Origin of the sequence: Halobaculum sp. D14 (assembly GCF_051195135.1) — an archaeon.
GTDB lineage: Archaea > Halobacteriota > Halobacteria > Halobacteriales > Haloferacaceae > JBNTKA01.
In genome coordinates this window covers 57,672-113,698 of the sequence record NZ_JBNTKA010000001.1, presented here as the reverse complement: position 1 = coordinate 113,698, position 56,027 = coordinate 57,672, and the positions used below count along the sequence as shown (strand labels likewise).

General features: G+C 60.6%; 54 protein-coding genes (1 of these 54 only partly in view). 23 read left to right on the top strand and 31 right to left on the bottom strand.

Going from position 1 to position 56,027, the window contains the following annotated elements:
- Both ACQUST_RS00500 and ACQUST_RS00495 read right to left on the bottom strand, forming a co-directional pair.
- On the bottom strand, positions 1-145 hold the 5' portion of the coding sequence (locus ACQUST_RS00500; RefSeq protein WP_435123823.1) for a DUF7535 family protein. The gene continues 29 nt to the left of window position 1, outside the view; 145 of the gene's 174 nt are visible here — the first part of the coding sequence; its start codon is at positions 143-145; its stop codon lies beyond the left edge, outside the window.
- A gap of 193 nt (positions 146-338) precedes the next feature.
- Complete coding sequence (locus ACQUST_RS00495) at positions 339-1,121, bottom strand: hypothetical protein (protein WP_435123822.1); 783 nt, start codon at positions 1,119-1,121, stop codon at positions 339-341.
- Positions 1,122-1,427: 306 nt separating this feature from the next.
- Between ACQUST_RS00495 and ACQUST_RS00490 the strand changes: the two genes are divergently transcribed.
- Both ACQUST_RS00490 and ACQUST_RS00485 read left to right on the top strand, forming a co-directional pair.
- Positions 1,428-2,321 carry a hypothetical protein gene (locus tag ACQUST_RS00490; protein WP_435123821.1) on the top strand — a complete coding sequence of 298 codons (894 nt, stop codon included), beginning with the start codon at positions 1,428-1,430 and terminating at the stop codon, positions 2,319-2,321.
- Positions 2,321-3,025 (top strand): hypothetical protein, encoded by a 705-nt coding sequence (locus tag ACQUST_RS00485; protein ID WP_435123819.1) that lies wholly within the window; start codon positions 2,321-2,323, stop codon positions 3,023-3,025. The genes ACQUST_RS00490 and ACQUST_RS00485 overlap by 1 nt, the downstream gene beginning before the upstream one ends.
- A gap of 325 nt (positions 3,026-3,350) precedes the next feature.
- Here the strand turns inward: ACQUST_RS00485 and ACQUST_RS00480 are convergent, their stop codons facing one another.
- On the bottom strand, positions 3,351-3,629 hold the full coding sequence (locus ACQUST_RS00480) for a hypothetical protein (RefSeq protein WP_435123817.1): 279 nt from the start codon (positions 3,627-3,629) through the stop codon (positions 3,351-3,353).
- Between the two features lie 407 nt (positions 3,630-4,036).
- Between ACQUST_RS00480 and ACQUST_RS00475 the strand changes: the two genes are divergently transcribed.
- Complete coding sequence (locus tag ACQUST_RS00475) at positions 4,037-4,312, top strand: hypothetical protein (protein ID WP_435123815.1); 276 nt, start codon at positions 4,037-4,039, stop codon at positions 4,310-4,312.
- A gap of 97 nt (positions 4,313-4,409) precedes the next feature.
- Complete coding sequence (locus tag ACQUST_RS00470) at positions 4,410-5,276, top strand: HNH endonuclease (RefSeq protein WP_435123813.1); 867 nt, start codon at positions 4,410-4,412, stop codon at positions 5,274-5,276.
- A 388-nt stretch (positions 5,277-5,664) separates the two neighbouring features.
- Here the strand turns inward: ACQUST_RS00470 and ACQUST_RS00465 are convergent, their stop codons facing one another.
- The 3 genes from ACQUST_RS00465 to ACQUST_RS00455 are packed head-to-tail and all read right to left on the bottom strand — an operon-like array spanning position 5,665 to position 12,538.
- Positions 5,665-8,409 carry a Piwi domain-containing protein gene (locus ACQUST_RS00465; protein ID WP_435123812.1) on the bottom strand — a complete coding sequence of 915 codons (2,745 nt, stop codon included), beginning with the start codon at positions 8,407-8,409 and terminating at the stop codon, positions 5,665-5,667.
- A complete protein-coding gene (locus ACQUST_RS00460) occupies positions 8,406-9,308 on the bottom strand; it encodes a DUF2797 domain-containing protein (RefSeq protein ID WP_435123810.1) in 903 nt (300 codons plus the stop codon). Before ACQUST_RS00460 ends, ACQUST_RS00465 begins: the two co-directional genes overlap by 4 nt.
- An 11-nt stretch (positions 9,309-9,319) precedes the next feature.
- Positions 9,320-12,538: an ATP-dependent DNA helicase gene (locus ACQUST_RS00455; protein ID WP_435123808.1), complete on the bottom strand. Its 3,219-nt coding sequence runs from the start codon at positions 12,536-12,538 to the stop codon at positions 9,320-9,322.
- Between the two features lie 226 nt (positions 12,539-12,764).
- Between ACQUST_RS00455 and ACQUST_RS00450 the strand changes: the two genes are divergently transcribed.
- The 4 genes from ACQUST_RS00450 to ACQUST_RS00435 all read left to right on the top strand — a co-directional run bounded on the left by ACQUST_RS00450 (position 12,765) and on the right by ACQUST_RS00435 (position 18,977).
- Positions 12,765-15,224, top strand: coding sequence for an ATP-binding protein (locus ACQUST_RS00450; protein WP_435123807.1), 2,460 nt, complete (start codon positions 12,765-12,767; stop codon positions 15,222-15,224).
- Between the two features lie 59 nt (positions 15,225-15,283).
- Positions 15,284-17,428 (top strand): queuine tRNA-ribosyltransferase tRNA-guanine transglycosylase, encoded by a 2,145-nt coding sequence (locus ACQUST_RS00445; protein WP_435123805.1) that lies wholly within the window; start codon positions 15,284-15,286, stop codon positions 17,426-17,428.
- 1 nt (position 17,429) lies between these two features.
- Complete coding sequence (locus tag ACQUST_RS00440) at positions 17,430-18,137, top strand: hypothetical protein (RefSeq protein ID WP_435123804.1); 708 nt, start codon at positions 17,430-17,432, stop codon at positions 18,135-18,137.
- 72 nt (positions 18,138-18,209) lie between these two features.
- Positions 18,210-18,977 carry a hypothetical protein gene (locus tag ACQUST_RS00435; protein WP_435123803.1) on the top strand — a complete coding sequence of 256 codons (768 nt, stop codon included), beginning with the start codon at positions 18,210-18,212 and terminating at the stop codon, positions 18,975-18,977.
- A gap of 3 nt (positions 18,978-18,980) precedes the next feature.
- Here the strand turns inward: ACQUST_RS00435 and ACQUST_RS00430 are convergent, their stop codons facing one another.
- The gene (locus ACQUST_RS00430) at positions 18,981-19,646 is read right to left on the bottom strand and encodes a hypothetical protein (RefSeq protein ID WP_435123801.1); all 666 of its coding nucleotides are present in this window, start codon (positions 19,644-19,646) and stop codon (positions 18,981-18,983) included.
- Between the two features lie 88 nt (positions 19,647-19,734).
- On the opposite strand from ACQUST_RS00430, the gene ACQUST_RS00425 reads away from it, so the two are divergent.
- A complete protein-coding gene (locus tag ACQUST_RS00425; protein ID WP_435123799.1) occupies positions 19,735-20,721 on the top strand; it encodes a hypothetical protein in 987 nt (328 codons plus the stop codon).
- A gap of 18 nt (positions 20,722-20,739) precedes the next feature.
- Here ACQUST_RS00425 and queC read toward each other — a convergent pair whose 3' ends face one another.
- From queC to ACQUST_RS00385, 8 genes are all read right to left on the bottom strand, one after another.
- Positions 20,740-21,489, bottom strand: coding sequence for a 7-cyano-7-deazaguanine synthase QueC (gene queC, locus ACQUST_RS00420; protein ID WP_435123798.1), 750 nt, complete (start codon positions 21,487-21,489; stop codon positions 20,740-20,742).
- A gap of 2 nt (positions 21,490-21,491) precedes the next feature.
- Complete coding sequence (locus ACQUST_RS00415; RefSeq protein ID WP_435123796.1) at positions 21,492-22,268, bottom strand: 7-carboxy-7-deazaguanine synthase QueE; 777 nt, start codon at positions 22,266-22,268, stop codon at positions 21,492-21,494.
- A 3-nt stretch (positions 22,269-22,271) separates the two neighbouring features.
- Positions 22,272-22,733 carry a 6-pyruvoyl trahydropterin synthase family protein gene (locus tag ACQUST_RS00410; RefSeq protein WP_435123794.1) on the bottom strand — a complete coding sequence of 154 codons (462 nt, stop codon included), beginning with the start codon at positions 22,731-22,733 and terminating at the stop codon, positions 22,272-22,274.
- A 225-nt stretch (positions 22,734-22,958) separates the two neighbouring features.
- Positions 22,959-24,104 carry a BREX system ATP-binding domain-containing protein gene (locus tag ACQUST_RS00405; protein ID WP_435123792.1) on the bottom strand — a complete coding sequence of 382 codons (1,146 nt, stop codon included), beginning with the start codon at positions 24,102-24,104 and terminating at the stop codon, positions 22,959-22,961.
- Complete coding sequence (locus tag ACQUST_RS00400; RefSeq protein ID WP_435123791.1) at positions 24,101-25,003, bottom strand: hypothetical protein; 903 nt, start codon at positions 25,001-25,003, stop codon at positions 24,101-24,103. The genes ACQUST_RS00405 and ACQUST_RS00400 overlap by 4 nt, the downstream gene beginning before the upstream one ends.
- Positions 25,000-26,034 (bottom strand): tRNA-guanine transglycosylase, encoded by a 1,035-nt coding sequence (locus tag ACQUST_RS00395; RefSeq protein ID WP_435123789.1) that lies wholly within the window; start codon positions 26,032-26,034, stop codon positions 25,000-25,002. Before ACQUST_RS00395 ends, ACQUST_RS00400 begins: the two co-directional genes overlap by 4 nt.
- 105 nt (positions 26,035-26,139) lie before the next feature.
- A complete protein-coding gene (locus tag ACQUST_RS00390) occupies positions 26,140-26,643 on the bottom strand; it encodes an IS630 family transposase (RefSeq protein WP_435126052.1) in 504 nt (167 codons plus the stop codon).
- A complete protein-coding gene (locus ACQUST_RS00385) occupies positions 26,640-27,158 on the bottom strand; it encodes a winged helix-turn-helix domain-containing protein (RefSeq protein ID WP_435123788.1) in 519 nt (172 codons plus the stop codon). Before ACQUST_RS00385 ends, ACQUST_RS00390 begins: the two co-directional genes overlap by 4 nt.
- 233 nt (positions 27,159-27,391) lie before the next feature.
- Between ACQUST_RS00385 and ACQUST_RS00380 the strand changes: the two genes are divergently transcribed.
- Positions 27,392-28,111: a hypothetical protein gene (locus ACQUST_RS00380; protein WP_435123786.1), complete on the top strand. Its 720-nt coding sequence runs from the start codon at positions 27,392-27,394 to the stop codon at positions 28,109-28,111.
- Between the two features lie 219 nt (positions 28,112-28,330).
- Here ACQUST_RS00380 and ACQUST_RS00375 read toward each other — a convergent pair whose 3' ends face one another.
- Positions 28,331-28,687 carry a hypothetical protein gene (locus ACQUST_RS00375; protein WP_435123784.1) on the bottom strand — a complete coding sequence of 119 codons (357 nt, stop codon included), beginning with the start codon at positions 28,685-28,687 and terminating at the stop codon, positions 28,331-28,333.
- A 348-nt stretch (positions 28,688-29,035) separates the two neighbouring features.
- Here ACQUST_RS00375 and ACQUST_RS00370 point away from each other — a divergent pair, with 348 nt between their 5' ends.
- On the top strand, positions 29,036-29,263 hold the full coding sequence (locus tag ACQUST_RS00370; protein ID WP_435123782.1) for a hypothetical protein: 228 nt from the start codon (positions 29,036-29,038) through the stop codon (positions 29,261-29,263).
- Here the strand turns inward: ACQUST_RS00370 and ACQUST_RS00365 are convergent.
- Complete coding sequence (locus ACQUST_RS00365; protein WP_435123780.1) at positions 29,246-29,644, bottom strand: hypothetical protein; 399 nt, start codon at positions 29,642-29,644, stop codon at positions 29,246-29,248. The genes ACQUST_RS00370 and ACQUST_RS00365 overlap by 18 nt on opposite strands.
- Entirely contained in the window at positions 29,637-29,942 is a 306-nt protein-coding gene (locus tag ACQUST_RS00360) for a hypothetical protein (protein ID WP_435123778.1), read from the bottom strand. The genes ACQUST_RS00365 and ACQUST_RS00360 overlap by 8 nt, the downstream gene beginning before the upstream one ends.
- A gap of 530 nt (positions 29,943-30,472) precedes the next feature.
- Here ACQUST_RS00360 and ACQUST_RS00355 point away from each other — a divergent pair.
- The gene (locus ACQUST_RS00355; RefSeq protein ID WP_435123776.1) at positions 30,473-31,012 is read left to right on the top strand and encodes a hypothetical protein; all 540 of its coding nucleotides are present in this window, start codon (positions 30,473-30,475) and stop codon (positions 31,010-31,012) included.
- A gap of 361 nt (positions 31,013-31,373) precedes the next feature.
- Here the strand turns inward: ACQUST_RS00355 and ACQUST_RS00350 are convergent, their stop codons facing one another.
- The 4 genes from ACQUST_RS00350 to ACQUST_RS00335 all read right to left on the bottom strand — a co-directional run bounded on the left by ACQUST_RS00350 (position 31,374) and on the right by ACQUST_RS00335 (position 35,174).
- Complete coding sequence (locus tag ACQUST_RS00350) at positions 31,374-32,420, bottom strand: tyrosine-type recombinase/integrase (RefSeq protein WP_435123774.1); 1,047 nt, start codon at positions 32,418-32,420, stop codon at positions 31,374-31,376.
- Positions 32,413-32,859 carry a hypothetical protein gene (locus ACQUST_RS00345; RefSeq protein WP_435123772.1) on the bottom strand — a complete coding sequence of 149 codons (447 nt, stop codon included), beginning with the start codon at positions 32,857-32,859 and terminating at the stop codon, positions 32,413-32,415. Before ACQUST_RS00345 ends, ACQUST_RS00350 begins: the two co-directional genes overlap by 8 nt.
- A 188-nt stretch (positions 32,860-33,047) precedes the next feature.
- On the bottom strand, positions 33,048-34,565 hold the full coding sequence (locus tag ACQUST_RS00340) for a tyrosine-type recombinase/integrase (protein WP_435123770.1): 1,518 nt from the start codon (positions 34,563-34,565) through the stop codon (positions 33,048-33,050).
- A 186-nt stretch (positions 34,566-34,751) separates the two neighbouring features.
- A complete protein-coding gene (locus tag ACQUST_RS00335) occupies positions 34,752-35,174 on the bottom strand; it encodes a hypothetical protein (RefSeq protein WP_435123769.1) in 423 nt (140 codons plus the stop codon).
- Between the two features lie 120 nt (positions 35,175-35,294).
- Between ACQUST_RS00335 and ACQUST_RS00330 the strand changes: the two genes are divergently transcribed.
- Positions 35,295-35,900, top strand: coding sequence for a hypothetical protein (locus tag ACQUST_RS00330; RefSeq protein ID WP_435123767.1), 606 nt, complete (start codon positions 35,295-35,297; stop codon positions 35,898-35,900).
- 74 nt (positions 35,901-35,974) lie between these two features.
- Here the strand turns inward: ACQUST_RS00330 and ACQUST_RS00325 are convergent, their stop codons facing one another.
- The gene (locus tag ACQUST_RS00325; RefSeq protein WP_435123765.1) at positions 35,975-36,892 is read right to left on the bottom strand and encodes a serine/threonine protein kinase; all 918 of its coding nucleotides are present in this window, start codon (positions 36,890-36,892) and stop codon (positions 35,975-35,977) included.
- A 258-nt stretch (positions 36,893-37,150) separates the two neighbouring features.
- Between ACQUST_RS00325 and ACQUST_RS00320 the strand changes: the two genes are divergently transcribed.
- On the top strand, positions 37,151-37,963 hold the full coding sequence (locus tag ACQUST_RS00320) for an SAM-dependent methyltransferase (RefSeq protein ID WP_435123763.1): 813 nt from the start codon (positions 37,151-37,153) through the stop codon (positions 37,961-37,963).
- A gap of 272 nt (positions 37,964-38,235) precedes the next feature.
- On the opposite strand, the gene ACQUST_RS00315 is transcribed toward ACQUST_RS00320, so the two are convergent.
- The 3 genes from ACQUST_RS00315 to ACQUST_RS00305 all read right to left on the bottom strand — a co-directional run bounded on the left by ACQUST_RS00315 (position 38,236) and on the right by ACQUST_RS00305 (position 42,261).
- On the bottom strand, positions 38,236-38,946 hold the full coding sequence (locus ACQUST_RS00315) for a queuosine precursor transporter (RefSeq protein ID WP_435123762.1): 711 nt from the start codon (positions 38,944-38,946) through the stop codon (positions 38,236-38,238).
- The gene (locus ACQUST_RS00310; protein ID WP_435123760.1) at positions 38,939-39,121 is read right to left on the bottom strand and encodes a ribbon-helix-helix domain-containing protein; all 183 of its coding nucleotides are present in this window, start codon (positions 39,119-39,121) and stop codon (positions 38,939-38,941) included. The genes ACQUST_RS00315 and ACQUST_RS00310 overlap by 8 nt, the downstream gene beginning before the upstream one ends.
- A gap of 323 nt (positions 39,122-39,444) precedes the next feature.
- Positions 39,445-42,261 carry a twin-arginine translocase subunit TatC gene (locus tag ACQUST_RS00305; RefSeq protein ID WP_435123758.1) on the bottom strand — a complete coding sequence of 939 codons (2,817 nt, stop codon included), beginning with the start codon at positions 42,259-42,261 and terminating at the stop codon, positions 39,445-39,447.
- A 100-nt stretch (positions 42,262-42,361) separates the two neighbouring features.
- Here ACQUST_RS00305 and ACQUST_RS00300 point away from each other — a divergent pair, with 100 nt between their 5' ends.
- The gene (locus ACQUST_RS00300; protein WP_435123756.1) at positions 42,362-43,741 is read left to right on the top strand and encodes a twin-arginine translocase subunit TatC; all 1,380 of its coding nucleotides are present in this window, start codon (positions 42,362-42,364) and stop codon (positions 43,739-43,741) included.
- A 50-nt stretch (positions 43,742-43,791) separates the two neighbouring features.
- Here the strand turns inward: ACQUST_RS00300 and larE are convergent, their stop codons facing one another.
- Positions 43,792-44,748 (bottom strand): ATP-dependent sacrificial sulfur transferase LarE, encoded by a 957-nt coding sequence (gene larE, locus ACQUST_RS00295; protein ID WP_435123754.1) that lies wholly within the window; start codon positions 44,746-44,748, stop codon positions 43,792-43,794.
- 100 nt (positions 44,749-44,848) lie between these two features.
- Between larE and ACQUST_RS00290 the strand changes: the two genes are divergently transcribed.
- Positions 44,849-45,145 carry a hypothetical protein gene (locus ACQUST_RS00290; RefSeq protein WP_435123752.1) on the top strand — a complete coding sequence of 99 codons (297 nt, stop codon included), beginning with the start codon at positions 44,849-44,851 and terminating at the stop codon, positions 45,143-45,145.
- Between the two features lie 186 nt (positions 45,146-45,331).
- Positions 45,332-47,374, top strand: a complete 2,043-nt coding sequence (locus ACQUST_RS00285) for a helix-hairpin-helix domain-containing protein (RefSeq protein ID WP_435123751.1) — start codon at positions 45,332-45,334, stop codon at positions 47,372-47,374.
- Here ACQUST_RS00285 and ACQUST_RS00280 read toward each other — a convergent pair.
- Positions 47,347-48,003, bottom strand: a complete 657-nt coding sequence (locus tag ACQUST_RS00280; protein WP_435123749.1) for a hypothetical protein — start codon at positions 48,001-48,003, stop codon at positions 47,347-47,349. The genes ACQUST_RS00285 and ACQUST_RS00280 overlap by 28 nt on opposite strands.
- 196 nt (positions 48,004-48,199) lie before the next feature.
- On the opposite strand from ACQUST_RS00280, the gene ACQUST_RS00275 reads away from it, so the two are divergent.
- Positions 48,200-49,240 carry an AAA family ATPase gene (locus ACQUST_RS00275; protein ID WP_435123747.1) on the top strand — a complete coding sequence of 347 codons (1,041 nt, stop codon included), beginning with the start codon at positions 48,200-48,202 and terminating at the stop codon, positions 49,238-49,240.
- The gene (locus tag ACQUST_RS00270) at positions 49,237-49,857 is read left to right on the top strand and encodes a protein sorting system archaetidylserine decarboxylase (RefSeq protein WP_435123746.1); all 621 of its coding nucleotides are present in this window, start codon (positions 49,237-49,239) and stop codon (positions 49,855-49,857) included. The genes ACQUST_RS00275 and ACQUST_RS00270 overlap by 4 nt, the downstream gene beginning before the upstream one ends.
- Positions 49,858-49,908: 51 nt before the next feature.
- Here ACQUST_RS00270 and ACQUST_RS00265 read toward each other — a convergent pair whose 3' ends face one another.
- Positions 49,909-50,904: a THUMP domain-containing protein gene (locus ACQUST_RS00265; RefSeq protein ID WP_435126051.1), complete on the bottom strand. Its 996-nt coding sequence runs from the start codon at positions 50,902-50,904 to the stop codon at positions 49,909-49,911.
- Between the two features lie 123 nt (positions 50,905-51,027).
- Between ACQUST_RS00265 and ACQUST_RS00260 the strand changes: the two genes are divergently transcribed.
- Both ACQUST_RS00260 and ACQUST_RS00255 read left to right on the top strand, forming a co-directional pair.
- Positions 51,028-51,588, top strand: coding sequence for a TATA-box-binding protein (locus ACQUST_RS00260; RefSeq protein WP_435123745.1), 561 nt, complete (start codon positions 51,028-51,030; stop codon positions 51,586-51,588).
- Positions 51,588-51,944 carry a DUF7473 family protein gene (locus ACQUST_RS00255; protein WP_435123744.1) on the top strand — a complete coding sequence of 119 codons (357 nt, stop codon included), beginning with the start codon at positions 51,588-51,590 and terminating at the stop codon, positions 51,942-51,944. Before ACQUST_RS00260 ends, ACQUST_RS00255 begins: the two co-directional genes overlap by 1 nt.
- 67 nt (positions 51,945-52,011) lie before the next feature.
- On the opposite strand, the gene hisG is transcribed toward ACQUST_RS00255, so the two are convergent.
- On the bottom strand, positions 52,012-52,920 hold the full coding sequence (gene hisG, locus ACQUST_RS00250) for an ATP phosphoribosyltransferase (protein WP_435123742.1): 909 nt from the start codon (positions 52,918-52,920) through the stop codon (positions 52,012-52,014).
- A gap of 143 nt (positions 52,921-53,063) precedes the next feature.
- Between hisG and ACQUST_RS00245 the strand changes: the two genes are divergently transcribed.
- Positions 53,064-53,597, top strand: coding sequence for a hypothetical protein (locus ACQUST_RS00245; RefSeq protein WP_435123740.1), 534 nt, complete (start codon positions 53,064-53,066; stop codon positions 53,595-53,597).
- A gap of 40 nt (positions 53,598-53,637) precedes the next feature.
- Here the strand turns inward: ACQUST_RS00245 and ACQUST_RS00240 are convergent, their stop codons facing one another.
- Complete coding sequence (locus ACQUST_RS00240) at positions 53,638-54,720, bottom strand: DUF4382 domain-containing protein (protein ID WP_435123738.1); 1,083 nt, start codon at positions 54,718-54,720, stop codon at positions 53,638-53,640.
- 213 nt (positions 54,721-54,933) lie between these two features.
- Between ACQUST_RS00240 and rnz the strand changes: the two genes are divergently transcribed.
- Positions 54,934-55,866 carry a ribonuclease Z gene (gene rnz / locus ACQUST_RS00235; RefSeq protein ID WP_435123736.1) on the top strand — a complete coding sequence of 311 codons (933 nt, stop codon included), beginning with the start codon at positions 54,934-54,936 and terminating at the stop codon, positions 55,864-55,866.
- Positions 55,867-56,027: the final 161 nt, after the last annotated feature.

Here is a 56,027-nt window from a genome sequence, read left to right as displayed (position 1 = left end):
GCAGGTAGTAGACGACGATGAACGGGAGCAGCGGCAGCAGCAGCAGCGCGCACGCGGCTGCGACGATGAGCCCCGCCGCGTTCATGTGCACGACGCGCGCCTTCGCCGCGGGAATCCCGAGTGAGTACTGCGTTTCGTCGGCCATGCCTGGTCGTTCCGCACGGACCGGCTTCAACCCCCCGGAAACGGCGCGTCCGGCCGCCGGAGCGAACGGCATAACCGCTTCGGGCCGCTACTGGAGGGAAATGGGACGAAAGGACGACTACTACAACTACTCGGCCCGATCTGTTGTGACTACTAACTGACCCACTCGACAACACCAATGTAACACCGGTCTATCAACCCGTTTCGAAAAAATGCGCGGATATTCCCAGAACCTCCTCGAAAAACCGCTGTTGCTCACGGATCCAAATTGATTGATCATCAGCAGTGTAGTCGCTTGGATTAATCTGTTCACGCATCCTCATCTCCTCCGTGATGTTTTCCCGTATTTCCCTAAATTCGGACGTAGCCTCTTCGAAGGAATTGAACTGTGGTGGAGATCCCATCAACACTTGCGTTAATCTACTACTCGTCTCCTTAGCGTCCAACCGGTTCATCGTTCTGGGCTCCTCAGAAAAGAACCTCGCTACTGTATCCTCTGGTCTATGGCACACATAATGTTGGTCGCCGTCAAAGGGTGTCGGGGCATTTTCGCAGTCGATGAACGCAGAATGTTGTAGAATCGTCGAATTGCGGGCAAACTGCTGATAATCCATCCATTTAACAAATTCTGGAGCAACGTAGTACACTGGTAAATCTCTTTGAGCCAATCGTGTCAGGATCTCATGTTGCTCGGGTTCCGCTCTATCGTCCGATGTTCTTAGTTTAAAACGGTAGAACCGATCTCCGTATGTGTTCCACTGTTCATCCTTCGCCCGGCCATCGTCAAGTCGCTTCGATCTTTTATATTGGATGAACAGACTTGACACTCCATTACTGAAGTTCAAGTCATACCCTCGATCAGCTTCCTGATTCTGGGTTGGAAAGTGCGGGATTGAACCTGATGGAAATACTTTGGATTCGAGTTCACGAGTGACGCTGTAAGCGAATTGGAATTCGCTAAATTCTGGATCTGGCATATTCCCACAATATATGATATAGTTGATATATTTCACTATTCTCGACTACCGAACGTCTTATCCACCGGCTATTCGATGGGGTTTGGAAAAGTGCTAAATCTAACCGTGACAGCCTTGCTTGGTCTACTAGTTCACTCATAGCTATGCCAGTCAAAACAGAATGGTTTGCTCGTTACCTACCGTTGCTCTGAGGGTTAAGTCTACGAGGGACTGCCGATTTCGGCGGGTGACGAATCTCGATGCAGCACCCCAATTATGTCGTGCGGGAAACCCATTAAGTAACCTCGCTACCGGGACTAAGCATATATGTCGTCTGACCTTGATTACGCGGTTGGGACGTCACCAACCGAACCGGTGGCTGCCAATAGAGTGCGGCAGTTGAGCGGCCTCCGAGAGTGGATGCAGAATTGTATCGACAGGTACGAGAGTGAGGTGGCCGGCTTCGAGTCGAATAAGCCTCGAGGCCGCACCTATGTGGCCGAATCAGTCCGGTACCAGTCCGGGACGGGATTAGCTCAGACGGGGAGTGCTCCCAATTTCTTCGGGGGAGTCTGGAGTCTCGCGACGTGCAAGAAGGGAATGCGAGGGGAACCCACGAAGAGCGATGCCGCCAACCCGAATCATCCGTTCCAGAGATTGTTCAGAGAGCCTGACGAGAAGGGAGTCCGGCGTCCGAAATACCCAGTGTTCATTCTCACCTGTGCGTCCAGAAATTCGAGCTACGACAAGCCGGAGTGGGCAGACTCTCATCGAAACTGGCTGGCCAGCGCCGCGATGATCACTCACGGGTTCGACGAGATGGAGGACTACGGGCAGTACCTCCGCCGAACCTTTGAGGGAGAGGCCGTAAGGCACAGGTTCACCCACGCCTCTCACCGCACGCCTCTCGCGGAGAACCGTGGCGACTGCCACGTTGACGATATGGGAAGCGTCCGGTACCCGCCAGCGGGCCACCAGCACGGCGACGGTGATATGGACGCCGAATGTGGCTGTTCTACAGAGGCAGGGCCACAACCGGAAGATCATATCGACAACAGTCCGCATCACGTCAAGTGCGTCTCAGAACCGGAATACTGGCTCGGGTGGACAAATCCCCGATTTGCCCTGAGACCAGATGAGGAGTTCAATCAAGGCCACCCGAAATCGAAGGGGTTCGCTAAGCTTCTGGAACGATTCGAGCCGGTCGGGGAGGATACCTAATGGGTCTGGTACTCGTGGGCATCGCGGCGGACTCGAATAACGCCTCAAATTGCCCGCCAATCTTCGAGGATGGAACATTCGAGTACATTCCGATTCCCGAACAGTACGAAACGACTGAAACGGCAACCTTCCAGAGCGAGGGATTTGACGAGTACTTAACGCACGTGGTTCACGACGGACAGGAGACCGCGGCATTCGGGAAAGTTCCGATCCATCATGACCCGAACTTCGAATCGCTGACGTTCGGTGACCCGGGAAAGTCCCGGAGCAAGCTCCTCTCACTGGAAGAAAATGACGTTCTCGGATTTTACTGCGGGTTGACCCCTCCGGGTCAGTCCCGGCCGAAGCACCGCTATCTGATCGGCTACTTCACCGTCGATCGGGTCATCGATTTCAATTCGATCGACGTAGACACATTAGAGCGAGAAGTCGAGCGGAATCGCGAAAACGCACACATCAAACGCTTCTTGGCAAGTCGTGACCGGAGCCACCTTTCTGATTTGGCGATCGTACAGGGGAAGCGACCCGGCGGCCTGCTGGACGAGGCCATCAAGCTAAGTGGGGGGCGACAAGATGTGGGGAACTACTACTTCCGGGAGAAGTGGCTGGATGCGTGGAACCCCTCGACGGAGTACCTCGGCGGTATCAAGCCAGTGATTACGTCGGACATCGACAAGCAGGAGTTCTTGGCATCGATCGAGTGAACAAACGTACCCCAATACTGTCCTTGGAGGGTATTGTGAACTCTACGAAGCCCTGTTTTAGCATCTCGGGCCAATAACGATTTCCGGGATGCTCAGCTATGCCGAAGGAGGAACGTCATTCTCCCGCTCGCCCCGGATCGGTCACCGATTTACCCCACTCCTCGTCTAAAACCGGCGTGAGATGCGTATGAAGACCGACCTATTGTGACTACTATACGGGAGAAGGACAGTCTGTCGAATCAGTTAATCCCCGCCGGTACAGTTCCCAACCTACCCGTAGTACCCATTAGTGGACTACACCACTGAAACAAGGCTCATCACTACATCAGCCCGACAAAATCACTTCAGACAGACGCATCAAGTCCTTATGCTTCGTGGCCACCCGTCCAGCGACTGTCTCCATCTCGGATGCGCCGAGATCGCTGATGAAATCATCCAATTCGTCCACATCCAACACTCCCTCGTCGACAAACCACGCAATATTTTCTGCTGAACCGATCTGCAGCCACCGTTGCACAGTCTCTTTGTCGACCTCGCCTTGTAGGTCGTAATCATCAATCAACGACTCTGTTGCGACATCCACAGCATCGAACAAGGCATCCACGTCCTTCTCGGATCATCTGTCAACGTCTCCCGTGCCTCGTCCAGTGACGCAAATCTCGTTGGCATCTCAAGCTCAGAGGGCCCGTCCTGATTGATAAATGCCGGCTTGCAGCATACCCGAATTATCGAAGAGGGATCGCTCCGCTCCCCCAAGCCCACGTACTCGAATATGTTGGAGTGGGGCGCCCCAATTAATCAGTGGAGATGAATGGTGTGCTCGAACTTTTGACCCGCAACTCAGTCAAGAAGTTCATCGGGGCCAACTTCGCAAAGTCGCGGAAACAGCTTGAAATGAAGCGTCCGGTCAACCTGTTACAGCAGTTGGTACCCGCCCACGTTGACGAGATCTAATGACGATCCCAAAAGCCTTCCCAACCCTTTACGGGCTGTGCAAACGTCTCAGATCCTATGCCAACAATCACGGACGACACACGGCTTGAACGCGTTGAACATATACTCTGCAGTGGAACCGGCATCCTTGATTTCGCGATGGCGGGCGAGAAGGACTACTACACATGGCGTGGAAATGAGAACGCGGAGTGGACAGCTGAAGGGGTCGCGTCAGTCGAAAACGACGACGAAGATCGAATGATCATTTATCCGTCAGGGGAGTTCTTCGTCTGCGACATTTCCGCCGACGGAGAAGAGAAAAATTCGGGGCCAGTTCGGTGCTGGTCGGAATAACTTAGAAATAGAGCGTAGATCTTTGTTTTGGTACATCTCAGGAACGGAGCCGGGAATCCGCACCAAGTTTGATGGTAGTCTGATATAAGTCTTAAATATGCGACTTACCGAGTCCGACCGCCAGCTTATAGAGCAAATTGCGTATGGCGAGGAACGAATGCCAACGCGTCTAAACCGGGACACTCTATTTGAGAAGATTGAGCGGCTTTATCCACGGCTAACCGAGATCGCCCATGAAGGGAGAACTACATCCTACTGGGAGGTAACTGATGGATTCACGATCGCCCCCGGTGAGGACATCGGAAAAATTCTCGGTATCATTGGTATCTTTGAGGACGAGCAGGGACGTCCACCTATCTCAGCGGTCGTAATGCGGAAGAACGAGGAAGGGCCGGGGCCGGGGTTTTTCAGCCTGCTTGAAGCGATCGGTGAGAACGTACCCGAGAGCGATGAGAAACGACATCAGATTTGGCGAACACACCTCACCGATGTCCATAAGTTCTGGTCGGAAGCCCAGTTGTCCCATCTCACCGAAGTGACTGCCGTTGACGAGGAACCAACTGATCTGAAACCGCCCCAACGAACCGAGACAGAAGTCAGTCGCATTATTCGCAACACGAGCCTCGTAAAAGAACTCAAACACCGATATTCGCACACCTGTCAGGTATGTGGCGATCGACGGAAACAGGGGCCAGACAATCCCTACGCCGAGGCTCACCATATCAAACCACTCGGCGACCCTCACCACGGCCCCGACGACGAATCGAACATCGTAGTCCTCTGCCCTAATCACCATGCTGACTTCGATTATGGAGTGATTGCCGTTGATCCCGACGACCTTACAATCAGCCACCAGTACGACGGCCGCGTTGACGGCGCACAGCTAAACGTTCGCTCCGACCATAATTTGGCCGCGACATTCCTCTCGTACCACAACGAGACCGTTTCGTCTGTCGAACTATAGTCAGGACGATTGATTCTGGTTTGCTGTTTAGTCCGGAGATGAAGTTCCCCATTGCAGTTCTCGGAGCAAATCATATGCCGGGTGTTTGTATAGCACTTTGTCACACTCCTTGCAGACGGTGTACAGGCTCCCCTTCCGATCCCAGTAGTCCGTCCGTAGGATGACCGCGTCGTCCGAGCGCCCATAGCGACCTCCTTCGAACTGGACGTGTTCGAACTCGGTACTACTACACTCAGGACAGGTATCATCCAGCCCCTCCCAGTCGTCGCGGCGAACGGCCTCGATTTGCAACGAGCGACCGTCAGAGAGAGTCACTGTGTGACGCTGCCGATGGGCGGCCGTCATCGGTTTACGCGTCCAACTCGCCGGCCATAAGGATCTGGGTGAGTCAGAGGAACCCGATATTCTTCCGAAGTTTCGAGGTTGGTGGTAGGTATTCTTCGGCGGCCGCCTCACTTGCCCGGTCGGCATAATAGGTCGTGATCGGGAGTCGGGCAGTTGCACTTATCGCACCGATGTGTGACTGCGAGAGGAGGTACACCTGCGATACGAGTGTCCTAATGTCTGTATCGCCTACTTCCCGTTCCACCTGAATCGGTTGGGGGAGTCCTGTATATTGGCTTGTAGCCTGTGACTCTGGCTTCCCGAACGAGGCGAGGATAGCGTGGTCGTCGCTCTTGTTCAGTGCCGCAACCCCCTTGTCGGGAACGCTCGCTTGGCCGTCTTCAAGGTTAAGGATGCGACCGGGCGACTGTTTTCGGATCTCAACGATATCGTAAGTGATCGAGAGTTCGGCGAGCAGTTCCTCGACAGGGCTCAGATCCTCGTCCATAAATCCGTCGCGGTGGATTACGATGTGGTTCGGATACTCCCCCCGCTCCTGCTTGTAGCCGACGACCGCCTGCCGGACGATATCCTTGAGCTTGCCGGGCGGGATCTTTTCGCCCGCTTGCGGGTTCGCCGATGTGTACCCGAGGATTGTCCCGTCGTCGTAGATGCTCGTGGTTGAAGCAGCGATATGGACGCGGTCGTCGCTATCTTTCGGGTAGCGGTGCGAGACGTCGATCCCGATGATTAGGTCGGCGTCGCCCGGCATTGAGTCCTCGGCGGTGAAGGGGACGCCCCCGGCGGCTGCGATGAGTCCGAGGGCGACGTTCGGCAACGCGTTATCGTCGCCGAGCGTGTCGATGTGTGCCATCTGGCTGTCGATGTGCTTCTGCCTGAGGGCTTTTTTGACCTCGTGGTAGATGTCGCTCGGATCACTCGCCCCGAGGTTGAAGTCGTCAGGCGGCAGGATGACGCATGCCGCGGTGTGGTCGTTCTCGTCCGGGATGTCGCAAATGAGGTCGCCGTAGATCGCGTCGGCTGTGTCATCGATGCTGTACTCATAGCGGTCGACATCGTCGGCCTCGGCACCTATCCGGGAGAGTATCTGCTTGAGGTTCGTCCACCGCTCGGCGTGGGGGCCCCTGTCGGGGTGGACGATGCAGACGTTGAATTCCGAAGGGGGCTGGTAGACAGAATTCGATGTGATCCGCTTTGGGTGGTCTCCAGACTGGCCGTCGCCGAACTGTAGGATGTCGGCGTCGGTCTCGAAGAGGCGTTCGATTGAGTACGTCTCGCTCTCCGACAGCGGTGTCGGGTCGAACGTCACGGCGGAGTCCTGAAGCGGGATCGGATCGAGCCTCTCGACGAACGACGTGCTTCGCTCCAGACACCGCTGTGCGGACAGCCGAGTCTTCCCCTGAGTGGCCTCGTTGAATGCGGGAGCGAACGATTTGAGATTCTCAAAGTGGGGCTGGAGGACGAGCAGCTCTTGCGGGTATGTCTCCGTGTCGAGGCTACCCTGCTTGGTGACCTGCACCACCCGCCGGTCTGCCCGCTCGAACTCGTCGACTGTCCGTTTCGGCACCTGCTTCGCGTCACGGTGGTACTGGACGACGCTCCGGTTGCCCAGCTGGCGGAGCGAGTCGGTAGCCCGCTTCTGCAACAGCTCGTCCAGATACGCTCCCTTCCCCGACTCGCGATACGTCACGTTCACGCGAAGCCCCCGATAGAGTCGGGACTGGTCGACCTCGTCGAGCCCATAGTCCGAGATGATCTTGTGCCGGAAGTCGACGAAGAGGTAGAGGCGCCCCTCGGAGGTCACCGTGAACGAGAGGTTGTATCGCTCGTGGAGCCGGAAATTCTCCTTCTCGACGATCGGCTCCTGCGAGAGGATCTTGTGAATGCCGTGGCGCGTCCGGAAGTCGCCTTCCAACTGGCGCTTCACCTTCGTCTCGAGGAAGTCCTTGAGGATCTGGCGATCTTCTGGCCGGTCATATTTGAGGCGGCGCGTCTCGGCCGCTTCGAGCCGGAAGTCGTCGATGTCGATTGCGTCCCCGTCGATCTCCCCAAGGCTCACCAGTCGGAGCGGGTCGACGACCGCAACGACCGGCCGTTCGTCGTGCTGGCGGACGACCTGCCTGCGAACCTTGTACGTGTCGCGGAGGGCGTCCTCGTCGTCGTCGGGCAAATAGCCGTTGACCGCTACCAACTCGTACTCGTGAACGTTCAGGGAGTCGACGCGACCAGTGCTCGCAAAGCCGGTCAACGCATGCCCTGTTGGCGTGGTCGCCGGGTCGGGAACTTCCGAGAGAGCATCGTCAATATGTTCATCCAGAGAAGGAGGCGCTTCTGTGTGATCCTGTTCCTGTTTCTCTGCGGCAGTGCCTTTGTCGGCGACACCGGGTGAATCCGAAATCGAGCCTTGGGACGCACCGGTCTCGGGCCCCGTTTCGTTTGCGCTATCGACCGCCGGCGGCCCGCGGCTGACCTCCGTCTCCTCGGTCGCGTTCAGATTGTAGAACACTCGCCCGTCCGATTCATTTGTGGTGAACTGGACTGCAGTGAGTGTGTAGCTCACGTCCTGCTTGAAGTCGAAATCGTACACCGGATCGGGTGTGCTGCTCGCCCAGAGGGTGAGGTAGCGCGTCGTCCCGGTGCCGTCGGTGTACTGCAGCTTGCGATTTCCGGAGCCCTGATCTGGGTTGCTATACACGCCCCTGACCGTCACCACGACTGTGTACGTCTGGTACTCTTCGAGGACATTCTGTACGTCGGTTCCCTCCAGCCTGATGATGTCGTCGGTCATGTGTTGGAATCCTCCTTGGGCATCGCGAGGTCGCCCGTGGTTTCGAGCGTGACTCGTGTCCCGGCGTGCAGATTGGCGTTGAACGTGAACGACTCGGTCGCGATGACGCTTCCCCGAACACCCACCACGCGACCCCGCTGTCGGTCGCCCTTCGACAGCTCCGAGTTCCCCGCCACGACCTCGTCGTTCACTTGATTCCCCCTGTCGGGGACGGAGACGACTCGCTTCCGGGTTTCAGCGGCACTCATGTCATGGAGCGTGTAGCATCCGTCGAGTCTGTCCGGGAAGTACTGCCCCGCCTCGTCGGCGGCCTCGACCAGAGACCCGACGGGATCATCGACAGGCACGTACCACGAACTGTCGGCTTTCGAGGGGTACTCCTCCGCGAGGCACATCTCGACGATGCCGGCGACCTTCCGGTTGTGACACTCGCCGATGATGATCGCGTGGGTCGCACCCTGCTCCGCCCAGCGGGCCTGTCTGCGGTCGGCCCGGGTGATTCCGACCTTGATAGTGTCCTTGGCTACGAGGTAGACGACAAACGTGTGGGCGCACGCGTCCCGTTTGTACTCTGGATAGGGACAGTCTCCCCACGAGCATTCTGTTCCCGGACTCCAGATACAGGGAGTCATCGGTGGGGAGTCGGCACAGTCCCAGCAAACGTCTCGGTCGGGATCGACATCGTCGCCACACGACGAGCAGACGCGGTCGTCGTGAACCGTGACTCGGATCTCTTCCCCGATCAGCGCGTCACAGTTGACCGGGTCGCCGAACCCGAAGAACCGCAGGGCGGGCCTACCACTGTGCCACGTGAGATGGTCTAAGTACCCCTCTCGCCGGAATGGGAAGTTTTCTGTCGAGTTTTCGAAGGAATTGAGGCCGACTTGATACCCGTTCATACTAATCTCTTTTAGCGGTCATCGAAGTCGGCCGCCGGGCAGTCCCAGCGGAAGTCACACTCTGCGCAGGTCGCCTCGTCAGGCGCGTCGTCGAAATCGATCTCTGACCAGCTGTCGGCCTCCCGTGCCCGTTCTATCTTCTCCACCGTCGTCTCGAACCGGTCAAGGGCTCCCTCGACCACTCCTTCGGTGAAGTCGACCTCGAATCGAGCCTTCTCAGGGTCGTCCTCGTTGATGAAGTAGACGACCCCCGTGTCGGGATAGTAGCCGTGCTGATTTTTGTAGAGGATGGCATAGACGTACAGCTGCTCGCGGTAGTCTTCTAGTTCGTCCTCGTCATCCGGGTCAGGTCGGTTGCTTGCTTTATAGTCCCAAATCTCTGTCTCGCCACCCGGCTCGTCGGCAAGAACGTCGACTACTCCTTCGAGCCGGTACTCGTCAGCCCCGTGGGTCAGCCGGCGCTCGGTGTCGATGACGCGCGGATAGAGGTTGGGCCCCTCGCGCACGTTGAACCGATGGATGTACTCGAAGGCCGTCTCGACCGCCTCGTTGTTCACTGCGAGGCCGTGCTGCTCGCGGATGGCCGCGACCACGTCGTCGAAGTACTCTCGGAGCTCGTCTTCTGACGGAATCTCGCCGCCCTCGACGCCTTCGATCTCGCCCCGATAATGCTGATGGGCGAAGTCAAGCGTCTCGTGGACGACCTTTCCGTAGAACAGTTGGGTCGTCCGAGTCATCTCGAAACCGTACTCGTTGGCGAACCCGTACTGCCGCAGGCACTTTCGGGCGGCCAACACGTCGCCGACAATGCTGTAGGGTCGGCGGACATCACCGTCGTCTGGCTCACCGACGGTGTCGGATAGGTTAGCGACGTCCTCTGGCTCCTCGACGCGTCGCGTTCCGTCGAACCACTGTGGTGTCACGGCCCGTCCATCCTCGGTGAACCCGAGCGAGGTGAGGGGCTCGTCCGGATTCTCGTCGAGTTCGTCGTCGTGTCCGACCAGTATTAGATTCTCCTCCGCCCTTGAGTAGGCGACGTAGTAGCGACGGATTCTATCGCGCTCCTCGCGGGTTGAGGCTGGAGGTAGACTCCGTCCGCGGACGGGGGCGCGGAAGTTCTCCTCAATCCAGTACGTGCTTCCCACACGTGCTTTGTTGGGAAGGTCGCCCGCGAAGACGACTGGGAACTCCAGTCCCTTTGCCTGATGGACAGTCATGACCTGAACATACCCGGACGGGATCTGGTCGTACTCGTCCTCGGGGTCGTCTAAGTCCATGCCTGAGAGGTACTGCGCGAAGTGCCAGTAGAACTCGCGCAGGAACTTTACGGACACCGTGTCCCAGCGGGGATGCGTCGTGCTGCGGAGCTTCCGGTTACCCGTGAGGCCACTGGCCATGTTCGCGAACGCCTTCAGTAAGTCCGTGAGCCGGCCAAGACGCTTCGCCCGCGCGGGGTCTCGATTGTCTCCCTGCGTCCAGTCCGAAAGAGGGCTGCACGAGCGGATGCGATGGAAGACCTCGAGGGGAGAGACGCCGAGGATGTCGCCGTCGTCGGCGCCGCGCACCATCTCGGCGGTGCGCTCGACATACGCCTCTAGCTCCTCGGCGTCGTGTGTGTCGACAAGCCGGTCATAGGTGGCCTGCCAGTCGTCGAAGTCGTCCGCGAGGCCACCGAGAAGGTTGTCGTCGGCGTACTCCAGCCCGGGGTCGAAACAGCGTGCCATTGCGGCGAGGACAAACTGCGTCTCGTCGTGTTCCATGAAGGCCTTATTCCGGGGATTGTGGACGGGGATGCCCCGATCTTCAAGAGCCCGTACGACCCTCCCGACGAAAGTGATGGAGGTGCCCCACTGCGTCCACTGCTCACGGGTACTCTTGAACAGGAGCGCGACCTGACTGTAGTCCTGAATGTACCCCTCGTCGTGCATGGCCTCAATCGCGTCTGCTACCTGCTCGGCCGTCGCCTGTTCCGTATCTCCCTTAAGTAGCTTGACGCGTGGTTTCTCTGAATCCCGGGTCGGCTCGATAGGCTCCTTGCCGTCCGCGCGGGCGTCGTCCGCCTGCATCGTGGGGTGCTCGCCGATGTAGCGATTACACCACCTGACGATGTCCTCGCGCGACCGATGGTTGCGCCGTAGCTGAATGTGCCGGACGTCATCCTCGGCGATACCGATCCGGTCAGCGATCTCCTCCGGGAAAGTGATAAAGCGGTCGACTGACGAGCCGCGAAATCGGTAGAGTGACTGGTCATCGTCCCCCACAACGGTGATGTTCGGCCGCGACATCGCTTCGGTGAGGCGGAGGTAGATCTCCTGCTGGAGCGGGTTGACGTCGTTGGCCTCGTCGACGAGGAGGTGTCGCAGCGGGGGATAGTCCCGGTCGTCGTCCCCGTGAAGGAACGTCCGGCCGGCGTCGGTGTCGAGGAATTCGAGGAACCGCTCCTGCAGTCGGGCAAAGTCGCAGCGTCGGGCCTCGCGCAGGGCCTCCTCGTACTCCTCGTAGGCTTTGGCGAGCACTCGCTGGTGAGGGACGCTCGAAGAGCCGAGCGCGTCGATGTCCGCTCGGTACTGGGAGATGCGGTTCAAGAGGGTAGTTGCGACTTTCGTGGCCTGATACCGATTTGGCCCGTAGGACTGGTTGACGTTAGCGTCGAAGGCCTCCTCGAACATCCGCCACTGCTCGCCGTCGTCGTAAATTCCGCCCGCGCAGTCCCACTCGTCGAGAACCTCGTCGCCTGCGAGAAAGCCCACGAAGTCGCTCTCGCGGCGGACGAACAGACGCTGGGCGTCCTCGTCTAGCAGCTCGACGTTCTGGTATCCCTCGTAGCGATGCTCTCGCATGATGTCGGCGCACAGCTGGTGGAGCGTACCGATCCACATATCGGCGACGTCGATCTCATCTGCGAGTCCGAGTGCGTTGAGACGATCTTCTAGTCGATCTTGGAGGTTCTGGGCGGCCTTTTCGGTGAAGGTGGTGAGCATAATGCTCTGGGGGTCGGCCCCTTCGACTACCACTAGCTTCAGCGCCCGGGCAACCACGACCTCACTCTTCCCGCTCCCGGGGCCCGCCGTGCAGTAGAGCGGGCCTTTACCGTGGCGGATAGCCTCTCGCTGGGCCGGGTCGAAGGCCCAGTCGTCGTCGGTTCGTTCGCGGTTGATGCGCTCGAGTTCGACGAGCAGGCGATCAACCGTCCATTCCTCTGTGCTGTCGGAGTCGTCTCCATCGGTCATATCTTCAGTTACCTCTTGCTGGAGCGAGTGCCTTCTCCACCCCTCGACACCTTGTGATGCATATCAATACCGCGTCTTCCCTTACTGCGCTCATTGGGCGTATCAATAACGATGCATTACAACCCACTTCAATCTTAGGGTTAGTAACGTCTACAGCAACCCTTTTGCTGTTACGCATAATAGGAGCGGTCATAAGCAGCAAAGACGCACTGCAAGGAGAAGTACGATGCCATCTAACGACGCACCACAAGAGCAGGATGACTCCGATGATACCGTTCGCTACCAACCCCTCCCTTCCATCTACCGTGCCTTCGCTTCGGGAGCGTCAGGCTCTCAGGCGATAGCCGAGACGGTGGACAACAGTATCGACCACGTGCGATCGCGCGTGGAAGAAGGCCACGAACCTCCAGAGAGCCTGCAGGTGACAATCGGCTACTGGCCGACCGGTGAGTGGGACGACGATGAGGACGTCATCGTGATCGAAGACAATGCCGGTGGTGTTCTTCCGGACGAACTCGGGAAGTTTTTCCAGCTGGGGAGATCGGAGACACCTAATCACAGCATCGGCCGGTTCGGGGTCGGGGCGAAGCGGCTCATTGCCGTCGGGAACGAAATCAGCTACCAGTCCCGAGCAGATGGAAGCGACCAAGGCTGGGCATTCGATGTCGATGCGGCCGAATTTCAGACCAATTCCAGCGAGGTTGATGAGGAGATATACGAATCAGAGCGATACGAGGTTGATCTGGAGGAGGGCTGTACCCGGATTGTTATTAGAGAACTGAAAACTGAATGGGAAGATCTGTTGGGCGCCGAGGAGATTGACGACATCGACGACCCCAAGGAGATTGCCCGTGATGGGACTCTCCTCGACTTCGATGGGCTCTACGAGAACATTCTCCGTGATGGGATCGATATTGGCTCGGAGGGCCCGATCGAATTCGAACTGAAATTAGAGGATCCCTCCGGAGAACATAAAATCGAGCCTCCTGAGCGAATTTCATTCAGCTATCTGCCGTTCGATGGACTGAATCCCCGAACGTACACTGAGATCCCCTTCGAGTCGGTCGACGAGTACACTGGCGAAGAGGAGATGCTGCAAGTCGATATTACGGTGGGGTTGATGCTTGACTCTCAACCGAATGACGCTGGCCTAACTATCTCTATGAACAACCGAAATGTCCTGTTTCGGGACACTGAAAACGACCTGTTCTCCTCCTCCTATCTGGGCAAGTTCAGAACGGCACGGGGCCACGGACGGTTGGTCTGTCAGATAGACATTCGAGGATCGTCCCGCGCGATGCCGTGGAACGATCTAAAGACGGGACTTGATCCGACCATGAGCGTCACTGACGATCTACTCCGTGTCGCTGGGAACGCGTTGGCGGAGTACCGACGGCAAGAGTATGAGGCACTTCCGGTCTGGATGCTCTCGGCCTATCCCGAGACGGAGATGCATGCTGCCAATGGGGGTGAAATTGAGACAGTCGACAAGTCGAATTCCAAAAAGAACAATCCCCGATTCAACACGAAACCCGGAAAGGGGATTCGGGGGCGTTCGGCCCGTCGGTACCCGGAACGAGACCGGCTCAAAGGTATTGTCAGACTTCATAGAGAATTGCGTATTATTGACGAAGAATCCACAAAACCCTACGAAAAGCCAGCCTACTTCAACTATTTCGAGGGTATCTCTGATTCCGAGTATGAGCCGAACGACGAGTACACCCCTGACTCCCCAGCCAACGTCACGGGGCCCAGTGAGGACGTACTACCGATCCCTGAAGGAATGCAGGTGGAGTTGTACGAGGGGGCTCTACAGATGTACGCGAATCTTGATGACGACCGCAACCTACCGGTGATTTCCGACATTAAAGCCCTCGTCAACGACCATACTGACCAGCGAGTCCGGGCGACCGATGAGACGGAGGAGTTCAACGAGTGGCAGCTCCCACGGTACGAGGAGGAGATGAAGCGCAGGTTGAATAGAGCGGATCTGTCAGGGCTGGAGGTGTTAGACGAATTGGCGGAGGAAGCCGAGCCCGAGCAAGAGGAAACGACCGTCGAGTCAGATTCAACTGAGGACGGGAGTGACACTTCTCCCTCGAGTAGAAAGGAGCCCGACAGTAAGGAAAGCCCTCAGCCGAAGCAGGAACAGGATTCAGAGGGAGCTAGTACACGAGAAACGACAGTTGCATCACGAGACGCATCAACCACCTCATCCGACTCATCAGAGTCTGCTAATAATAATGCCCAGTCCAGATTAGGGCAGTCTCAACAGGATACTACCCGTGAAACGAAATCCGATACTAACACCGCGACATCGACTCCATCTTATGACGAGCGGGAGACATCGGTAACCCACGAGCCGGAGCAGAGCGGCCTTGTAATTCGAGTCCCGGAGGAGAAGCGGGAAGCATTCTGTCGCGGACTGGGTCTAACAGAGGATGCGGAGCAAGAGGATGTTGAGAATCGTGTAGTTGATCTGTTGACCGGCGAAGTCCCCGAGGAGGCCATTGCCGAGATCGGTGATGAGGATGGCCCCCTGCTCATCGGAGGACTTAGCGGGGATGAAAGAGAAGAACTCTATCGTGTGCTGGAGTTAGACTCAGAAGCCAATCCAGAAGAGGTCGGTGAACGACTCCTTGATGTCATTGAACGGTACCAACGCATCCGCTCAATGATCTCATAAAGCACTCCGATAGCCCTATCTATGCACTCAAAAAGAACTCAAAAACGGTGATCTAATACGTGAGATTCTATCTTCCCGATTGGGACGACAACGTAGACGCAGAGTATAATTTCCTCTACGACGAGAACTCAGAGTTGCGAAAGTCGGAGCGTCCCCTCCACTTCATTTGGGACATTTACGGCCGTGAAGAAGCGCCTCTAGACGGTATTCTGGTCTCCCGAGATCAGATAGAGGACACCAACGCCAAGAGCGAACGCATTCGAAACCACGGTATATACGGTGGACTCGGTGGCGGAATGCCGAACTGGCTTCCGACGATCGTCGATTGTGGTGCATGGGGATACCGGAAGCTTCCCCGCCCCCCGTACACCCCGAAGGGGATTATGGAGTTCTACGACGAAGTCGGGATGACCGTCGGCGTGACCATCGATCACCTCATCATTGACTCTGAGCCGACCTCCCGTCTCTACCTCGACGAGCGGGCCCTGCCAGACGGTTTTGATGAGAATGATCTGCCGGGCAAACTCGGAGAGGACACGCACGAGACTGACGTGATGATCGCTCCGTGGAGAACGGATGAGACGCCGGAAACACTCGACCTCTCTCGATTCTCGACGGAAGACGATCTCATTGATGCGAGCGAGAGTGATCCTCGCCTCGAGTACTTCAGGAACGACCCACAGCACCGATACGAGTTGACCTTAGAGAACGCGGAACAGATGTGGGAACTCTATCAAGAGAACGAAGGACGTCCATTCAGGTTAATGGCCGCTATCCAAGGCTGGTCAGCCGATACGTATGCCGATGCCGCCGAGCGCGTCATCGAAACGGGCTACAACTACATCGGTATCGGTGGGCTCGCAGGAGCTTCCGTGGGATTCGTGAAGGAGGTCGTTGAGGCCGTCGGCGAGGTCATCAACAGGTACCAAGAGGAAGACGAGAGACGGATCGATGCACACATCTTTGGGTTCGCTAAGAACGATGCGTTCGGTCAGATCCGTCGATCGGGCATTTCGAGCTTCGATAGTGCGAGTATGCTCCGGGCGTCGTGGACAGGAGGAAAGAACTATCACCTCGGCCACGAGCGGAAATACGACGCTATAAGGGTTCACCCGTCAACGCCTCAACGCGGCTTCCGCGAGAGCATCGATCTTGAACTCCGCGGTCAGCCGATTCTACAAGCCCTTCGGGCATACGATCAGCGAGACTCAATCATCGAGGCTATGACCGCATGGCGTGACGAGGCGCGAACGACCCTTGATGCTCTACCCGATTATCTCGAGGAAAACCGCCACGAGAACAGGTTTGATGAGTCAAGTCTGACCGATGTCCGTCAGGCCCTCCGAGACGATTTCGAGTACGGACGAGAGCTTGGATCGAGCTTTGGCAACCTACGTCGGGAAATTGCCCGGCTCCTGAGAGAAGACTCGCAGGACTCGCCACTCGCCTTTGAGAAGTATCGCGACCTGATTGACACAACTGAAGAAGTTTGGGAAGAGTGGATGCCGGGGCCGATCCCAATGGCAGAGCAGGCCGCAGCTATCTATGGGGACGATGCTCTCTTCGATCAGCTAATGTGGCTGCTCCGGGAGTACGTGCAGGACTTCGATGAAGAGAGCTATCTGGAAGAGTACTCGCGGACACTCCGTGATCGCCCGTGGGAGGAATGTTCCTGTCCCATCTGTGAGCGGATGGGGATCGACGTTGCCATCTTCCGGCGAAACAACCGTAACCGCCGGCGTGGATTCCACAATATTCATCGATTCTATAGAGAGTTCACCACCGAATTCCCGAAGACGATGATCGTTACCCCAGTAGAGTCAAGCTTGCTGGGATACGAGACTGTCGGCGACTACTTGCGCAACGTCCGGGATACTTTCTGGAGCGCGACCCACGATATTCCGGTCGCCGAACTTGGCGTTCTGAGCGCGGACGGACTTACAGAGTGGTGGGAAGCACCTCCGGACTCGATTTCCGTCGATCCAGTAGCGATGGAAGAGACACTTCAAACAGAGGCGAGTCGGTACGATCACCTGCTGGTACACGGTGAGCTAAACGAAGCCGTCCAACAGTCCGTTGAAGCAAGCGGGTGTACAGTGCAAACCTACGAAACGGCAGATGATCTCCGTGACACCGCTCTCGGACTTGTCGGCAAAGAAGTTGATACGGAGCCAATCACAGACTCTACGATGGGGGAACTCTAAGATGCGCGTCCTCGTCATCGACCAGTGTTCGAACGACAAGGATCTCCCTGACGACTGTGACCGGCTCAGTGAGTCGGAGGTTGACAATCACGATCTAGAGGAACTTCTTCAGAAGGATGACACCGTCTGTCGCCGGGCTCGGAACTTGTATGACGGACGCCAGCAGAGACTTGTCACTGAGGCCGTCGACCAAATGACCACAGCGGAGGTACCCGTCGATCGATACTTCGTGAGCGCCGGCTTCGGGTTAGTGCCCGAGAATCAGGAGCTACCGGCTTACAACGTGAAGTTCCAGAATAATGGCCATGCGCGGCGACGGGGCCGCGAGATGGGACTTCCTGACGATGTAGCCAATCACGTGGAGAAATCAGAGGAGTCCGATATTATCTTCTTCCTCCTCGGGGCGACGTATTACGAGGCGATCGACGTGGAAAACGCCGTGCAGCAGGCCCCAGAAGACGTGTACGTCGTTGTGTTCAACCGTGACGAACTCGTCGCCGACCGCTCTAATGCCCTGTCGTTGACGGCCAACACGAAGACCGGCAGCAAGTACGGCGGCGGCGCAATCGGAGTTAAAGGGACTTACATGAAGAACTTCGCCGCCAACGTCGCTGCCGGAGCGACGGTCACTGATATAACAGACATCGAGAGCTATTGCACAACCCCTCCGACCGAGCAGGCCGGGTTCGAACAGTTCAGCGATCCCTAGGCAGACGCCCGGGTAGCCCGGCGTCATCTGATGGATTAATAGGCCCCCCACTCCTTCACCGAATAACTTGGTATGACGAAGGACGAATATCTCCTTGAAGACAGAGAAGACCAGCGATACGTAGTCGGAGATGCTCTGGAGCAACTACGCGACCTCTCGGGCCGTGCCTCGGTCATCCATCTTGACGACGCATGGGCCAGACCTCACCGAGCGGGTCAGTTTGGGGTCACATATCCAACGCACGATTTTGAGCAGACAGAGGCAATTCTCGATGCTTGCAAGGAAGCTCTTCGACCGGGCGGCTGGTTGATCGCCGACGCGGACGACTGGGTTCTCCCCCACCTCATTCAATACCTGCAAGAAACGTGGGGGAATGTAGCAAAGGAATATCGGGGTGGCGGCTATCGCCGCGTCGGGGGCGTGACCTACGTGACCAAAGAGGGAGAACCAGACTGTAGCACCTCAGGGGCGTACCTCACCAACGGCGGGTACCCCGTCGTGTTCGCCCACAAAGGCGAGACGGAGCGCGTCACGGACATCTCAGCCCGGCAGATCGCGGAGCGACAGCGTGAACAGTTCGACTGGGGCAGCGTCAAGCCGACAGAACCCTACTACGAGTGGCTCCGCGGCCTCTACGATCCCACGGAAGACGGGATGCTCGTCGTACCCTGTGCCGGTACCGCACCTGCAGCAATCGCTGCCGAGCAGCTGTATCACGACGGTATCTACGACACACGACCTCGCTATGTTTGCATCGACTGTGAGGAGGAGGCCCGCGAGGCCTTCCGCCAACGCCGAGATGCCGAACTCAAGCAGCCACCGTCTCGTGTGTCCGACTGATTACTAGGCCACAAAGTCGTCCCACTCCGGCGGATAGTACTGCTCAACACGATCGTGGAAGGCGTGGCCGTCCTCGGTGAGCGCGAGTTCCCCTTCGCGGCGGCGGGCGAAACCGATGGCGCAGAACCAGTTGTAATGCACCTCGGCCCTCGTCTGCCATGCCCCGGAGGAAAGGTCACTGTACTCCTCGATGGAGTCGAGGCGCTCGGAGAAGGACGTCACGTGCCTTCCATCGCTCTGTTTCGCAGGGACGCGTTCGCCCGATAGCTGGTGGGCTGTGGCCAACATTGGAAGCCAGTGATGGCCGAGCAGGAGGCCACGAAATACCTCCTGCTCGGCCGCACCGAGTGAGCCTTTCCGTTCTATCGATACGTCCACCGACGTGACCGGTTGCTGCGCCGGCGGCTGATAGACAGTGGCGAGCCAAATGCCGTTCGGCGTAAGCTTATCCGACTCGTCGATTAGATCAAGCGCCCGTAGGAACCGGAGCTGTCGACTGACCCGCTCCTCGACGTTCGCTTCAACGACTGGGTCAACTGCCGTGATGTCGTTCGCCTCCGGGTACTCCCAGAAGAGGCGGACGACCTCCGTTGTGAATCCCAGCTTCTTCCACTCCGGCTGAACGGTCTCGAAGTATTGGTCGGCACCCTGTGGGAAGTCCCACTCCATGCTACCCGGAATCACACCGCGATGATAAAAATTTGATTGGTTCTTGAACCCTTATTTATGTGGCCGGGGATGTAGTCATCCGATAGGAATGAGTCACTCACAAGCAACCAAAGATGACATAGTTGATAACGAATCGATTGACATCGCCGCAAAAGTCCTCCAACAACGAACCTTCGATGACGGAAACACGCAGGTTCTGCTGGAAGACATCGAGGGGGAGCAGTTAGAGCTGAAGATCTGGGCAGGCGACCTCGAGACCGATGGGCTGGAAGACGGTGAGTGGTACTGTTTCGAGAACGCTGAAGGGGACATATACAATGGAAAGGTCGGCATCGGGTCGAACCGCGGCGAGTTGGAGTTGAGGCATCTTCCGGAGCCGCCCGAAGACGCCGTCATCGAACAGGAACAGGAAGGGCCTATCGAGCAGGTCGAAGGAGATGCGGTCGCCCTTGACATCGAGACCATCAGCCAAGTCTCGGAAGCGGAGTTCGACTTCGAAAACTCGGATCATGTCGAACTCCTGTGTATCGGTGTCGGGTACACGCCGAGCCTCGGGGTGCCGGGTACCTCGGAGGTGCTGTTCCGCTCTGGTACGACGCCAGCAACCGAGACCGCCCTGCTTGAGGAGTTTTGCGGGTACGTTGAGACACGCGATCCTGATCAACTCGTTCTGTTCAAGGGAGACTTCGACAGGCGCCACCTCCTCGGCCGAGCCGAGCGTCTCGTCGACGTTGAGTCCGGGCTCGACGCTCGCGTCGAGGCTTTGTTCGCCGAACGGAAGGTCGTGAATTTGGATCCGTGGGGGTCACTCGAGGAGAACGCCAGCGTGCTGCCGACGTTCTGGGACATCTACGACCACTCGCTTGACCCCGCAGAGTGGCGGACAGATCATCCCCGTTACAGCGGCGATCTCTCCGACCCTAAGGTCACAAACGCCGACATCCCCTATTTCGGGGAGCGATACCTCGAACTGTGCGAGGATGACACAAATGGTGACGAACAGCGGGCGCTTCGGGAACTATTGCGACACTACACGGTCGCAGACATCGATCCTCTGTTTGAGTTAGTTGACTAGCCTCTGGCGGAGTTTCGTTTATTCATCGTCAGTATAGGAGGGGCGTTGTTCATACTCAAGAGGGTCGCTAACCCCGGCTTGTGCAAAGGCCTGCAGGCGGTAGGCGCAAGCATCACAGGTACCACATGCGGGGGCCTCGGAACGATAACAACTCCAAGTCATCTCAAACGGGACATCAAGCTCAAGACCGCGCTGGACGATCTGGGTCTTCGACCACTCGACGAAGGGAGCTACAAGTTCAATCTGAGTATCTGGTTTTGTTCCAACGTCTACGACTTGCTGGAATGCCTCGAAGAACTTCGGTCGACAGTCCGGATAGCCAGAGAAGTCCTCACTATGGGCGCCAATAAACACCGCCTCAGCTTCGTTCGCTTCAGCATAAGATACCGCAATTGCAAGCAGATTCGCGTTCCGAAATGGAACGTATGATGTGGGAATGTCTTCAGAATTCAGATCGGCCTCTTCCACATCCATCTCCCTATCCGTCAGACTTGAGCTACCAATCGCTGCGAGGTATTCCGTATTGATGTGTAGGAAGTCCTCTACGTCAACCTCTGCTGCTATCTGTTCGGCGCATGCATACTCCTTTTCCTCAGTTTGTTGGCCATACGAGGTATGCAGGAAGAGTGGCTCGTACCCGCGATCCATCGCCTCATAGGCAGCAGTGGCACTATCCATCCCACCGGAAACCAAGATCACTGCCCGATCAGATGCAGCACGGTGATTATTCGCCTTCTCATCCGTGGTCAGTCGATTTTTCTCAGACATAGTTATGTCCCCGGTGCATCGTTCCACAAGTCCACATGAAGGCGGGGGGAGTACCGATATCCGTGTTTTAGTGCCAGTTCTGCCACCGAGTCACTGGTGTCTGCGAGTGACGAGCGTGTTGCCCCCTCTGGCATTAGTAACACGTCCGAATTGTTGATAGTGGTCGCTGTTATATCCCGGACTCGTTCGACGAGATTGTTAATCTCCGAGATATCACCTTGGTCGGTCACCACGAATTTCAGCTGAAATTTGTATGAGTCAATCATCTCTGCAATGGCATCCACGTTTATGCGATGTCGCTCATGATGTTTTGCCTGTTCTCCGTCTCCCATCGGATCTTTCTCTGCCGTTGGGGTGCTACTCGCCAATTTCGGACTAAGGCTGACGAGATCTATTGCGGCATCTCGAACGATGGTTCCATTCGTTTCAACTGTTATGTGGTAGCCGTTGTCCTGCATCCGGTCTATTAACTCGACAGTTTCATCGTGAATCAGCGGCTCTCCACCAGTGACTACAATATGATTGGCACTCTCGTACTCCTGAACCTTCTCGACGATCTTGTCTACTTCCATCAGGTCGTGGATGGGATCCCACGAGGTATGGTACGAGTCACAGAACCAGCAACGGAGATTACATCCGCTCGTTCGGATAAATACAGACGGTGTTCCAGCGAGTTTTCCCTCGCCTTGGAGTGAGTAGAACACCTCGTTGATCGGCAATGAGCGACTATCAGACGAGGAATTACGGGTCAAGTCGGTTTTAGTAGAATTTACAGGCATACTTTAGCAAGTGGCACAGAGTTCCTTGGTTTCTTGAACCTCAACAGTCACCTCAGCAACCGTTTCGGGAAGTCTATTGAGTAGGCGACGTTCAAGAACGACACTCATTACTTCGGCCGTCGGCGGATGATTCAGAACAACCACAGCGTTGCCGTCCCCACTCGCCTCGAATGCGTCAATGAGGGGGTCACCCTCTTCAAGAAGGAAGCGATGATCCCACTGGTCAACAACATCTGTCACCTGTTTCTTGTCGACAATCCATCCCTCTTCACTAAGTTCACCTGTGATTTTGATAGAGATCTCGTAATTGTGACCGTGTGGCCGAGAGCATTTTCCGTCGTGGTGGAGAATCCGATGACCCGCACTAATTCGAAGTGGCTGTGACTGGCCAATTGAGAGGGTTCGTTTTGTGCTGTTTATCACTCCAGTACTATCTAAGCCCTCTTGAGATATTCTTTCAGCCATATCCAAGGGTCATCTGGGTATTATATAAAAGTAGCTCTAACTGGCAGTTGAGGTATGGCTCGATCAACCTAGACGTCACGTAGTCGGCCGTAGACTCCCGGTAATTGAGTGGTGGGTGTCCAGTTCACCTCGACGCGATTAATACTAGGTGACTGGTTGAGAGCGAGGGCTATGGCAACTGTTTCCTCTACTGCCGCAGATATTGAATCTGTTCGAGTTCGTTAATTAGAGTGCCTCGCGAACGATTTCGGTGGTGAGGTGGGGTGCTTCCTTAGCCGCTCCCCGGTCGAGCGTTCTGCTGCAGGCGGCAAGTGCCTGCCGAATATTACCCTGAGAGTGCCGCAGAATCTCCGATAGAGCTTCCTCGGTGAAAGGCTCTATTCCGATGTCATCAGGACGGACAGTATTGAGATATGCAGCAACTAGCTCACGGATGTACTCTTCAGTCAACGGCTTGAGGGCGACCTCCTCGCCGATTCGTTCTGAAAATGCATGGTACTCACTCATCACATCCTGCCAAACTTCAGGCGCACAACCGAACAACAGACACAGGCCCGCACTGTTCTGATCCATTAGATGCCGGATGCTATTCAGTACCGCCTGCTCATCTTTGGGGGTAAGGCGGGAGATACTCTCGAACTCGTCGATAAACACGAACACGCCAGTGTACCCCAGCTCTAGTAGCATCTTCTTCAATGCGGTGAATGCTCGCACGCCTGTTGTGTTATCGTCGAGGGCGCTATGAATCTCCATTTCCTTACGCTGCTCATATCGGATGCCCTCTGCGGTCAACCACTGCCACGCATAGAGGTTCGTATCCTCGTAGACCAGATGGACAATAGCTCGGGCAAAGTCAGCGAACTCAGTCACGTCACTTAGCCGCTGCACCGCCTCTGGGACAATCTCAGACAATAGAGCCTCGCCATCGTCTAATAGTGCTCTCATTTCGTCTGCCGACTCAGGGCTAATATCCGTGACCTCACTTGTGACTCGGGCCAAGTACTCGTAGGCAAGCCGTTGTACTCGGTCGAATCCCAGATCATACATAAACTCGTGGTATATGTCGAGGAAGCCGTCTCCGGGCTGAGAAACATACCCAACCACGACATCGTCGCGGTTCCTCAACAGCGACCGAGTGTACTTCAGAGTATGCGATTTGCCGTTCCCGTATTTTCCGGTGATCACGAGATGGCGGGACTTCCCAGTACTGAGTGTAGTCGAGACAGTAGTTCGAATCGTATCTGTCACATGTTCCTGTCCACAATAGACGAGAGGTTCGTCGTCAGGAACCGGACTATATGGGAACGGATTTCCTTGCAGATTGTACCTTGAATAATCGCTCTTTGTGCCAGTTAGTTGGAATCCCGTCATAGTTTTCCCTCACTTTCTCGTGGAGTGATTGGACGGTCGGGCCGCTGATCAACGAAATAATAGTACTGTCTATTCCGATACTCAATACCACGCAAGACACGGTCTGTTGATTGGACGGTTGTCACTACACCCCCATTTTCGGATAATTGTATACGCTTGATACCTAGAGCCGCATCCTTGGCCGTCGTATCCCGTGGGGCCCCCGTTAGTTCAAGTTTCCCGATATTGCTTTCGACGAGGGCTACCAGTGTCTCGTCAAACACGTCTCGGGTACATTTCAGTCGCTCACAAACGCATTCCCGAAGACGAGGAACAGAAACATAGCGTTGTTGAACATCCAGACCTACTGACCCGTTCAATTCATCGTACTCCGACAGCAGAACAGAGTGAAACTCGGTGTCTAGGCTTTCCCGTGTTTCGACTACATAGTATCGCCCCGAAAATGCGTGTCTCTGCAGATCTCCGAGTCGTTCACCCCAGTCACACACAATATCCACTCCTGTTTCGTTGAAGGTGTATTCTGTCTGTCGCTCTCCCAGCCGTTCAAGAAGTGTGGTCTGTGTCGCTGGCCCCGTCTCTCGCAGTTCTTCTCGGATCACCGCGTAGTGAGGACTATGTTCTGAGAGTAATTCGCTAACCTGTCGCCAATCTTCCTCTCGGATAGCGTATAGGAAGTCCTTCCCAAGCTTAGAGATACGGTATTCTGCAGGGTTTCGGTTGAGTTGTTCAAGTAGCCCGATACGAGCAGCCTCAGCAGTCACCTCGGTGGCTCGTCTATCCGATGTGTCCAGTACATCTCCAATAGTTTCTATCGAGATGGCTGCGTCTTTACAGGTATCCACCGCTTCAACGAGACGAGCGATAGTTACCGGACGAATAGTGGCTCGTTCATCATTCATGATAGTCTCCTCACCTGTTGTTTAGCTTTCTCGTATGCGCGTTTTGTCACGTCATTTCCTTCAAAACGGAGGTCGAGATAGGTCTCGATATCCTTCTCACTCTCGACGACGTATCGGAACCGACGAAGTTCGATAGTCAGTGCCCATAGATTATGGCGAGTAAGCAAGTCCCTGTCTTCCCGGATTGCATCAAGCCGACGGTCGCAGCAGACCGGGCAAGAACAGGGAAGATACTCCAATTGTTCTAAGTCCCGAAGTACATCCCCACCGAACCCGGGAACTAGGTATCTCCGTTTCCCCGCACTTTTGATAAACGAGGTTGAGTCGAAGCTATCCACGCCGAGATACAGCAATAGCGGCTGATATACGTGGCCGCCAAGTCCGTACACGTGGAGATGCTTGTCAGTAGCCGTTCGAGCGGCTAAAACCAATTTAGTCACTTTCTGGTAATCATTCCGAATCGGGACTAAACTTCCTACGGCATATCCGTCGAACTCTCCCTCTCTCTCTAGATAGTCGATATTGTTACGGATAGTCTTTGAATCGTAGCCGTGGACACTGGCAATCAGTAGTCCGGATCCGTCGTGAGCATCACTAGCTCGAAGCGCTAGTTCGAGACCGCGCTCAATTCGGCGGTGGTTCCGTGATTCTCGGCTTGTCGGTTGAAGAGGTAAGTCGACTGTCCCAAATAGATCGGCACCAATCTCTCTCTGGACGGTTATCACTTCTTCCGGCGAAATATCGGGCTCCCCAGAGACAAAATCGAATCCCCCACTATCGGCAAAGACGACTGTTTCTTCATCGACATCCATCTCTTTCCTGAGTCCCTGTCCCTCCACGATCTGTTGCCATTGAGTGTCCCGTTTCTTAACTGCACGGGCGTTTACCATTGCAGTCTGCAAATCAGGGATCGTTCTCGTGTATTCTGGAGTATTGTCGCTTGATCTCTTTCCAATATTGCGTACCGGGAATAGCACAGGTGTTTCGACAGATCCGTGGGGCGTGTTAAGCGTTCTACGTCGATACAACATAGGCTGCGAGCCGGTAAGCTCGCCTCGTACTTCATATTTTATTAATATATCTTACAATTTCTCTAGATGGAAAGAGTTCGTGAAATCCAGTCGCCCTAATAGGGATTAGCATAAGTAGTGATACACTTTCGATGCAGTGAGTCTCGGGATTGTTGCTGTGAGGAAGCGTTTCACGTCGTCAATCGTCTCGAAGAGCCGATTCTTTCGGGCGGCTTTGATCTGGAGCCAGCAGTTCTCCAGTGGATTCAGCTCAGGCGCATACGGTGGTAGATATTCAAGAAGCAGGCCGTCGCCAGCGGCCTGCTTCTTGAGATCCTTGGCGATGAAATACGGCGCGTTGTCCAAGACGATCACGAGCTTCTTGCCGAAGCGATGGCGGAGTGCTCGCAAGAAGTACTTGCTGACCGTGGCGGTGAACGAGGCGGGCGTCAGCGCGACGAAGTGCTCACCAGTGTCAGTAACTGCACCGAGCATATTTATCGCCGCTCGCCCGCCCGAGACCGGCAGTCTCGGGCGGGAGTTTACCGGAAACCACGTCGGTTTCTGATTCGTCGAAACCGCCTCCGTATGCTGATCAATGACCGCAATCGTGTACCCGTCAGCCTTCAGCGCCGACCACTTTTTTTGAACTCGCCACGCCAGCGTGCCTTCTCAGCGGGATCGGCTTTGTAGTGGTACGGCCGGGCTGTCTGCCGTGACAGCCCGGCCTTTTCGAGGAGTCGATACATGTGCGCGTGAGAGTACTCGACGCCGTAGGTGTCGAAGATGTGCGACCGGAGGAGTTGAGGTGACCACGCAGGATCGTCGTAGCCGGCCTCTGTCGGCGACGCGTGCAGCGTCGCCGTCAGTTCCGTCCACTGGTCAGCGGACAGCCGGGGTGCTCGTCCGGCCTTGGGTGCGTCGCCGAGCGCGGTGACGTCGCGCTCGGCGACTACCTCCAACCAATTGTATCCAGTTTGAGCAGGAACACCGAGCAGATCTTCGATTTCATAGGCGGAGAAGCCCGCATCGTAGAGAAGCGCAACCGTCAGTTGCTTGGTCGCTTTCGCATCAGTTTCCCTCCGCAGTTGCTGGCGCAACTGCTCCGGATCGACACCATCCAACTTTGCACCCTCACGAGTCATACTACCCCTACGCGCTCAGAGAGCATCAATACCTCTGCTAATCCCTAATAGAAGGGTGCCCACATCCAAACAGGAGTCGCTCAATATAGGTCGAGGGGTAATCGACGAGTGGTGCTTTCTATTAGAGACTCATCAGAATTGGTGTCTGGATATAGAGACTCTATTCAGGATTCTATCAGTTGATGTGGGGATCATAGTGGAAACATTATATTATTGCCAGTACATCCCCGGATATGGTCGACTCAAACACGGGTAAACAGCGATTGGAATTGTTCGATGACCTATCACTCAATAATAAAGAAGAACGTCGGTTACAGGTTCTTGCTCTCTGGGATTTTTATTCAGAAATCATCTGCATGGTGGGTACTACTTATCTTGACCAGAGTGCGGATTTAAAAGATAAAAATCTGAGGAAGCAATGGAACCGAGTCAGAAATAGACTGAATGCTCTGTCCTCATTCTCTTCAATAGGCGATTATGAAGAGGCCATCAAGGATTTGCACGGAATTCGGAACGACACGTTCCATGACTTTGAACACTGGCCTCAAAAGGATCGTCTACTGGAAATTCGGGAGTTTGCCGAAGAGTTCAGAAATTGGCTGATTGAAAATGGAGAGGAGTATGCAGATACGATAGATGAACTTGACACCCGCGAAACAATGATTAGAATGACAGAACGGAATATAGACGAGACCCTTGACCTGAGGGTTCCGCATGAAGAGCCATTCCGCTCGGAAGTACAAAACCAAAAGAAGAGGGCAAAAGAACTCAAACAACGTTTGGACTCTTTGGGAGACAGAGACGAAGTGACGATGGAACTGGTGAATTTACTAATGAGTTCGATGGAATGCCAGCAAGAGACCACTGAGGCAAACGAGGCTGGTGAATATATTGGATGGGTTCTTGGTGAGATCGCCGAACCGGAAGTTAGTCCAGAAGAATTTGGTCTCTGATTATTTTGGTAGTAATAGATCGAATGATCGAGATTGAAGATACGCGTCCTGTACCTTGTACCGTGCTTAGAATACCAATTATATTTAACAGGAACGTTGGCAGTCAATATATGAGTGTTTAATAACACTCTCGATAGCCAGATACCCTAATTGTGCTGTAAATACCGACTTACAGCCACTTACTCCAATGATAGCAGTCAAATGCTATACTGTGGATTCTTAGTCAATATGCTCCCTGATGATCTTCCTGTTGACCCCGATCAGTTGCTGACGTGGCACACGAAGTGTTGGCAGTGTGGCGAGGACACTCCTGTCGTTTGGCCGCGGCACGATCATCTCGATACACCAATCGGCGATGTCCTTGCGAATTACGACACGCCTGTTGAGCGTGTCTACAGCAACACCCTCGAAAAAGAGGTGTGGGGGAACGTCTGCCAGCACTGTGATTCCTATCAGGGCAATCACTACATTCGCAGGGAAGCGATCGAGATCGATCCTCCTGTGGTCGAGTGTCCAAACTGTGGCGAGGAACACGAGTGGCGACCTGACGAGGGACTCGGCGGTGCCTTTGGACAAGGCTGGGTCTCCTGTCCGGAATACGGTGATGTTCCAGTTGGCGACCCGCGCGAGAACTAACTATCGAAGTCGACCCACACGCGCCACGTCTTGAATGTAAGCTCGAGAGTCCAGATTATCGACATCGCAGCTGGATTGAGCACCCACCCACACACGCCACGTCTTGAATGAAACCCACCCTAGCCCCTCTGTTTCTTGCGGAACTCTAAATCCGCTTGTGACGTACTGATTAGACCCGTGAAGTTGGTATAGTGCCTACGGGGATAGGCCAGAACGCCATCACAGTCGAAGAGACGGCAAAGCAGCTGCAGGCCGGCATTCATTAGGGTTGAGTCATCGGATCCGGATATGCCCGATGACCTTGGGACGACAATGGAGATCCTGAGGAGAAACTACGAAGAGCTGGACAGCAGCACGTCTGACGAGCAGCTACGACACAATATGCAGAACTTTCTGGCAAGCGTGAACTCGCTCGTCGCCCACTCCTATCGAATCGCTGGAGAACACGAGAAGACGGAGGAGTGGGAAGTCGAGCAGAAAATGCGGGAGCTACAGGAGCTATTGGACAGCATCTGAGCCACTGTTACTACTCTCCTCACGGATCCGCTGCCACTCCTGTTCTCGGTATTCACGCAATCTCTCGAATTCTCTCTCGTATTCGTCGTGGAACTCGAGAGCCTGCTCGACAGCTTCCCGCATTTCTTTCTCAACCTCCGGGGAACAGAGATTGGGTGCGAACATATTCACATAGGCGTCGACATCTCCGTCACACACTTTCCGAACGAAATCGACGGCGTGCGTCACCCAAATCCGATGGACACACCCACCATAGACGAGGTTCGGTTTCACGCCACAACACCCGATCCGGTTCTCGATGCGCTCAAACCGTTCTGGCGGCTCAAGGATCACATTTGGGAGATCATCCAATTCAACGTGTGAAGGAATCTCGTCACTCATACTCCACCCAGTCCGACGTTGCAACAAACCGTTCGATCAGTTCATCTTCGTCGTACTCGTCCCGAGCTGCCCGTCGTATCGCTTCCTCTATCTCGCGGTCATCCCGAATCCACTCAGCTGCCTCAAGCGCCTCCTCCTCGTCGACCGGCGCTTCTACAGCCACGGAGAGCAGACCAAACCAAACCATCGGATCATCTGATTCTGGAAGTTCCGAGAAATCGCTCTCCACCCTCTCAAAGTCGGGAAACCCCACGATGGGCGTAGCAGCAGCCGCTACGAAGAACTCGCGGCGTTCCATACTCGGGACAATGCACTGTATGATAGAATATGTTGCCTTTCCGATAACAGAAAGTTCGAGTGAGGGCTCCTCTCTCGCGGAGCGTGATTCGCAATTACATTCAAGACGAGGGGTGTGTGTCCCGGTCGCCAATAGTGACTACACGATGGTGAAAACCTGAGATATTCATTCAAGACGTGGGGTGTGTGTGTCCCTGAATGCTGTTTGTCCCACCGAGATCCCACTCCTGACATAATTCTTATTTACCCGGAGTAGATCCTCGAGGGCAGCACCAGCAGTCGGTGCTATAGAGCGACCACAGGAGACGGGCAAACAATGATCGAAACAGGCATGACTGGCAATCCAAGACCACGATGCAGAGGCACTGACATTCAACCAGCCGGAAGACAGTTATCTGGAAGATTGGCACGATCAGTTGATCGGCCCGGGAGAGACAACCCGTTCATAACCTCTTGCCATCAATTGAGAGAGCTGAAGAGTCGCTTCACCCTCTCCCCAAAGCGATTCCATAGGGGTTGGAGGTGACGCCGATGCGACGCTACCTTCTACGCGATGAGGAGTGCCAACTCGACTACACCTCTTCGAGTTCAGACGACCCGCCGATCTGGTGGCGTGCCGAGAAGTATCTCCGTGAGAAATTCGATCTCGAAAAAGACCACGGGTCATGGTACGATGCCCGGACGCACGAAGGGGAGAAAGTCGAACTCAAATCCTGTCAGTATCGGTACGAAGACGGACAGATAGGCAGCTTCAAGATCTGGTTTGAACAGCTGACGAAGCTGTTTCGGCACGATGGCTATATCGCCCTGTTAGTCTACGTGCCACTGGATCCCCCATCAGTACTCGCAACACAGTTGCTGCCGAACTACGCGATATCGACTGACGAAGCGGTATCGTTCAAGGCGTCACATCCCACGATGGACGGGAAAACGCTCGTCCAGATTCCGTGGACGGAGGCGATCCCATTAGACGCCATTCGTTTGGGGTGTCGCTATGAGTTCCTCAAACACTACTCGGAGAAGGAGTGCGAAGACACGTTCTATTTCGACCCGCCTGCTGGCTCTGAGTAGCTCACCGCTCTCTCAGTTACCCCCCGCTTTTTCCGTAATACCCTCCAGAACAATTTGTCAGGTTTTGGAATGGTTATGGGGTGGTTTTCCAGTGACACCGCTTCGATATCTAGCTCTTGGTAAACTCGAGCCATGCATGCAGTTCAGCATATTGAGTATACATGAGTGGTATTTCGCAGACTGCAGGTGGATTACTGATGTACATTATATCGATGTTTGGTATGCATTGATATCCACTTTCAACCCGTACGGTTCTATACATAAAAAATGGATTGTGTAGGATAGCTTCTTGTGATAGATCGACTGATTCACTATGCAAAATAGCCTCTAAAATGATATCACTTTGGTATGTTCGAATGCGTCAGGTCTCTCGGAATAATTTCCAGATATTGTTGAGATATGGCCTTTGAACCTCACTCTCCCAGAATTGTTGTTGCTCGTGACGATACTCATCGGCTGATTCGTTCCCTTTATCTCCCCTAATGTAATTTCGAAGGTCAGCATCAATGCCACAGTTATCCCGACTACACATTGTTGTAAACCAATGTCTGTAGTAATGAGGTGTAACATTATGCCGCCTTCCTGCACCCACCTCATACCATCCAAATGGCTCTGAACACCGTTTTACGGCATAGAAGACACCTACCCGAGTGAGTGGATATCCGACAACACCATCGTGCCCCTTGTTAGATGTGAACGTGAATAATGGATTCCGCTCGATCTCCGGTGGTGCCGGTGTCCGAGCTGCCAGCCAGTATACCAATGACTGCTTCAGTTCATCATCAATTGGGATCATTGTACTGATTTCACGCTTATTCTGGCTCCTCCCTTTCGGCACGAACAAAGTATCAGGGTGGTCTTCTATCTCCACTCGTGGCCTTGGGAGATGAGTTCTTACTTTTGGATGGTCAAGATGGACATCTTGTAGATTGATATTGGCCGCCTCACTTGCCCTCACTCCTGTTTTAGCTAGCAGTGTGTTGATTGCAAGGTTCAGTGGCTTTTTTATAGACTGGAAAAATTCTCTCATCTCATCAAGATCTATTTTTCGACGGTGTGTTTCGTAGTCGGTATCTGGATCTGACTCTTCAAGCGCCACCGCCATGGGATTCGTTTCAAATGTGCCTCGATTAGAGAAGTATCGGTAAAACTCATTAACGCCAGAGAAATACGCATTGAGGCTTGCTCCGCTGTTGATCTCTTCCTTATTTTGAATGTATTCAATGAATTCGAGACAATCGTATTGGTCTACCTCCGCTGGTTCCAACCCCTGCTCTGATAAAAATTCCCGGAAATGGTTGAGGGCAGTGCGATTTGATAGAAACGTGTTTTGTGATTTGTTCCGCTTACGTTTCTGGAGCCAATAGTTGATCGGATCGGTTGGGTTGGGCGGGCTAGCTTTACTCATTTCGCACATACCCCCCGTAACTAGCCTTGAAGTGGATCCGCCCGCTTGACTCAAGCTGATCAATTTCGCGTGTAATTTCGTCTTTCAATGGCTCTATAATCGCCTCAACGACATCATCCGGCGTTGGAGCGTTGTTGTCACTTCCGACTCCGGATTCTTTTGGAATGACCTCAAGGACTTGGGATTGAAGGGTATCTGACTGCTCAGAATCCGAGGGATGAAGCTGTGCAAATTCTTTGCGACCAGCTTGCACATGCTGACGGATGTACGAGCTTCTATCACTATACCCCATCTCTTCCCGTTCTTCGTCCCACTCCTCTAGGAGATGGCCGCTGATCGTGACCGTTGTGGATAAGGTTTCGGTATCCGAATTGTCAGACATGGATAGTATCCTCCTGACAGTCTTGGCTTTCATTGAGGCCGAGAGTAGGCCCTTCATCCGGGCGCTGACTCAAGCCGCGGGGTTCCACTCTCGTCATGCATTAACACGAAGGGTTGCTAAGTAAAAAGTGTCATTGATACAAAATAAACATAAGTATGAAATGGGGGGTGGACTGAATAGTGATTTTTTGTGTATTGATGTGCGAATCAGCAAGTGGAAATATATCAAATTTTTGATATTTACTATCAACTCTCGAGTTCCTCCGGTTCGATACGGCGGATGTCTGTGGCATGAGGATGTTCCTCGACGTGCTGTTGATCGATCCCGCTGATGTTGTCGTAGACCCACTGCCGATCATCGGGATCCTCGACCGATCGATGGTACGTCTCCTTCTGCTCCTCGGAAAGCTCTCCGTCGACCTTGCTTCGGACTGCACCCCCGATCATCCCGCTCAGGAACACGCGTTTCACGTGGTCGAAGAGATCGGGAACCAATTCGGCAGCATTAGCTGGCGGTAGCTCTTCACGGTATTTCTCCCGAACCGGGTCGTCCTCATCAGTGATGCCGCGATAGATGCGCCACCAGCGCGGGGGCTCGTTGCGCTGCCGGAGCGAGCACTTCGGGCAGTACTCCGCATCCATGTCCACGATGGTGCCGCAGCGAGGACACTCTCGGTGTTCAACGCTGTCGCCATCATCTGTCGGCGCGAAGCCGTGCTTTCTCAAGATACGTTCGGCCTCGTCGATTTCCGTGACGTGCTCATATCTCCCGTGCATCGGAGTGCCCTCCTCCCAATCGAGGATCTGCTCGATGTCTTCCTTGCTGTATTTGTCGGAAGCCCGCATCTCGCTCGCGCGACCGTGCTTGAAGGTGTGCGGGCTGATGTGCTTGGCATCGATCTCCTCGGTTCGACGAGCAATCCGCTTGAGTTGCTGGTGGATGCTATGTGGGTGCAGGTGCTCGGAGGGATCGTCTTGTGGGCGGATTCCGTGGAAGAGAGGGGCCTCGGGATCGTCGGACAGCTCGTGCTCCGATAGCCAGTTGTCCAAGTACCCGCGTGCGAACGTGATGGGCTTCGCCGAGTGCTCGGCACCCTTGAGACCGGTGACGTAGGCGCCGGGAACTTGGACGACGCCGTATCCCTCGCCTTTCGGCTTCCAGTGCTTGATCTTCAGGGAGGCGAGGGCGGTGACGCGACAGCCCGACTCCCAGAGGACGGTGTACATCGCCTTGTCGCGGATGCTTTCGCCGTCGATGAGCGTAAGCAGATCCTCGCGGCTGGGAACTGTCTCGATATCCACGGCGGCATTTTCCAGTCCGACCTGCGGATAGTCGATTTCCGTGGCAGTCTCGACTCGATCGTGCGCGAGAAAGTGGTTACGTACGGTCAGGCAGTAATCTCGCTCGTTGCTTCTTGCCCAGTCGCGTTCGATAGACATCTCGGTGATCAGTTCGGTCACTTGCTCGGGCGTGAGATCGAGGAGACGGTCGGGATAATCGTCGCGTCCTTCGCGACCCGTCCACGTTGTGCCCTCATACTCCACCTCGTCCAGCCCCTGCAGTTGTCCTGCGAGAATGCGGAGATCCCGAGCGTTGTTGCGGATGGTCGCTTTGCTCCACGACGGCTTGGTGCGCTGGTTTGGCTTCGGGCTCGCGATGTTCCCGCGCCGCCCCTTCCGGACAGTTTTCAGGATGTCCGAGCGATTTGGTTCTTGGACGGTGCGCCGAACGCGTTCCACCTGTCGATCGGTGTATTCCTCCACGCGACCGGGGTCACTCCCACTGGGCATATCGATCCCAGCACCTACACGACAATAAATGCCGGCATAGATTCTCTAAAGCCCGCTAAGACTTTCTTCTATCAGAAAGCGAACGGCGATAGAACCGCATATCATACGACCGGGTCGCGCGGATGCCCGCTATGGAACTGACAAGTGCTTGATACCCTGCTAGTCTTGCTCGTGGTTCTCGGCCAGCATTGCGTTGAATAGGACGGCCATGTCTCGGTTGCGCGTTTCCGTTCCGCCAACCAGCGTGGCCGCACTCTGATCCATATCCGCAACCAGTCTCTCTACGCCCTCCTGCGGGTCTTCCCACACGTCGTTTTCAATAAACTGCACGCTGGATTCGCACGCCGAGATCATCAGCCACCTTGCGACTACCTCGGTATCCACTTCGTCTCTCACCCCGTACTCGGCAACAAGCGATACGGCCGCATTCTGTGCGGCCTCGAAGAGTTCGTTGATCGTTACGGGCGACACTCCCAGATCATCCAGTTCCTGACGCGCCTCCGCTACGCTCTCGTATGGAGGTGAGTTTCTCTCCCTGTGCCACCGCTGCTCGCGATAGTCACGTTCGTTGTACACACTCACTCGTAGGAGGGAGAAAAAACTTGAAATTCCGCTTTCCAAAGTCTGAAAGTCCGTAATAGTCTTGATCTGATTGCTTGAGTCCGACGGCAGTTCTATCACAGCCACGCCTCTGGTGAATATATGGAGGACGCCCTGTCACTTGAGGTGTTCACCGGGGCCATCGCTGACGCAGTACCGGCAGTCGACCGAAACACAACCGGGCAGTACGGTGATGGGCTCGGGTCGGAAAACGAAGAACGTCAGGTGGAGTTGCTGCTCGACCATCTCCGCCAGACGGATGACCGCTACGAAGAGGTCAACCGCGAGGTGCCGTATCCTGATAGCACCGAAAAATGCGATCTTGTACTGCCGAACGGGATGCCCGTGGAGGCGAAGCTGATTCGCTACTGGCGGGCGAACGGCGATCCGGAGCCCGCTATGTACCGCCACGTGTTCAGTCCGTTCCACCAGAACACGCTGCTAACGGATGCACGCCGACTTCATGCGTCGGAGTTCAGCGAACGGAGTGGGTTGCTCGGCCTGTTCTACAAGCGTGCCGACGATAATCCAGAGACTGTGGAGGCTCTCCCGGAACGGTACTCTGCGGCGGACATCGCCGAGAAAGTCGTCGATGACATAGAGCATTGGTACGAGATCGATGCGAACGTGTGTTGCATCGCCGATTTCGATAGTCTCCAACACACTGTTCACGGGGCAGGAGCGGTCATTTCGTGGATAGTTGAATAGACGTATCCTGTGGTGTATCTCCGCTGAAAACCACACTTAGAGAAGGGCTCCGGCCTCATGGAAGGAGGCGAGTGCTAGAAAACCATTCCATTCAGGCTATAAGCAGAATCAGCGGCATCCTCGAATAGACCCATCCAGCCGTCCATTAGTTCTTCGGCTCCCTCACGCTCCTCCGGATCCTCTTCCAACATTCGATCTATGAGAGCAGCGATTCCACCACCCATCTCACTAGGAATATCCCCAAGATCTCTCAATACAACGGGAGAAAGGATATCATCGTTCTCGGGTCTTTCAGCAGGATTCCATCCCGTGAAGAGTTCAGCTAGCACAAGACCTAGCTGAAATACATCTGACTTTGGTGTGAGTGGTGATTCATTTTTCCCATATGACACCATATCCGGTGATCTATAAAAATATGGTAGTGCAGATTCTGTACTCTCTTTCCATACCATACCTTCTGTTTCTGAATCAGAGCCCGCCCTCTTCAATAGCCCAAAATCCCCGAGAACGCAGGATGTACCTTTGATGAAAATATTAGATGGTTTGATATCGCGGTGAATGACGGGGGGGCCTAGATTGTGTAAGTGTTTCAAAGACGACAGAAGTTGAACTGCGTAACTAATCCTTTCGGGGATCGGTACTGGATCGCCTCTAATAACGTCTTCCAACGTTTTTGGAAGATATTCTGCAACTAGGAAAGGGTACCCATAATATGAGCCCTTGTCTCGATATGTTAGTATCGACGGGTGGGCTGTATTTTCAAGAAAATTTTGTTCTTCAAAAAATCGTTCTCCACGCTCCTCATTAGAGATATTCTTAAATATTTTCAAGGCAAAATTGTTTCCCTTAAAATCACCCGCCGTCTGGATAACAAGGTAGGTTAGTGCATTCCCACCTTCGCCAACCTCCTGTAATACTCTATACCATCGCTCACTACCATCTCCTGACTCTGCTTTTATTCCCGAACCAATATCGGCATGGTAAGTCGCCATATCCTATCAGGGTAGAGGTATTGGAAAAGTCTTGTTAGGGTTATAACCCGAATTCAGGGATGGAATGATGCCCGACCGTTCGTTGAGAGTGATCGGTCAAAGGGTGCCGGAGAAGATAGGCTAATTCGTCTGAAGATCTGATTACCGCTACGTCACTTCCGATGTCCCTTTCCGCTTCGACGGCGTCCAATAGTGTATGAACGCGAATTCGCTGGCAGCTCCTGCGCGGAACATGTCAAGGAATTTGGTGAGGTAAGCATGACAAATCGTGATAAGTACTACAACCGAGCGAAACAGCAGGGGTACCGCGCCCGGTCCGCGTACAAGCTCCAGCAGCTCGACGACACCGCGGACCTGTTCAGCGCCGGCGACACCGTCGTCGACCTCGGCGCGGCGCCAGGCGGCTGGCTGCAGGTCGCCGCCGAGGAGGTCGGGCCGCAGGGCCGCGTCGTCGGCGTCGACTTCCAGCGCATCGACGAACTCGAAGCGCACCAGGTGTCGACGCTCCGCGGAGACATGACTGAAGAGCGCACCCGCGACCGGCTCCGCGACGAACTCGGCGCCGGCGACGCCGACAGTGACGCCGACGGCACCGGCGACGCGGCGCAGCCGGCCGACCTCGTCATCTCGGACATGGCGCCGGACATGACCGGCGAGTACTCACTCGACCACGCCCGCTCCATCCACCTCGCGCGGCAGGCGTTCGACACGGCGCTCGAACTGCTCCGGCCCGGCGGCGACTTCGTCGTGAAGGTGTTCGACGGCCAGGACCTCGCGCCGTTCCGCGAGGACGTCGAAGCGGAGTTCCAGTACGTCCGGGCGTTCACGCCGGACGCGAGCCGGAAGGAGTCCTCGGAGCGCTACCTCATCGCGAAGGGCCGCGTCGACGCGCCCGTCGAGACAGGCGACCGGCTCACCGTCGACGTCACCGACGTCGGCGACGAGGGCGACGGCATCGCCACCGTCGACGGCTTCACCGTGTTCGTGAAGGGCGCGGACGGGGGGGAGACCGTCGAGGTCAGAGTCGGCGACGTGAAGCCGACGTTCGCGTTCGCCGAACGCCTCGACTGAGGCCGTCTTCGTCCCCCGTCCCTGTCCGTCCCGCGACGCGCCGACTCGGCGCCGTGCTACTGGAGTGATTTCTGCATGTAGGTCGCCGACGACGGACAGGGGTCGGTGAACTCCGTGGTCCGCCAAATTTCTGTCGGCAGTTCGGTGCGCAGATGCGGACCCGATACAGCCCTCGGTGCCGGAGCCGTGGCCGAGTCGAGCAAAACAGAAACGGGAACGGGAGAGTTCGGTGTCGAGCGCGAGCGGGTCGTCCGGCTCGGCTCGTCAGTCACTCAGTTTCCGACGCCGGCGGCTGCGTCGTCGGCGTCGCCGCGGCGCGCGAGGCCGACGGCGGCGTAGACGAGCGGCGTGTCGACGAGCGCGATGAGCAGTTTCAGCGCGTACTGGCCGACGATGAGCGAGCCGACGACGCTCCACGGCAGCGCGGCGCCGGAGCCGAGCACCTGCGGCGCGACGACGAACGCGACGACGGTGAACACGACGGTGTCGATGAACTGGCTGGTCGCGGTGGAGCCGACGTTGCGGAGCCACAGCGCGGCGCCGTCGGTGGCCTCGCGGATGCGGTGGAAGACGATGACGTCCCAGTTCTGGCTGATGACGTAGCCGCACAGCGACCCGGCGACGACGTTCCCGGAGAGCCCGAGCACGGTCGCGAACTTCTCGGGGTCGACCGAGCCCTGCGCCGCCGGCAGCGCGATGGTGGCGAACACGAGCGCGAGCAGCACGAAGTTCATCGTGAACGCGACGTTCACGACCTGCTGGGCGTACCGCTTGCCGTACAGCTCCGAGAGGCAGTCCGAGGCGAAGAACGTCGCGGCGTACGCGAGGGTGCCGCCGGGCGCCGTGACGGCGCCGACGAGCGGCAGCGACAGCGCGAGCAGCTTCGCCGAAATCACCTGCGCCGTCACCAGCGCGGCGACGAACAGCGCCGTCAGCGCGACCGCGGCGGTCGGGACGCCGAGTTTCCGCGGCTCGTTACGCATCGTCGTCCTCGTCGAGCCGGCCGTGCCGGTCGTCGATTTCGTCGAGCACGTCGAGCGTCTTCCGGACGGACGCGCGGATGGCGTCGCTCCGGTTGACGAACTTCCCGTCGTCGCCGACGTGGTCGTCGAGGTCAGCGAGCAGCTCCGCCGGAATCTCGACGCTTATCTTGGGCATACTTTCAGATTCTCTAGGGAATACTTGAGGGTTACTGACCGCGGCTCCGGCGGGCCGTTCGGCGGATGAGCCGGCAGCGGGCCGTCCGGCCGGCGGACCGGCCTGCCACGGGTCAGGTGGCCAGCGGCCGGTTTCACCCTCCCCAGCCGACGCCGGCGCGGCCTCGCTGCCGCTCGGCCGCGCCGCCGCCCCTCGCGCGCCTCCGGCCGCGACACAGCGCGGCCGCCACGCGCCGAACGGCGGACGGTGCCCTCGGTCGCTGAGCGGAGGTGAGGTGTCGACAGAACGAGGTCGGGCGGCGAGGCCGCCGACGTGTCGCCCCGTCAGGACTCCGATTTCGGGGTGCGTTCGAGGTTGACGGTCGGTTCGGCGAGGTTGCGGCGGCCGCCGAGCGTCACCACGAACAGGACGAGGATGCCGACGCCGTAGGCGACCATCAGCGGAATCGTGACGAGGAACATCGTGATGGCGTCGGCGGGGGTGAACAGCGCCGCGAACAGCATGACGGCGACCGTGACTTCGCGCCACCGGCTCCGCATCGACTCGTACGACAGGCCGACCGAGTTCAGGAGTAGCATCAACACCGGGATGTCCGCGAGCAGCCCGACGCCGACGGTCGTGAAGAACACGAGCCAGAAGAAGTCGCTGATGCGGTAGCTGATGACCATGCCGGCGCGCAGCGCGTCGCCGACGAGATACGAGATGATGGTCGGCGCGACGTAGTACGCGCCGAGGTAGAGGCCGCCGGCCAGGCCGACGAGGAGCGCGGCGAGCCAGCCGAACACGAGTTGGCGGCGGCCGCGGACGAACCCGCGGTCACGGAGCGCCGGCCACGCGTAGTAGGCGGCGACCGGGACCGCGGCGACGACCCCGATGATGGTCGAGATCTTCACCTCGAAGATGAGCGCCTCGACCGGGTGGAGCGCGATGACCGCGAAGTTCTGCGCCTCCGGCCCGACGACCTCGGCGGGGAGCCGGTCGACGAAGCTCTCGCGGACCGTCCCGATGCCGCCGGCGTACAGCCACGCGAACACGGAGACCATGACGACGCCGAAGACGGCGACGACGTGGAACATCCGCGAGCGCAGCGAGTCGGCGATGAACGCGAGGTCGTCGTAGTAGCCGCCGATCTCCTCCTCGCCGGACTCGCCGTCGGTGAGCCCTTCGAGGAACGTCCCGGTGGCGCGCGACGCCCGGTCGCCGACGTCCTCGGAAACGCCCGGGACGCTGCCGGCCGCCTCGCTCGCCGACGCCGGCCCGGACTCCGGTTCGCCGGACGCGGCGGCTTCGCGGGCGGCCTGGACGTCGTCGAACCGGTCGAGAATCGCCCGCGCCTTCTCGGAGTCGCCTGCCTCGTTGGCGCTGCTCGCGAGGAAGTTCGCGCGGCGCTCGGAGAGCGCGGCGAACGTCTCGGTCGGCGCGCGACGCACCTGTTCGGCGGACAGCGCCTCGACGTCGACGCCGGTCGGGTCCGTGCCGGCGACGTACGCGAAGTAGACCGCGAGCAGCGCGCCGAGCAGCGCCGCGCCGCCGACGCCGACGGCCGCGAACAGCGCGAGCGCCGCGGCACCGGACACCGGAAGCGCGGCCAGCAGCTCCGCGGCGCTCGTCCCGTACGCGGTGAGGAGCCGGTCGGCGAGCGCCGGCCGCTCGACGAGCGCGTAGCCGACGCCGAACACGAGCACGGCGATGCCGGCGAGCACGTTCCACAGCGCCCGCAGCCGGCTCCGCCAGTCGACGAAGCCGGCGCCGCGCCGGACCGCGCCGACGACGCCGACGTCGGCCGCGAACAGGTCGTGCGTCGGGCCGCTGCGCGTCGGACCGGGCGGCTGGGTCGCGTCCGCGGGGCCGACTTCCCCGGTCTCCGCGGCGCCGGCTTCGCCGCCGGCGGACTGGTCGGCCTCGTCCCACCGGTCGAGGATGGCCTGCGCCTTCCCGTTGTCTCCCTCGTCGATGGCGGCCTGCGCGGCGGCGAGCGCCTCCTCCTCCGAGAGCGCCGCGAACGCCTCGGGCGGCGCCGCCTCGACGCCGGCCTTGTCCAGCGGTTCGAGGTCGATGGCCGCCGGCTCACCCGGCTCCGACAGCTCCGTCACCGCCTCCAGCTCCTGGTAGACGAAGTACGCCAGCGCGACTGCGGCGGCGGCGACGGCGGCGAGGACCGCCAGCGCGGCCGCCCCGGGCGTTCCGAGCGCCGGGACGCGGACCGACGTGAATCCGTCGAGGACGCCGTTGACGGCCGCCGGGCCGCCGCGGGTGAAAAACAGGAACACGGCGGCGGCCGCGGCGACCGCGGCGCCGGCGAGCGCGTTCCAGTGTATCCGGGCGGTCGCGACGGCGTCGATTCGTTCGCTGCCGCGCTTGGCGGTCACGACGACCTTCGCGAGGTACAGCGACGCGGCGTACAGCACCAGCAGCGGCGCCGCCCACATGATCTGCGTGAACGGGTCCGGCGGCGAGAAGACGGCGCCGAACACGAAGATGAGGACGACCGCGTGCCGCCACTTGTCGCGGAACGTCTCGTACGGCACGATTTCGGCGTACGACAGCGCCGTGATGGCGAGCGGCATCTGCGCGGCGAACCCGAACGAGAACGTCAACAGCCCGATGAACTGCGCCCACTTCACGATGGAGTAGCTCGGCTGAATCCCGGCGGAAAGCGCGTTGTTCGCGAGGAACGCGAACATCACCGGGAAGAACACGAGGTAGCCGTACGCGACGCCGACGGCGAACAGCCCGGCCGCCATCAGCGCGATGAGCCCGATTTTCCACCGCGCCACCGGGACGTCCGGCCACAGTCCGCGGGCGACGAGCGCGTCCCGCGAGAAGTAGAGGAACACGGGGAGCGCGACGACGATGCCGACGATGAGCCCGATTTTCGCCTGCAGCAGGATGACGTCGAACGGCGTCTGCGCGATGATTTCGACCTCGCCGGCGGTCAGCGAGTCCAGCCGGGCTTTCGTCACCGACTTCAGGAACGACCAGACGTACAGCCTGAGCGCGTAGAACGTCCCGAGGAACCCGATGAGGAAGACGATGAACACCTTCTGCAGGTCCTTCTGGGCGGCCCGCAGCATGGCGCCGGCGGTCTCCCGCCCCTCCGCCAGCGTCTGCTGGGTGTCCTCGTCGAGCGCGCTCGACATACACGGGTGGAGCCTCCTCCCGGTTATCAACCTTTTTCTTAACGTCCCGCCGACCGCATCGGAAAAGGCCTATAACCGCCCGGGGGTGTAGGTGCGGTAGATGCCCGAGGACTCGGACCCCGCGGAGGACTCGCAGCCGACCGACGGCGGCGACGTCGACCGCGACGGGACCGACTCCGACCTCGACGACGACACCACCGCTAGCGACGACGCCGATACCCCCGACGGCGCCAGCAGCGAGGCGGACGGCGACGACGACGCCGAGAGCCCGGCGGACGACGACGTCAGCACCGACGACGAAGTCGACGCCGGCGACGAACCCGCCGCCGACAGCGACGCTGACGGCGACGCTGACGGCGACGCTGACGGCGACGCTGACGGCGACGCGGACAGCGACGGCGACGGCGAAGGCAACGACGACGACACCGGCGGTGGCGACGAGGAAGCGGAGCCGAGCCACGCCGACGAGCTTCCGGGCGACGAGTCCGACGTGACGGTGCAGGAGCCGGAGGTCGAGCCCGCTGAAGGCGAGTCAGGTGAGGACGAGGCAGACGAGGGCGCGCCGCCCGGCGCCGAGCCGGCGGAGGAGGCAGACACCGTCGGCGCCGAACCCGGCGGCACCGCCGAGGGCGTCGAGCGCGCCGCCGAGGCGGGGATGGACGCCGTCCAGAGCGGCATGGACGCGCTCGGCGGCGGCGAAGGCCCGGAGTCGGACCAGGAGATGCCGCTGACGGCGCACATCGAGGAGATGATGCGGCGGCTCGCCGTCGTGCTCGGAATCGGCGCCGTCGTGTCGCTCACTGTGCTGTTCGTCGGCTCCGCCGTCGACACCGTCACGGTGCCGGGGACGACGCTGCAGCTCCCGGTGCCGAGCGCAGAGGAGCTCATCCGGTACTTCTGGGACTACCACATCGGGCTGGAGCAGTACAAGCCACACGTCTACGGCCCGCTGGAGTTCATCCTCGCGAAACTGAAGGTCGCCGGACTCGCCGGGCTGCTCGTCGGGCTGCCGGTGTTCGTCTACCAGACGTACCGGTTCATGCGCCCCGGGCTGTACCCGCACGAGCGCCGGTACTACCTCGCGGCGGTCCCGACCAGTTTCGTGCTCGGCGTCGTCGGCGCGACGTTCGCGCACGTCGTCGTCCTCCCGTTCGTCTTCGACTACTTCATCAGTTACACCAAGACGACGGCGGTGCTCGCGTTCGGCCTGAAGGAGACGTTCAACCTCATCCTCATCCTGATGGGCTACTTCGCGGTGGTGTTCCAGATTCCGCTGTTCGTCCAGCTCGCCATCACGATGAACGTCGTGAGCCGCGAGTGGATGGAGGAGCGCCGCCTCATCTTCTGGGGCGCGTTCCTCGGGCTCGCGTTCACCTTCATCGCCGTCGACCCGACCGGGTTCGCCCCCATCATCGTCGGCGTCACCATGATCGCGCTGTTCGAGGGGACGCTCGCGCTGCTCCGCTGGACCGGGAACTGACCGGCTGACCACCCGCGAAAACTGTTCTGCGCCGTCGGCCGCGTCGCCGCCTACGACGACGGGTACTCCCGCGAGAGCGCGTCGTCGACGGCCGCACGGTCAACGAGGTTCGGAGCGTCCTCGGCCGCGTCGCCGGCGGCGCTGTCCGCGGCGGTGGTCGCGTCCGCGCCGGGCGCCGTGTCGGTGGCGTCATCGCTGTCGGCGGGGCTGACGCTGCCGGTGCGGTAGCCGCCGAGGTCGAGCGTCACGTGGTCGAAGCCGAGGTCGGTGAGGTGGTCGCGGGCGGCGGCGGCGAACTCGGGGTTCAGCGCGGCCGCCAGTTCGTCGGCGCCGACCTCGATGCGTGCGAGGCCGTCGTGGTCGCGCACCCGGAACTGCGAGAAGCCCCAGGTCCGCAGCAGCTTCTCGGCTTTCTCGATGCGGCTCAGCCGCGCTTCGGTCACTTCGAGCCCGGTCGGGATGCGCGAGGAGAGACACGCCATCGACGGCTTGTCCGCGACGTCGAGCCCGTAGTCGGCGGCGATTTCGCGCACCTCGTCTTTGGTGATGCCGGCGTCGAGCAGCGGCGAGTACACGTCCAGTTCCTCGACGGCCTGCAGCCCGGGGCGGTGGCCCTCGCCGGGGTCGGAGGCGTTCGTGCCGTCACAGACCGTGCCGATGCCGCGCTCGGTCGCCGCCTCGTACATCTTCGACAGCCGCATCGTCCGGCAGTGATAACAGCGGTCGTCGCCGTTCGCGACGAACGCCGGGTCGTCCAGCTCCGAGAACTCCACGAGTTCGTGCGTGATGCCGATGTCGTCGGCGACCCGCGTCGCGTCCCCGAGTTCCTCGGCGGGCAGCGTCTCGCTCTTCGCGGTGCACGCCACGGCGTCCGCGCCGAGCGCGTCGTACGCCAGCGCCGCCACGACGCTGGAGTCCACGCCGCCGGAGAACGCGACCAGCACCCCGTCGCGCTCCGCGAGTTCCTCCCGTACAGCAGCGGCCTTCGCCGCGACGTCGTCGTCCATACTCCGGTTCACGGAGCGCTGACGCAAAAGCCCCGCGACAGCCGGGGGCGTCGCCGGCGCCGCCACAAGCCACTCCCCGCTCCGCCGCCAACCGTGCGGTATGCGACGCGCTGGACCGACCGAAGTCGAAAGCGTCGAGGCCGTCGAACACGCCGACCACCCCGCGGAAATCGAAAACGGCGTCCTGTTCGGCGTGAACACCGAGGGCGCGCCGTTCTACTACGACTCCGAGACCGAGGAGGTCATCGAGCGGAACGCCGCCGGCGAGGAGCACAGCGAGGAGCGGACGAGCGTCGCGCCGGACGCGCTCACCGACTTCATCGAGGAGGTCGAAGAGGCGGTCGGCTGGGACGTCGTCGGCCACGATTCCGGCGGTTCCGACGACGGCGACGGGTAGCGACGGACAGCGACGACGCCGGCAGCGACGACGCCGGCAAGGGCGGCCGCGACGGACAGCGACGACGCCGGCAGCGACGACGCCGGCAAGGGCGGCCGCGACGGATGCGACGGGTAGCCGAATCGGTCGCCGACCAGTTCCTCCGGCCCGCGAAGGTTTTTTACGAAGACGCCGAACCCCGACGCGATGGAGTTCACGTCGATTCCTGGCGTCGGCGAGAAAACGGCCGAGTCGCTCGCGGCGCTCGACGGCGCCGAGGCGGCGCTCCGCGACGGCGACGTGGCGACGCTGGCCCGCGCGCCCGGCGTCTCCGAGGGCCGCGCCGCCGCGATTGCGCGGGGCGCCGTCCGCCGACGCCACGACGACCCCGGCGGCTGGGCCGCCACCGACCGCGCCGCCGAACTCTACGACGACGCGCTCGCGCTGCTTCAAGCGCGCGCCGTCACCGACTACGCAGAACAGCGGCTCCGGACGCTGTACCCGAGCCCGACGCAGTCGCGCATCGACGAGGTGCGCGAGTGGGCGCGCGCCGCCGCCGACCGCGACCCGGACGACGACGTGGTCGCGGCGCTCCGCGGCGTCAAGCCGCTGGCGGAGCCGCGCGGCCTCCGCGTCCGCGACCGGGCGCTCGCCACCACGGACGCCGAGCGCTACGCCGAGGCCGAGGCCGCGTTCCCGGAGCTGTCGGTCGAAGTCGTCGAGGACACCCGCGGGCTCGCCGAACTCGCGCGGTCGTACGCGACCGTCGTCGCGCTCGACGAGGAGTTCGCCGGCGTCGACGTCGACGGCGACGTCCGCGTCCTCCCGGACGCCGAAGATCATCCGGAGGAGGTCGTCCCGGAGCGCCTGCTCGGCTTCTTCGCGAAGAACCGCGAGCGGCTGCACGCCGCGCTCGACGTCCACGACGCAGCCGGCATCGACCCGGCGTGCGACCCCGACGACCTCCGGGACGCGCTCGGCCGCGTCGACGACGACGGCACCGTGCTCGGCGACGACGAACTGGAGCGGCTGAGCGTCGCCGTCGACGACCTCGACGCCGCGGTCGGCACCGCCGAGTCCGTCGCGAACGACCACCTCCGCGACGCCATCCGCGAACGCGACGTCACCATCGAGGGGCAGGACTTCCTCTCGCTCGTCGAGCAGGGCGCCCGCGTCGACCAGCTGCTCTCCCGGGAGCTCGCCGACGAGTACGACGAGGCGGTTCGGAAGGCCCGCGAGCACGTCGTCGACGCGCTGCAGCTCCAGGAGAACGAAGCCGAGTTCACCGAGCGCGTGTTCGCCGGCGACCCGTCGTTCCCGGTCGAGCGCAACGAAGACCCCGTGAACCGGCTGCGAACCGAGCTGAAGGCCGCCCGCGACCAGCGCGCCGCGAAACTGAAAGCCGACCTCGCATCCGACCTCGCGGCGCTCCGCGAGCCGGTCGAGACGCTCGTCCGCGACGCGCTCGAACTCGACGTCGAACTCGCCGTCTCCCGGTTCACCCGCGACTTCGACTGCACGATGCCGGAGTTCGTCGACCGCGACGCGGCGGGGACCGACGGCGACGCCGACGACGCCGACGACGCCGACGACGCGGGCGTCGCGGCCGGCGGCTTCGAGATCGTCGGCGGGCGCTCGCCGCTGCTCGACGTCCCGCACGGCGACGTCGACCCGGTGGACTACGGCGTCGACGGCGTCACGCTGCTGTCGGGCGTCAACTCCGGCGGGAAGACGTCGACGCTGGACCTCGTCGCGCTCGTCGCGACGCTCGCGCACATGGGGCTGCCCGTGCCGGCCGAGTCGGCGCGGCTCCGCCGCGTCTCCGAACTCCACTACTACGCGAAGTCGCAGGGGACGCTCGACGCCGGCGCGTTCGAGTCGACGCTGCGCGACTTCGGCGACCTCGTCGACGGCGCCGAGGGCCGACTGGTGCTCGTCGACGAACTCGAATCTATCACGGAGCCGGGCGCCTCCGCGAAAATCATCGCCGGCATCCTGGAGGCGCTCGACCGGCAGGGCGCCACCGCCGTCTTCGTCTCGCACCTCGCCGGCGACATCCGGGAGGCCGCGGACTTCCCGGTCGCCGTCGACGGCATCGAGGCGGTCGGGCTGGAGGACGGCGAACTGGTCGTGAACCGGTCGCCGAAGAAGAACCACCTCGCGCGGTCGACGCCGGAGCTCATCGTGGAGAAGCTCGCGGACGAAACCGACGGCGACGGCTTCTACGACGGGCTGCTGGAGAAGTTCTGACCGGACGGCGACTGCGGCCCGCCGACCCCTCTGAACAGCGCGTCGTAGTCGTCGGGGCAGAGCCGACACCGGAGTTCGTCCAGTTCGGACTCCAGTTCGTCGCGGCGCCGAGCCAGTTCCGCCCGGTCGACGCCGGCGTCGGCGTCGCCGCGGCCGTCGCGGGTCGCCCGCGTCGCGACCACGTCGTAGTACTGCCGGACCCGCGCCATGTACCGGCCGACGAGCAGCAACTCGGAGACGAGTCCGCGCAGGTCGTCGGGCGCCGCCGTCGTCGTGGTCCGCGGCGCAGCGGTCCGCGTTGCTGCGGCGTCAGCGTCGGCGGCGGCGCCGAGCGCGGAGACGTCGACGCCGGCCGCGTCGGCGTCGGCGCCGGCGACGCAGGCGACCTGCACCGCTTCTGACGCGGCGCGGATGCGCGCGGCCACCGCGTCGGCGTCGACGGTGCCTCGGTCGACGAGCGCGACGTCGAGCCCGCGGTCCGCCGACGCGACGCGGCCGACCGCCTCGTCTCCGGACCCGACGGTTCTGACGCTGTACTCCTGCTCCAGCCGCTCGGCGTAGCGGTCGCGCGCCGACTCCGTGCCCGCCACGACGAGCACGGCTGCCGGCCCGGACGCGTCTCCCGTCATACGTCGCACTCTCGGCCCCGCGGAGTGTCAATCCCGCCGACGCGAAACCCGGATTAAACGGAGTTTACCCCGGAGTCGTCCGTCGGTTCGGCGGCATAGGCGGGGAAGCGTGCGCTGGTGCCCGCGGGTGGCCGGAGCCGGGCCGCCGCGGCTCGAACGGCCAAGTTCATAGCCCCGCCCCGGCTACACACCGGTAATGGACGGCCCGTTGTGGACCGACACGCACGCCCCGTCGCTGTCGGAGGTGCCGCAGGCGGAGGTGCGCGACCGGCTGTCGCGGGCGGCCGCCGAGCCGATGAACCTCGTGGTGCAGGGGCCGCCGGGCGTCGGGAAGACCGCGGCGGTGCGCGCGCTGGCGCGGGAGACGCACGAGGACCCGGACAACGACCTCATCGAGATCAACGTCGCGGACTTCTTCGACCGGACAAAAAAGGAGATTCGGACCGACCCGCGGTTCGCGTCGTTCCTCGAAGGGCGGAGCCGGATGGCGAAACGCGACATGATAAACCGGGTGCTGAAGGAGTCGGCGGCGAACGCGCCGATGAGCGGCGAGTTCAAGACGGTCGTGCTGGACAACGCCGAGGCGATTCGGGAGGACTTCCAGCAGGCGCTGCGCCGCGTCATGGAGCAGCACCACCGGACGACGCAGTTCGTCCTCACGACGCGGCAGCCCTCGAAGCTGATTCCGCCGATTCGGTCGCGGTGCTTCCCGGTGCCGGTGCGGGCGCCGACCACCGACGAGACGATCGCGGTGCTCGCCGACATCTGCGACGACGAGGACGTCGACTACGACGACGACGGCCTGGAGTTCGTCGCGTCCGCGGCCGGCGGCGACCTCCGGGAGGCGGTGTTGTCCGCGCAGGCGACCGCCGTCGACCACGGCGAACTGACGATGCAGGCCGCCTACGAGACGCTGAACGACGTCGGCACCGACGAGGACGTGCTGGACGCCATCACCGCCGCCCGCGACGGCGACCTCGCGGAGGCGCGCAGCGTCGTCGACGACCTGCTTCACGACGCCGGGTTCGACGGCGGCGACCTGCTCCGCGAGGTGCTGCGCGTCGCGCGGTCGAAGTCCGACGCGTCGGCCGACGAGGTCGCGCGGCTCCACAAGCTCGCCGGCGAGGTCGACGTGGAGCTGTCTGAGGGCACCGACGACCGGCTGCACGTCACGCACCTGCTCGCGGCGTGGGCCGCCGGCCGCGACACGACGCGGACCCCGATTCACGCCGAATGAGGCTGGCGCCCGGCGGCCGCAGGTACGCGCTCGCCGCGCTCGTCGCCGCGGCCCCGGCGCTCGTCGTGTTCCCGCCGGCCGCCGCCGCGCTCGTCGCCGCCGCGGCGTTCGTCGTCTGGTTCTTCCGCGACCCGCCGCGCTCCCCGGCGGGCGACGGCGTGCTCTCGCCGGCAGACGGCCACGTCTCCGTGCTCCGCGAGGACGGCGACCGCGTCCGCGTCGGCGTGTTCATGAGCCCGCTCGACGTCCACGTCACGCGCGCCCCGGTCGGCGGCGACGTCACCCGCGTCGACCACCGCGGCGCCGCCCACCGCCCGGCGTTCACGAAGGACTCCAGTCGAAACGAACGCGTCGAGTACCGCGTCGGGGCCGCGGACGGTGCGCTTATCGCAGGCTGGTTCGCCCGCAGAATCACCCCCTACGTTTCACCTGGAGAATCGGTGACACGGGGTGACCGCATCGGCCACATCGCGTTCGGCTCGCGGGCCGACGTGGTCCTCCCGCCGGAGTACGACGTCGCGGACGTCCGCGTCAGCCGCGGCGACGCCGTCCGCGCCGGCGAATCCGTGGTCGCGCGACGCGACGACGAGGACACTGACGGCGGCAACGACGACTGATTCAGGAGCGAGACGACGAAGCGACGACTTCTCAGCGGCGTCGCCGCCGGCTCACTCCCGTTCGAGGACGTGGACGTACCGGACGAGGCTGCGGTGGACGCGGCGCTCGAACGTGTCGGTGACGGTCCAGCCGGCGTCGACGGCCGCCTCGCGCCACGACCGGTCGGCGACCAGGACGCCGCGCGGCGCGATCCGGGCGGCCTCGCGGAGCGCGCCGGCGACGAGGTCCTCCAGCCGGTGCGTCTCGATTTTCGACTGGCGGCCGTACGGCGCGTCGAAGACGACGCCGTCGGCGACGTCGTCGCGGAGGCCGAGCGCGGTGGCGTCGCCGCGGACGACCGCGTGGTCGGCGGCGTGCGCGGCGCGGTCCGCGTCGCCGGAGAGGTAGTGCGCGAGGTTCTCGCGGGCGCCGCGCACCATCTTCCGCTGGGCGTCGTTGCCGACGACGTCGCTGCCGACGAGGCCGGCTTCGATGAGGACGCCGCCGGTGCCGCACATCGGGTCGACGATGCGGGCGTCGGGGCCGGCGCCGGCGAGGTTGGCGTACGCCCGGGCGTCCATCGGCGCCATGCTGCCCGGCTGGAAGAACGGCCGGTCGGTCGGCTTCCGGTCGGCGAAGTCGCGGACGGACTCGGCGGCGACCCAGCCGACGAGGCAGGTGTCGGCGGCGAACAGGACGCGGAGCACGTGGTCGGGGTCGTCGAGGTCGACCGAGAAGCCGCGGTCGGTGAGCGCGGCGCCGCAGGCGCGCTCGGCGTCGCCGGTGGAGACGTCGGCGGAGTCGCGGACGACGCGCGCGCGGACGGCGACGGTGTCGTCGCGGGAGCGGTCGATTTCGGCGGCGTCGACGACGGCGCGGGCGCTCCGCGGGTCCGCGTCGGTGCGGCCGAGCAGGTCCAGCGCGGTCCGCGTGTACGCCAGTCCGGGGACGCGGTCGACGGCGACGGCGTCGGCGACGGCGACGCCCGGCGCCACGACGTCGACGCCGGCCGCTGCGGTCCCGGCCTCCAGCGCCGCGAACTCGTCCTCCTCGCCGGCGAACTCCAGCCCGTACACGTCCCGGTCTGCGGCGCCGCCGGGCTTGAAGGCCGCGGCTCGCCCCGGCCAACCGCGGCCGGGCGCGGCGGTACTACTTTAACCCGGTACCTCCCACGTTTAAATAGAGAGACGATGGTCGACCCCAAGGAGACGATAGAGATTCAGAACGTCGTGGCGTCGACGGGCATCGAGCAGGAGCTCGACCTCCAGACCGTGGCGATGGACCTCGAAGGCGCCGACTACGACCCCGAGCAGTTCCCGGGGCTGGTGTACCGCACGCAGGACCCGAAGAGCGCGGCGCTCATCTTCCGGTCCGGCAAGATCGTCTGCACCGGCGCCGAGTCGACCGAGGACGTCCACGAGGCGCTGCACATCGTGTTCGACGAGCTCCGCGACCTCCAGATTCCCATCGAGGAGGACCCGGAGATCACGGTGCAGAACATCGTGACGTCCGCCGACCTCGGGACGTCGCTGAACCTGAACGCGATCGCCATCGGCCTCGGCCTCGAACACATCGAGTACGAGCCGGAGCAGTTCCCGGGACTGGTGTACCGCATCGACGAGCCGGACGTCGTCGCGCTGCTGTTCGGCTCCGGGAAGCTCGTCATCACCGGCGGGAAGAAGCCCGCCGACGCCGAGGCCGCCGTCGACGTCATCACCGAGCGGCTCTCCGAGCTCGGGCTGCTGGAGTGATGGCGCCGCTGCAGGCCGCGCTCGCCCCGCTCGTCGGCGGCTTCCTGCTCATCGCGCTGCTGTCGACGCTGCTTGCGAACGCCGCCGCGTACTTCGTGATGGGCGACCGCGCCTCCCTCCGGCTCGCCGTCGCCCCGGGCGTCACGATGGCGCTCGTCAGCCTCACCGCCGCCGTCCTCCCGGTGTACGCCGTCATCGCGTTCGCGCTCGTCGCCGACTTCGCCGTCATCTACGCCGTCTACGACCTGCCGGCGCGCAGCACCGCCATCGTCACCGCGATGCACTACGCGCTCACCGTCATCCTCGCCTACTCGGTCAACAGCCTGCTCGCGATCTATCAGACCGCGCCCGGCTGAGCGGCTGCGGAACCGGACGGGCAGCCGACCGCGGAACCGACCGTGGAGTCGACCGCTGGGCCGGCCGCTATTCGACGAGCCGCTCGATTTCGGTGACGAGGATGTCGCTGGCGCCGACGCGCTTCAGGTCCGTGATGACCTCGAACACCTTCCGTTCGTCGACGACGACGTGGACGGCGACGCGGTCCTTCCCGTCGCTTCCCGCCTCGCCGTTCTCGCCGTTTTCTCCCCCGACCGACGCCGGGTCGGCCGAATCCGCGACGTCCATCACGGTCGGGCCGCCCATCCCGGGAATCACGTCTCTGACGTCGTCGAGGCGGTCGCGCGGCGCGTTCATCATCAGGTAGCGTTTGCCGTCGGCGGTCAGCACCGACTCGAAGGCGGTGACGACCTGCTGCACCTTCCCGTCGTCGGCGACGTCCCGCCGCGCGAACAGGTGGACGGAGGAGGAGAGCACCTCGTCGACGACGGCGAGCCGGTTCACCTGCAGCGTCGTCCCGGTCGACGTGATGTCGACGATGGCGTCGGCCATGTCGACGTGCGGCGTCAGTTCGGTCGCGCCCGTCACCTCCACGACTTCGGCGTCGATGCCGAGGTCGTCGAAGTAGCGCCGCGTAATCGTCGGGAACTCGGTGGCGACGGTGCGGCCCGCGACGTCCGCCGGCGACGTGATGTCGCCGTCCTCCGGCGCGGCCAGCACCAGCCGGCAGCGGCCGTACTCCAGGTCGAGCAGGTCCGCGAGGTCGTGGCCGGACTCGCGCGCCTGGTCGAGGCCGGTGACGCCGAGGTCGGCCGCGCCGTCGGCGACGTACTCCGGGATGTCGGCCGCCCGCGCGAACAGCACCGACACGTCCGGGTCGACCGTCTCCGCGTACAGCTGCCGGTCTGCGGTCTGCTCGACGTGCAGCCCCGCCCGCTCCAGCAGCTCCATCGTCGGCTCGTGCAGGCGCCCCTTGTTGGGCACGGCGATGCGCATACGCGAGCCGACGGGGGGAGCCGGGAACTGTCTTTCCCTCCGCACACGGCGCCACGGCACAGCCCGGAGTCGCCGCAGTCGGCGTCCGGCGTCCAAGCGCGGACGGCAACGCTGATTGCGGCGGCGCGATACCGACAGGACGCATGGTCTCCCGCACTTCCCTCCTCGCGGCCGCCGCGGTCGCGTTCGCCGTCGGCGTCGCTGCCGGCGGCGCCGCGACCGCCGTGGCCGTCTCCACGGACAGCCCGTTCGCCTCCCAGCCAGACGCCGCCCTCCAGGAGTTCGACACTGTGAGCGTCGGCTGCGTCGACCCGGCCGCCGAAGGCGCGGTCGACCGCACCGTCAGCGCGCCGAACGGCTCCGGCGCCGACCTGACGCTCCGCGAGAACGTCACCGTCGACGACCCGAACGTCGCGCTCGACGCCCGCTTCGACCGCATCGCGCCCGGCACGTACCGACTCGCCGTCCGAACGGAGCAGCCGGCGAACCGGACCGCCTGCGACGCCGGCCGGCCCGAAGCCCGGTTCGCCGCGAACCTCACGCTCCCGAGTGACTACACGCTGCTACTGACCGTCGACGGCGAGTACGTCGGCGTCAACTACGCCTCCGCCGGCGCGACGAGCGGCAGCGCCGGCGCCGGCCGCAGCGTCTCCGGCGGCGCGAAAAACGAGTCCTGACCGCGCGACTACCGCACCGGTCGGCCGGCGATAATCGGCGTTAGCCGAGCAGTTCGGCGCGGACGGCCGGGTTACCGCCGTTCCCGTTGCCGCCGCCGTTTCCGGCGTTACCGCCGTTTCCGTTGCCCGCTCCGCTGTCGTCGTCGGTGGTCGTGGTTTCCGCGTCGGCGTCGCCGAACCCCCGCTCGAGTTCGACGTCGTCGTCGCCGTCCTCGACGAGCACGGTCAGTTTCGTCGCGTTCGCGGCCACGGCGAACGTCGCGGTGCCGTTGCCGGTCGTCGTCTCGGTCGTCACCGACAGTTCGCCGTCGACGTGCTGGGTGACGCGAACCGAGGCGTTCTCGACCGCGGTGCCGTTCCGCGTCACCGACACGGTGGCGTTCTCGCCGGCCGCGACGCTCCCGACGAACGAGGCGTTCAGCGCCGTCGCCGTCTCGTTCGCGTCGTCACCGGCTCCGCGCTTCTGTTTCTGCTTCTGCGTTTGCTTCTGCTTCCGGTCGCCCGTCTCCCTGATTTCGACCTGGTCGCCCGTGCCGGACTGGCTCACGACGGGCTTCAGGACGTACTTCCCGGAGTTCCCGGCTTTGAACACCGAGATGTCGAAGACGAAGTCGACCTCCTCGCCGTTCCCGACGGTGAACTGCTTCGTGATCTGGAGCTTGCTGGACGGCAGTTTCACCCGCACCGACTCGCCGCTCGTGAGCGTCCCGTCGACGTCGCTGACGTAGACGAACACCTTGTCGTACTGGCCGTCCGGGACGCCGAACGACCCGAGTTTCGAGGCGTTCGCGCCCTGCAGCTCCGTCAGGTCGACCGTGACGTTCGAGACGTCGTACGTGACCTGCCCGTCGGCGCCGGCCTCGGCGGTCGCGTTGGCGTCTGCGTCGCCGTCGGTCGAACTGTTCGCCGCGCCCTCGGCTCTGACGAGCGTCACCTGCGTGACGGTGACGTTGAGGTGTTCGAACTGGTCGATGGCGTTCTGCTGGTCGCTGACGTAGAAGTTCACGGTGCCCGTGCCGTCGCCGCCGCCGGAGCCGGACGGCCCGGTGAGGCCGCCGCTACAGCCCGCGAGCAGCAGCATCAGGGCCGCTCCCACGGCGGCCCAGGTCCTGTGTTCGGTCATGCACGTCGACGTGACGGCCGCGACCCGGTTATAAATAGGACCCCCCGAAGCCCGATTCAGCCGAATTAATCCGGATACGGCGCCGTGAACGGCCGTCGCCGCGGCGCGGCGGTCTCGGGGGCGGTCAGCGGCGGCTGCGGGGACCGGTCCGCGGCGGCGACGGAGCGGCCGCGGTTCGACAGCGTTTCACCGCCGGGCGCCGCAGGTGCGGGCATGACGCTGCGGGTCACTTTCCTCGGGACGAGCGGCGCGGTACCGACCGTGGAGCGCGCGCCGAGCGCGCTGTACGTGAACCGCGAAGGCGACGAACTGCTGTTCGACTGCGGCGAGGGGACCCAGCGGCAGATGATGCGGTTCTCCACGGGCTTCGGCTTCGAGCACGTCTTCTTGACGCACATGCACGGCGACCACATCCTCGGCATCCCGGGGCTCGTCCAGAGCCTCGATTTCAACGACCGCGAGGACCCGCTCACCATCCACGGGCCGCCGGGGTCGAAGCGGACCGTCGAGTCGCTCGTCCGCGCCGGCGACCACGACCCGGGGTTCCCGGTCCGGGTGCGGGAGGTCGCGCCGGGCGACGTCGCCGTCGACCGCGAGGAGTACGAGATACGGACGTTCGAGACGCAGCACCGCACCTCGTCGATGGGGTACGCGCTGGTCGAATCCGACCGGAAGGGCCGGTTCGACCGCGAGAAGGCCGAGGAGGAACTCGGGATTCCGCCGGGGCCGAAGTACGGCACACTGCACAGCGGCGAGCCGGTGGAACTGGACGACGGAACCGTCGTGCAGCCCGACGAAGTGGTCGGGCCGCCGCGGCCCGGCCGGACGTTCGTCTACACCGGCGACACCCGCCCGGTGGAATCGACGGTGGACGCCGCCGCGGACGCGGACCTGCTCGTCCACGACGCGACGTTCACGGAGGCGGACGCCGACCGCGCGCGGCAGACGGCGCACTCGACGGCGAAGGAGGCCGCCGACGTGGCCCGGCGCGCCGACGCGAAACGGCTCGCGCTCGTCCACGTCTCCTCGCGGTACGCCGGCCGCGTCGACGAACTCGAATCGGAGGCGGCGGCGGTGTTCGACGGCGAGGTGTTCGTCCCGGACGACGGCGACGAGGTCGCGGTGCCGTTCCCGGACGGCGACTGACCGGCCGACTCCGCCGCCCGGCCGCCGCGCCGAGCGGCACGGCCAGCACCGTCTCGACGGCCACCGCCGCGACGGCTACCGGCGCGACGAATCCACGTGTACGTTTCTCACACGTGCGCGACGGCTCCCTCATAGCGCCGCTTAAGCCCCGGACGGCGAAC

Excerpts from the sequence above, each read along its gene's own strand:
- ACQUST_RS00300 (WP_435123756.1), top strand. The coding sequence starts at position 42,362 with ATGCCCGAGGACTCGGACCCCGCGGAGGACTCGCAGCCGACCGACGGC.
- ACQUST_RS00405 (WP_435123792.1), bottom strand. The coding sequence starts at position 24,104 with ATGACGGGATTCCAACTAACTGGCACAAAGAGCGATTATTCAAGGTAC.
- ACQUST_RS00310 (WP_435123760.1), bottom strand. The coding sequence starts at position 39,121 with ATGCCCAAGATAAGCGTCGAGATTCCGGCGGAGCTGCTCGCTGACCTC.
- ACQUST_RS00430 (WP_435123801.1), bottom strand. The coding sequence starts at position 19,646 with ATGGAGTGGGACTTCCCACAGGGTGCCGACCAATACTTCGAGACCGTT.
- ACQUST_RS00435 (WP_435123803.1), top strand. The coding sequence starts at position 18,210 with ATGACGAAGGACGAATATCTCCTTGAAGACAGAGAAGACCAGCGATAC.
- ACQUST_RS00395 (WP_435123789.1), bottom strand. The coding sequence starts at position 26,034 with ATGTTGTATCGACGTAGAACGCTTAACACGCCCCACGGATCTGTCGAA.
- ACQUST_RS00285 (WP_435123751.1), top strand. The coding sequence starts at position 45,332 with ATGGAGTTCACGTCGATTCCTGGCGTCGGCGAGAAAACGGCCGAGTCG.
- ACQUST_RS00355 (WP_435123776.1), top strand. The coding sequence starts at position 30,473 with ATGCGACGCTACCTTCTACGCGATGAGGAGTGCCAACTCGACTACACC.
- ACQUST_RS00380 (WP_435123786.1), top strand. The coding sequence starts at position 27,392 with ATGGTCGACTCAAACACGGGTAAACAGCGATTGGAATTGTTCGATGAC.
- ACQUST_RS00305 (WP_435123758.1), bottom strand. The coding sequence starts at position 42,261 with ATGTCGAGCGCGCTCGACGAGGACACCCAGCAGACGCTGGCGGAGGGG.
- ACQUST_RS00475 (WP_435123815.1), top strand. The coding sequence starts at position 4,037 with ATGCCAACAATCACGGACGACACACGGCTTGAACGCGTTGAACATATA.
- ACQUST_RS00360 (WP_435123778.1), bottom strand. The coding sequence starts at position 29,942 with ATGGAACGCCGCGAGTTCTTCGTAGCGGCTGCTGCTACGCCCATCGTG.
- queC (WP_435123798.1), bottom strand. The coding sequence starts at position 21,489 with ATGTCTGAGAAAAATCGACTGACCACGGATGAGAAGGCGAATAATCAC.
- ACQUST_RS00350 (WP_435123774.1), bottom strand. The coding sequence starts at position 32,420 with ATGAGTAAAGCTAGCCCGCCCAACCCAACCGATCCGATCAACTATTGG.
- ACQUST_RS00315 (WP_435123762.1), bottom strand. The coding sequence starts at position 38,946 with ATGCGTAACGAGCCGCGGAAACTCGGCGTCCCGACCGCCGCGGTCGCG.
- rnz (WP_435123736.1), top strand. The coding sequence starts at position 54,934 with ATGACGCTGCGGGTCACTTTCCTCGGGACGAGCGGCGCGGTACCGACC.
- ACQUST_RS00365 (WP_435123780.1), bottom strand. The coding sequence starts at position 29,644 with ATGAGTGACGAGATTCCTTCACACGTTGAATTGGATGATCTCCCAAAT.
- ACQUST_RS00400 (WP_435123791.1), bottom strand. The coding sequence starts at position 25,003 with ATGAATGATGAACGAGCCACTATTCGTCCGGTAACTATCGCTCGTCTC.
- larE (WP_435123754.1), bottom strand. The coding sequence starts at position 44,748 with ATGGACGACGACGTCGCGGCGAAGGCCGCTGCTGTACGGGAGGAACTC.
- ACQUST_RS00385 (WP_435123788.1), bottom strand. The coding sequence starts at position 27,158 with ATGACTCGTGAGGGTGCAAAGTTGGATGGTGTCGATCCGGAGCAGTTG.
- ACQUST_RS00465 (WP_435123812.1), bottom strand. The coding sequence starts at position 8,409 with ATGACCGACGACATCATCAGGCTGGAGGGAACCGACGTACAGAATGTC.
- ACQUST_RS00470 (WP_435123813.1), top strand. The coding sequence starts at position 4,410 with ATGCGACTTACCGAGTCCGACCGCCAGCTTATAGAGCAAATTGCGTAT.
- ACQUST_RS00320 (WP_435123763.1), top strand. The coding sequence starts at position 37,151 with ATGACAAATCGTGATAAGTACTACAACCGAGCGAAACAGCAGGGGTAC.
- ACQUST_RS00490 (WP_435123821.1), top strand. The coding sequence starts at position 1,428 with ATGTCGTCTGACCTTGATTACGCGGTTGGGACGTCACCAACCGAACCG.
- ACQUST_RS00345 (WP_435123772.1), bottom strand. The coding sequence starts at position 32,859 with ATGAAGGGCCTACTCTCGGCCTCAATGAAAGCCAAGACTGTCAGGAGG.
- ACQUST_RS00245 (WP_435123740.1), top strand. The coding sequence starts at position 53,064 with ATGGTCTCCCGCACTTCCCTCCTCGCGGCCGCCGCGGTCGCGTTCGCC.
- ACQUST_RS00325 (WP_435123765.1), bottom strand. The coding sequence starts at position 36,892 with ATGGCGACTTACCATGCCGATATTGGTTCGGGAATAAAAGCAGAGTCA.
- ACQUST_RS00425 (WP_435123799.1), top strand. The coding sequence starts at position 19,735 with ATGAGTCACTCACAAGCAACCAAAGATGACATAGTTGATAACGAATCG.
- ACQUST_RS00255 (WP_435123744.1), top strand. The coding sequence starts at position 51,588 with ATGGCGCCGCTGCAGGCCGCGCTCGCCCCGCTCGTCGGCGGCTTCCTG.
- ACQUST_RS00290 (WP_435123752.1), top strand. The coding sequence starts at position 44,849 with ATGCGACGCGCTGGACCGACCGAAGTCGAAAGCGTCGAGGCCGTCGAA.
- ACQUST_RS00330 (WP_435123767.1), top strand. The coding sequence starts at position 35,295 with ATGGAGGACGCCCTGTCACTTGAGGTGTTCACCGGGGCCATCGCTGAC.
- hisG (WP_435123742.1), bottom strand. The coding sequence starts at position 52,920 with ATGCGCATCGCCGTGCCCAACAAGGGGCGCCTGCACGAGCCGACGATG.
- ACQUST_RS00495 (WP_435123822.1), bottom strand. The coding sequence starts at position 1,121 with ATGCCAGATCCAGAATTTAGCGAATTCCAATTCGCTTACAGCGTCACT.
- ACQUST_RS00270 (WP_435123746.1), top strand. The coding sequence starts at position 49,237 with ATGAGGCTGGCGCCCGGCGGCCGCAGGTACGCGCTCGCCGCGCTCGTC.
- ACQUST_RS00440 (WP_435123804.1), top strand. The coding sequence starts at position 17,430 with ATGCGCGTCCTCGTCATCGACCAGTGTTCGAACGACAAGGATCTCCCT.
- ACQUST_RS00410 (WP_435123794.1), bottom strand. The coding sequence starts at position 22,733 with ATGGCTGAAAGAATATCTCAAGAGGGCTTAGATAGTACTGGAGTGATA.
- ACQUST_RS00485 (WP_435123819.1), top strand. The coding sequence starts at position 2,321 with ATGGGTCTGGTACTCGTGGGCATCGCGGCGGACTCGAATAACGCCTCA.
- ACQUST_RS00455 (WP_435123808.1), bottom strand. The coding sequence starts at position 12,538 with ATGACCGATGGAGACGACTCCGACAGCACAGAGGAATGGACGGTTGAT.
- ACQUST_RS00415 (WP_435123796.1), bottom strand. The coding sequence starts at position 22,268 with ATGCCTGTAAATTCTACTAAAACCGACTTGACCCGTAATTCCTCGTCT.
- ACQUST_RS00240 (WP_435123738.1), bottom strand. The coding sequence starts at position 54,720 with ATGACCGAACACAGGACCTGGGCCGCCGTGGGAGCGGCCCTGATGCTG.
- ACQUST_RS00260 (WP_435123745.1), top strand. The coding sequence starts at position 51,028 with ATGGTCGACCCCAAGGAGACGATAGAGATTCAGAACGTCGTGGCGTCG.
- ACQUST_RS00450 (WP_435123807.1), top strand. The coding sequence starts at position 12,765 with ATGCCATCTAACGACGCACCACAAGAGCAGGATGACTCCGATGATACC.
- ACQUST_RS00370 (WP_435123782.1), top strand. The coding sequence starts at position 29,036 with ATGCCCGATGACCTTGGGACGACAATGGAGATCCTGAGGAGAAACTAC.
- ACQUST_RS00280 (WP_435123749.1), bottom strand. The coding sequence starts at position 48,003 with ATGACGGGAGACGCGTCCGGGCCGGCAGCCGTGCTCGTCGTGGCGGGC.
- ACQUST_RS00460 (WP_435123810.1), bottom strand. The coding sequence starts at position 9,308 with ATGAACGGGTATCAAGTCGGCCTCAATTCCTTCGAAAACTCGACAGAA.
- ACQUST_RS00275 (WP_435123747.1), top strand. The coding sequence starts at position 48,200 with ATGGACGGCCCGTTGTGGACCGACACGCACGCCCCGTCGCTGTCGGAG.